Genomic DNA, 52542 nt, shown 5'->3' on the forward strand with positions numbered 1-52542 from the left:
AGTCCCACATCCGCGAGCTGCTGGTGATCCTCGGCGCGCAATCCCGCACCGAACTCGCGGTGCGGGCCATCGCGTACGGACTCGTCACACCCGACGAGGCGCTCGCCGCGGCTGACGCAACGCGTACTCGGAGCCCTGCGGCGTGACCAGCCGGACTGTCTGCCGCGGCTGCCGGCGCCCGCTGCGTGCCGCCGCGTCGGTCGCGCTCGGCTACGGCCGCAAGTGCGCCACCGAGCTCGGCATCCTCCAGCCGCGCCAGCCCCGCGCGCCGCACCGCGCCGACGACCGCCAGGCCGAGCAGCACCACCCCGGACAGACCGCCATCCCGATCCAGATGGAGATCCCGACATGACCACCCCTCCCGATCTCGCCGCCTCACTGCCGCAGATCGCCGTGGACTGCCCCACCTGCGGATCCGCCGCCGGCCAGTTGTGCACCAGCCACAGCGGCACGCGCACCCGCCGCCACGACACCCACCAGGCCCGCCGCAAGGCCTGGAACGCGACCGCGAAGGACACCGCCTGATGGCCGGCCTTCCCTGCCCCTCCTGCGGCAGCCAGAAGCAGCCGCAGCAGTACCTCTGCCGCGACTGCTGGGGACTGCTCCCGCTGCCCACCCGCAAGGCCCTCAACCGGCGCGACACCGCAGCGTTCGCCCGGCTCCTGGACCTCCGCGCCCAGATCACGGCTGGAACCCCCCTCGCCGACATCACCACCCTGAAGGAGACCCGCTAGTGGCCAACGAAACGACCATCACCGTGGTCGGGAACCTCACCGCCGATCCCGAGCTCCGCTTCACCCCGTCCGGCGCGGCCGTCGCAAACTTCACCGTGGCGTCCACGCCGCGGACCTTCGACCGGCAGGCGAACGAATGGCGAGACGGCGACGCGCTGTTCCTCCGCTGCTCGGTCTGGCGCCAGGCCGCCGGGCACGTTGCCGAGTCCCTCGCCAAGGGCATGCGCGTGATCGTGCAGGGCCGGCTGCGGCAGCGGTCGTACGAGAAGGACGGCGCGACGCGCACGACGTACGAACTCGAGGTGGACGAGATCGGCCCGTCGCTGACGTTCGCGACGGCGCGCGTTGAGCGGGCGTCTCGCGGCGCGAACTCCGGTGCGGGTGGCCAGCCCCCGCGGGAGCCCCAGCGAGGCCGTCAGGCGCCCGCCGAGGACCCGTGGGCGGGCAGCCAGGGCCGCGGTGGATGGGGGCAGCAGGGCGGATCTGAACCGCCTTTCTGATCTTGCTCGCCAGCCGGGCGCCGGCCAACCCGGCGCCCGGCCACACCCAGGAGGACCCATGCCCCGCCCCAAACTCACCGAACTGGAGCGCGCCGTCCGCGACCTGATCACGCACGGCGTCATCGACGGCATCCCCGTCAGCGAACTCGCCGTGACCGTCGTAGCCCGATGCCAGGGCCCGAGCCCGATCACGACCAAACCGAACGCGCTGCCCGAGGACGCCCGGCGTATCGCCCGACGTTTTGATCGCGGCGCGCCGCCGCCGCCCGGCGCCTGACACCACAGGAGATCCGATGACCGACACCGACACCCTCCGCGCTGCCGCCGCCCGACTCCGCAACCTCGCCCGCGACGCCACAACGGACGGCGCAGCCCCGTGGCGCTACCGCGACCGCACGCCCACGACCGGCACCCTCCTCTACGCCGACCGCGGCCACCCGATCATCCGCGGCGGCTCAACCGGCCGCGGCGACGGGCCGCGCGTCCACCGCGCCACCGGCATCTGGATCGCCACCCTCGACCCCACCCTCGGCCTGCTGATCGCCGCCTGGCTGGACCACGACGCCGACACCGGCCACCCCAGCGAGGCCGCGCTCCACGTCGCACGTGCGGTCCTCGACGACAGCCACATCAACCCGGAGACAACGCGATGACCGATCCCCGCCACACCGCGCACCTCGCCGTCGAAGTCCGTTTCGAGGGCGACTACTACGGCCCCGATGAGCTTGTCGCCCTGTGCGACGGCTGGATCGGTGCCGCGTTCGAGGACCGCGACAACCTCCGCGGCTACACGCTGACCGGCAGCGTCAACCCCGGGCACGACACGGCACCGAACCTCGACGCCGATCCGGCCGCCCTCGCCTGGGCCCGCGGCAAGATCCAGCACCACATCGACAAGCTCAACCGCTTCCGCGAGAACGCCGCCGAACGCGGCGACTCTGCCGCAGCCGAGCAGTGGCGACGCATCGCCGGATACATGAGCCGCTACCTCATCGCCGGGGGCAGCTGCACCATCGGCAGCTTCGACGAACGCCTCCCCGACTGGGCCGTCCTGGCCGACAACACCGAGGACACCCCGCGATGACCGAGCCGTACACCTACGCCGACACCCCCGACGGGTGCGAACTCAGCTTCCAGGCCTACCCGCCTGAGGGCGTGTCCCCGGCGGTCCTCGTCCACGCCTGCGAGGACGGCGTCCGCGTCCCCCTCGACGAGCTGCACGACGTGATCGCGGGCCTGCTCGCCATAGCCGCCGCCGCACAGGGCCGCACCTGGACGAGCGCGCTTGCCCAGGCCCGCGACGACACGGCCACCCTCGCCAACATCACCGCGGGCGAGACCCCGCAGCGGCTGGCCGCACTTGCCCGCACGCACTACGAGCACCTGCCGCTGCTGCTGGCCCTCGCCGAGGCGTACACCGGCCAGGACGCGCCGCTGTGGCACCAGTACCGACAAGTCCAGGCCGAACGCGACACCGCGCGGTTCAACAACGGGGCCCTCCAGGCAGCCACCCGGCTCGCCCAGGAGGAGGCCGACAAGCTTCGCGCCGAGGCTGCAGAGCTGCGCACGCGCATGCACAAGCTGGAGGACGTCCGGACCGAGGCCCTCGCCGACGCCGAGCAACTGCGCGCCCGGCTCGTCGCCGTCGAAACGATCGCCCGAGCGGGCGGTGGGACCGTGCGGTCCGACATCCTCGCCGTCCTCGACGACGACACCGACGCAACGGAGTTCGCGACCGGCGGCATCGTCACCAACCCGGCCGCCATCGGCCCGGGCGACAACGGCGGATGCATCATCCCCGCCCGCAAGGCGACCCCGCGCGGCCCCGGCATGACCGCCGACCAGTGGAACACGCATCACCCCGTCGGTACCCCGGTGCACGCCTGGCTCGGCCGCCGCGACGAAGCGCCCCTCGTAACCCGCACCCGCAGCGACGCCTGGAACCTCGGCCACGGCGAACCGGTCGTGTCCGTCGACGGCTACGCGGGCGGCATCGCGCTGACCCACATCGAGCCCCGCCCCGACGACACCCCGGAGCAGCCGTGAACAACCGCCAAGCAGCCGAGGCGAACATCCGCGACGGATTCGCGCGCCTGGCCCGCATCCCGCTCGGCGACGTCCGAACCGAAGTCGTCGTTGCCGGATCCAGCCTGGCCACCGCCTACTTCACCGCCGCCATTGCGCAGGGCCTGGCCGACGTGGCCGACGCCATCCGCGAGAGCAGCGACGCCCGCCCGCGCCTCGTCTCGATCGCCCAGCTCGCCGACGCGCTCGGCGACCAACTCCCCGGCGACGGCTGGCACCTCGCGCACGCCATCAAACGCCTCGCCGACGGCACCGTCACACCCGACGAGATCGCCGCCGAGACCGACGGCTGAACGCAGAGCGGCCCGCCCCTTGCACCAGGGGCGGGCCGACCAGGTGGACCACGACGCCGGAACGCACGGTCCCCCGCAGCGTACGACCAGGGAGCGACACACCCCATGCACCCGCACCCCGCCGACACCATCGCCGAGTTCTGGCCCGACCTGCTCGCCGCCACCGAACCCGGCACCCGCCGCCGCACCAACAGCCTGGCCCGCCCGATCGCCGAGGCCATCGTCGAGCGCGACCGGATCGAGCGCGCCGAACGCTCCACGCTTGCCCGCGGCGTCGCGCCGGCACCCGCCACAGTCCACGTCATCGACGTCATCCGCGACGTCACCGCCGCCGTCCGCTACGTGGAGGCAGAGACCCGCGAAGCGCTCCGTCTGCCCTACCTGGTGCCCGCCCCGTCAGCCGACACCGACACCCCGTCAGCCTGCCGCCGCATCCTCGGCTACCGACGCATGCTCACCGTCGACCAGGCCGCGTGGATCGAGACCCAACTCCGGCCCGCAGCACGCGCCGTCCTGACGGCCGTCGGACTCGACGAGCGGCCCGTCACGCTCCTTCAGCCCTGCCCGTGGTGCGGAGGGCCGCTCACCGTCCACGCCGTCACCCCCGTCGGCCCGCACGTCCTCTGCTCCGGTGACGCCCCCTGCGACGCCGTCTCGTCGACCTGGCTCTACGGCCGGCCGCTGTGGCACCTCGACGACCTCGGCCGACTCGGCGCCCTGCTGCACGTCCCCACCAGGTCGGCCCGGCAGCCGCTCAAGGTCAACCTGCACAAGGCCGCCTGACACCCCGTCATTTGCCTTCACCGTGTAGGCTGCTCCACGGCTTGCCGCTCCAGCAGCGTCTGAACGGCCGCCCCCACAAACGAAAACGGCCCCGGCCGGTGCGTCAACACCGAGCCGGGGCCTGACCACAACAGACCCTCTGGAGGTCTCACCGTGGCTACCGCGCATCCTAAAGCGCCCGCGATCGGCGCGCGCATGCCGTGGCTCGTCCGCGCCGCCTGGTACCTCGTCCTCGCGATGATGCTGACCGCCGCCGCATGGTCCATCGCCCACCGGCTCATGGCCTGGGGCATGAGGCCGGAACTTGCCTGGGGCATCTCGCTGATGTTCGACGGCTCCGCGCTCGTCTGCGCCGAATACGCCCGCCGCGCCATCACCCGCGGCACCCCCGCCGGCCTCCCCCGCGCCGCCATCCTCGCGTTCGTCACCGCATCCGGCGTCATCACCTACACGCACGGCCATGCCGTCGGCGGCGTCCCGGCCGGTATCGCGTTCGCGTCCACGAGCCTGCTTGCCGAGCTGCTTTTCGAGCTGAACCGGCGCGACCTCCGCGACACCGAACGGCACGCCCGCGGCCTCGTCCCCGAGATGCTCCCCCGCATCCCGCTCGTCGCCTGGGTGATGTTCCCCGCGGAGTCCTGGCGCACCCTGCGGCGCGCGGTCGGCGCCCGCCTCGCGACCCTGGACCCGGTGTCCGCCGAGACCCCGGACGCCCCCGCGGACACCCCCGGACATGCGAACGGGACTGTCCGCGCGGCCGTCCGGGCTGCGGCCGCAACCATGCCCGAGGCCACCGCCGAGGACATCGCCGAGAAGCTCGCCGAAGTGCGCATCGACGTGGACGCGGACACGGTCCGGACAGTCCTCGGACAGCAGGACAGCAGGTCAGTCGAAGTGACCGACCTCAGCGAGGGGACGATCAGCGCCACCGTCCGGGACTGTGTCCGGCTCGGTGTCCGCGACGTCGAGGACATTGTCCGAGCCGTCCACAAGGTGCACGGCTCCGAGGTCCCGCGCGACACCGTCACCCGCACCCTGCGCCGCATCTCCTGACCAACCGTCACCCCGCCCGGTGACGGGCCCGGCGCCACGCGCTGCCCACACCCGGGCCACCACGCCTGGAGACCCCCATGCCCGACACCACCCCCATCCCCGCGCCCACCCCGATCACCGGAACCGGCGTACAGCAGGCCCCCATCCCGCCCGCGCAGGCACCCGCGTACACCGGCGCCACCGTCGTCACCGCCGGCAGCATCTCGGCCGTCCTGCTCGGCGTCGCCGTCTGGTACGTCCTGAAGCACAAGAAGGCTGTCGGACTGCACATGCTGCTCGGCGTGTGCCTCGGCCTCGCGCTCGCCAACTCCGTCATCGGCCGCGCGCTCAATCAGGTCGTCGCGTCCCTCGTCGGCGCACTCATCGGCGTCACCGGCTCCCTGTGACCCGACGCCCCGTCGCCGCGCTGCACCGCCTCGCAGACGGCAACGCCGCCCAGGCCCGCCACGTTCGGGCCTGGGCGGTCGTCCGCGACGACCCGCGCGCCACTGCCCGCCGCATCGGCGGCCTGGCGCTCGGCGCCTACGTCACGCTCAAGGCCGGCCCCGCAGGCGTCGCGCCGGTCGGCTGCTGGTGGCTCTGGCAGGCATGGCGCCGCGCACCCACCCCCGCCGAGCACACCCTCGACACGTTCACCGGCTACCTGCACGCGCTCATCGGCGACCGCACCGGCATCCACCTCGACGAGCTACACGCCGTACTCGTCGAGGGCGGCCTCGACTGGACCCGCGCCGACCTCCGCGCCAACCTCGCGACGATGGGCATCCCCGTCCGCGCGTCCGTCCGCGTCGGCGGCCTCGTCCGCAGCGGTATCCACAGGGACGACCTCCCCTCCCCCGGCCGACCCGCACCCCTACCGGACCGCGGAAAGGCTGGTCACGGCGATGTAGCGGCACCCGCCGAGCCGATGTAGCGGCCGTGTGGCGCGCACATGATCGGCTTGACGCGGGAGTTATCCACAGGCACACTGGCCGCAGCTCGTGGCTTTACCGTGCCCGCAAAACCTCAGGCCCCGTGAGTCCAACTCCGGGGCCTTTGCCGTGCCCGGACACAGGAGCGGCCCAGGCCGCCGTCACAGACGTTACGGTCACCAAGCGGTCACGAACTCCACGACCAGCCAGAGCGATTCGATGCCAACTGCTAAGCAGGTCGTCCGCACAGACGACGCTTGGAGGGCAGATGGCGAACCCGATCACCAACCCACCGCGATCACACCGGGACATCCCAACCTGGCAACGCGCGCTTTGGGCTCTCCTGCCGTTGGCCACTTTCGGACTTGGGGCGTGGGGCCCATTCGTCTACTGGGCGAATCGGCGAACGTACGGATCTGGGGACCAGCGCTGGTGGATGGGCTTCGCTGCGGCGACTGTGGTTGAGGTGATCCTCCTGGCTGCCATCCCGCGTGGCAGCAGTGCGGGTGCCGCCGGAGGCGCATACGTCGTTGCGCTCGCTCTTGCTGGCGCGATCACAGCATGGATCAAGCTGGCACCAAAGCAGATCTGATTGACGTTCTGGACCCAGGCCCCGAGAGCCCTAACCAGGTTCCGGGGCCTCCGTCATGTCCGGGAGGTGATCCGTGCGCTACGACTTCGACGGCATCGCCCGCGGCGAAAGCTGGAGCCGCGAATTCCGCTTCCGCGACGCCCAGGACCAACCCGTCGACCTCACCGGCCGCACCGTCCGGTTCCTCCTCCGCGACACCGACGGCATGCTCGCCGACATCACCAGCGGCACCCCCGACCCCGACGGCAGCATCGCCGTCACCCCCGCAGACGGCCTCGTCATCGTCACCGTCAAGCCCGCCGTCACCGCAGCAGCCAGCACCCCCGCCGAGTACACGCTCTGGCTGGACGTCGGACTCGACACCGCCGACGCCACGGTGTGGGGCAGCTGGCGAACCGTCAGGGTGGTGACCCCCGTTGCCTGACGCCGACATCATCGTCATCACCGAGCCCGAGACCATCGTCGTGGCCGGCACCGGCACGCCCGGCCCCCGGGGCGAGCAGGGCGACCCCGGGCCGCCCGGAGCCACAGGTGCGACCGGCCCGCAGGGCCCCCAGGGCGACCCCGGACCACAAGGCGCGCAGGGCATCCAGGGCGTACAGGGCCCGCAGGGTGTCCAGGGTCCGCCCGGGGACGACGGGGCACCAGGCGCTGACGGCGCAGACGGAGCCCCCGGCGCGACCGGGGCAACCGGCCCACAAGGACCGGCCGGAGCCAGCGCAGCCGCCCTGTTCCGCGGAGCCTGGGACGCCGGCACCGCCTACGTCACCGGCGAGCAGGTCCGGTACGGGCCGGCACTCTGCATCGCCAAGCGCAACAACACCGGCGTCCGACCGCCCGACACCATCGCCACGTCCTACGGATACCGCGCGCCGATCGAACCCGGCGTCAGCGTCAACTCCGAGAGCACCGCCAACCTGCGCCTCGGCGTCGTCGGCCAAGCGAACCGCCCCGGCAAAGTCCGCGGCGGCAAGTTCTGGAAGGGCTCGACGGACAACATCGGCCCGCACACCGTGCGGCTGTGGCGCCTGGACACCGTCACGCTCCTGGGCACCGCAGTATCCAGCGGAGAACCCAGCGGCCCCCAATGGGTCGATGTGCCGTTCTCGTCGCCCATCAGCGTCCCGGCCAACGTGGACCTCCTGCTCGAAGTCGAGTTCCCCGGCAGCCGCTACGGCAACACCAACAGCCTGTTCACCTTCGGGGCGCTCGTCCGCGGCGCACTGACCGCCCGCTACTGCGTGTTCGGCACCGGCGGCCGCCCCACCGGCGTCCCGTCCGGCTCGTTCGCCGGTCTGCACTACGCAGTGGACATGGACTTCGAGCCCGACCCGGCCGGCACAGACGATTGGGACGTCATGGGCGGGCTCAGCATCTGACAGGAGGCGCCGTGTGCCTCCCCGCATCGACGACGACAAACGCGCCGCCATCCTCGCCGACATCAAGGCCGGCGAACTCTCCGCGCGCCGCATCGCCGCGAAGCACGGCGTAGCCCAGAGCACCGTCTCGAAGCTCGCCAAGGACACCGGTGAAGCCACCGCGTTCGATCGATCGAAGACCGTTCGCGCTACGCGTGCGCGCACGCTGGACGCCGCCGCGGTCCGTGCCGAGCTGACCGAGCGGCGCCTCGCGATGGCCGTCACGCTTCACGACGTCGCCGCTCGCGAGGTGCGCAAGATGGCCGAGCCCACGACCTATTGGGACTGGGGCGGCAAGGACCACGACTACGACGAGACCACCCGGCCCGAGCCGCACGCGCAGGACCGCCGGGCCATGATGGCCACCGTCGCGCAGGCGCTCGACAAGAGCCTGAAGCTCGTGCCGCAGACCGAGCAGGCCGGGGAGCAGTCCCGCAGCCTCGTCGGCGACCTGATGGCCGGCCTCGCCCGCGACTACGCCGAGCGCCACGGTGGGCCGCCGCCCGAGGTGACCGACGATGGCGAGTAAGGACGTCCTGTCGTTCAAGCAGCGCGACAGCATCATGGAGGCCCGGGCGTTTCAGAACGTCTGGGAGGGAAGCGTCCGGTCCGGCAAGACGATCGCCTCGCTGCTGCGGTGGCTCGCGTTCGTCGCCGACCCGCCCGAAACCGGCGAGCTGGTCATGGTCGGCAGGACGAGGGACAGCCTCTACCGGAACATCTTCGCGCCGCTCATGGACCCTGCGATCTTCGGGGATTTCGCGCGGGACATCAGCTACACCAACGGCGCCCCCATGGCCACGGTCCTCGGACGTCCGGTCCACGCCCTCGGCGCCAACGATGCCCAGGCCGAACCGAAGGTAAGGGGCTTGACGGTCCGCGGCGCGTACTGCGACGAGATCACCACCCTGCCGCAGCCGTTTTACGATCAGCTCGACGCCCGATGCTCCGTCCCCGGCAGCGCGATCTTCGCGACGACCAACCCCGACAACCCGAACCACTGGGTCCGCAAGAAGTACCTGCTCCGGCCCCGCGAATCCAGGCTCCGCAGCTGGCACTTCACCATGGACGACAACCCCGGATTGAGCGAGGAATACAAAGCGCGCCAACGAGCCAGCCAGAAGGGCCTGTTCTACCAGCGCAACATCCTTGGCCTGTGGAAGATGTCCGAGGGCTCGATCTACGAGGCGTACGACGAAGACGCCCACGTCGTCGATGAACTGCCGGCCATGGCCCGGTACTGGCTCGGCATGGACTACGGCACCGTCAACCCGACGTCCGTGCTCCTGCTCGGCGAGGGCGTTGACGGCCTGCTGTACGTGTGCGCCGAGTGGCGGCACGACTCGCGCGCCGCACAGCGGCAGATGACCGACGCGCAGTACTCCACGGCCATCCGCGGCTGGCTCGGCGACCTAGGCATCGTCCCCGAGTGGTCGTTCATCGACCCGTCGGCAGCATCGTTCATCGCCCAGGCGTACGACGATGGACTACCGAACATTGCGCACGCCAAGAACGAAGTGGTCGACGGCATCCGCTCGGTGTCCACCGCGTTCGGTGCCGGCCTGCTGCGCATCCACCGGTCCTGTGCGGGCCTCCTGGAAGAGCTGCCCGGCTACGTCTGGGACGAGAAAGCCGCGGCCGAGCAGGGCAAGGACAAGCCGGTCAAGCTCAACGACCACTCCTGCGATGCGCTCCGGTACGTCGTCCACTCAACCGCCAACGAATGGCGGCACCTACTCAACCGACTGACCCTGGCCGCCTAGGAGGTCTCCATGCCGCTGCCGCCTGACGGCGCCTCCTGGCCGCCCGCCCAGTGGACTCCCAGCTACGCCACGATGCGTCTCAACGACGCCTGGTACAGCGGCGACAAGAGCAGGTTGGCGGCGGCCGCTGGGATCCATCAGCCGCAGCAGACCCGCCGCCGCTGGAGCCTGTGGCGCCGCAAGGACCACGCCGCGCCGGCCCCGGTCGGGCTGCACATTCCGCTGCCGGCCGACATCGCCCGCACCTCGGCCACGATGCTGTTCGCGGACATGCCGACGATCACCGTCGACAACGGGCCGACCAACGACCGCCTCGCCGAGCTGATCGTCGAGGCGCGGATCAAGCAGACCCTGTTGGCCGCAGGCGAGCAGTGCGCCGCGATGAACGGCATCTACCTGCGCGTCACCTGGGACAAGGAAGTCCTGCCGGACCGCCCGATCCTGTCCGTCATGCAACCCGACCGGGCCGATCCCGAGTTCCGGCACGGCATCCTCACCGCGGTGACGTTCTGGCGCGACCTCACCGTCGACGGCGCTTCCACCGTGTGGCGGCACCTGGAACGGTACGAGCCCGGACGCATCGTGCACTCCCTGTACAAGGGCACCGGCACGAACCTCGGCAAGCGGCAGCCTTCGCTCGGCTCGCACCCGCAGACCGCAGATCTGGCCAAGAGCCTGGGCCCGGACGGCGAGAGCATCGCCACCGGCTACCCCGGCCTGGCCGCCGCCTACATCCCCAACATGCTGCCGAACCGACTGGACAGGGCTTCGCCGGTCGGTCGCAGCGACTTCGACCAGTGCTACGACTTCTTCAACCCGCTCGACGCCACGTGGACATCGTGGATGCGGGACCTGAAGTTGGCACGCTCGCGCATCATCGTCCCCAAGGGCTACCTGCGCGACCGCGGCCCCGGCCTGGGCGCCGAGTTCGACGACGACGCCGAGGTGTACGAGGCGCTGAACATCCCGCCGACCGAGGCCGGCGCCGGGATCACGCTGAACCAGTTCGAGATCCGCGTCGCTCAGCACATGTCGACGGCAGAGTTCAACGTCCGCCAGGCCGTCCAGACAGCCGGGTACGACGCGCAGGCGTTCGGCATGGACGGCGGCGGGCAGCCGATCACCGCGACCGAGGTCAACGCCCGCACCAGCCGCAGCATGGGCACCCGCGACGCCAAGATCGGCTACTGGACACCGGAACTCGCCTCGATACTGGAGGCGTTCCTCGCCATCGACCGCGCGCAGTTCAACCGGCCCAACGTCGTCGAGCGCCCCACCGTCGAGTTCCCCGAGGGCGTCTCCGAGACCGCGCTCCAGATCGCCACGACGATCGAGATGCTGAGCCGGGCCGGAGCGATCAGCACCGAGACCAAGGTGCGCCTTGCTCACCCGGACTGGGACGAGCAGGACGTCAAGGCTGAGGTCGCGAAGATCCTGGCCGAGCTGGGCATGGCCGTGGCCGACCCGACCCGCGTCGGCGCCGACAACGTTCCGCCGCCGGCCGGCGACGAGCCCGAGCCCGAGGACGACGAGGCCGAGCAGGTGCCGGAGTTCGCCGGGGGGTAGCGCATGCCCGTCTCCCCGGCGATCGCCGAGCAGCTCGCGCAGGTGATTGGTGTCCTGTACGCCGAGGCCGAGTTGGCGCTGATCGAGCGGATCCAACGCTGGCTGGCCGCGGACATCGAGGCGCCGTACTGGCTGTCCGCGAAGCTGGCCAGCGTCCGCGACGTCCAGGCCGCCGTGCAGGCCATCCTGGACGCCCTCGCGACCGACGCGGACGGGAAGATCCGGCAGGCCCTCGCCGAGGCGTACGGCCGCGGGCAGCAGGCCGCCGTGGCCGAGCTCGGAGCACTCGCGACCGGCCAGGCTGCCGCGGCCGCTGTCGCCATCCCGGGCGCGCCCGTTGTGGACCGCCTCGCCCGCGAGGTCATCGACGGCATGGGCCCGGTGTATTCACGGATCCTGCGCACGCCGACGGACGTCTACCGGGCAGTCGTCGCCACCGCAACGCCGCGCACCTTGCTCGGTGTCGAGACTCGCCGTGAGACGTCTCAACGCGTCCTCGACGGCCTCGCCTCGCGCGGAGTCACAGGATTCGTGGACACCTCGGGCCGGGCCTGGGACATGGCCTCGTACGCCGAAATGGCTGTGCGGTCCGCGACCGGCCGGGCCGCGATCGAGGCACACACCGACCGCCTCGGCGCCGCAGGCGTGGATCTCATCATCGTCAGCGAGCAGCCATTGCACTGCAAGAAGTGCGACCCGTGGGCAGGCAAGATCCTCACGCGCACGTCGGGCCAGGGCGGGGCGCGCACAGTCGAGGTGGAGCATGCCACCCGAGACGGCGAGACGGTCACCGTGGAGGTGGCCGGCAGCCTGCCCCAGGCACGCGCAGCCGGGCTGCTGCACCCCAACTGCCGCTGCTCGATCAGCGCCTATCTGCCCGGTGTCACCCGGCCCATGTCCACCCCGCCGCATCCCCAGGGCGCCACGTACGAGGACACGCAGCGGCAGCGCGAGATGGAACGCCACGTCCGCCGCTGGAAACGCCGCGCCGCGGCCGCGATGACCGACGACGAGCGTCGCCGCGCCAACGCCCGCGTACGCGAATGGCAGGCAGCCATCCGAGCCCTGACCGACGAGAAGGGCCTGCGGCGCAAACCACAGCGCGAGCAGATCAAGAGCGCGCGCTGACCACAGACCACGGACCGAACTGCCCGGCGCAGACAGGCCCGTCAGCACCACCCCATCGTGCGCCAGGCGCGCACCCCAACACGGCCCAGGAGGCCTCACCCATGACCACCCCGACCCCCGCGGCACCCACCAGTGATCCGGCGTCCACGCAGGCCCCGGCGGCCCCGCAGACGCCCGCGCCGGCCACGCCTGCCGCGCCCGCGATCCCCGCGGCACCGGCAACTCCCGCGGCCCCGGCGGCCGCACCGGCAGCCGAACCGCAGGACGTAGCGTCGCTGCCCGTCTGGGCACAGCAGGAGATCCGCGAGGCCCGCGCCGACGCGGCCCGCTACCGCCAGCAGGCCCGCGACGCACAGCAGGCGGCCCCGCCCGCCCCCGTGGCGCCGGTCGACGTGCCCGACGGCGACATCAGCCGACTGCCCCGATGGGCACAGACCCAGGTCACCACCGGGCAGGACGCGGCCCGTCAGCTCGCCGTACAGACCGCCGTGATCTCCGCGGCGCCCGGCGCCGGAATCGACATCACCCGGGTCCTGGACTCGCAGGCCACCATGGCCGCCCTCGCCCAGGTCGACCCGACCGACGCGGCGGCCGTCTCCGCAGCGCTCGCCACCGCGCTGACGACGCATCCGCACCTCGCCGCCACGCTGGCCGGCCCGCCGCGCGGCGGCTCCGACTTCAGCACGCAGCCCGCCACCGTCACCCCCGCGGATTTCCAGCGCATGGGCTACGGCGAGCGCGCCGAACTGAAGGCCGCCAACCCCGACCTGTACCGGCAGCTCGCCGGCACCTGATCTGTCCGGCTCCGGCCGGGCACCAACGCCCGGCGCCCGCGCCGGAGAAGGAGCCCTGACTCATGGCTCAGACCACCGCCGCCATGGTGATCGACCCCGAGGTCTACGCCGACATGGCGCAGGCCCGGTTCCTCGGCGCCGTCCGCGTCGCCGGATCCCCGGCTGTCCTGGAGGACGCCTCCCTGGAGGGCGTGCCGGGCTCGACGATCACGTTCCCGAAGTGGAACACCATTGGCGAGATGGACAACCTCACCGAGACCGTGGCCATGGTCCCGGTCGCGATGGGCACCGACGAGGCGACCGCCACCATCAAGGAGGTCGGTAAGTCGGTCGAGATCACCGACAAGTCCCGCTTGGTCTCGCTCGGCGACCCGGTCGACGAGGCGGCCCGGCAGTTCGGTGTCATGGCCGCCCGCAAGGTCGACGCGGACCTGATCACCCAGGCGCAGGCCGACGAGACCGCGCAGGGCGGCAGCACCCCGCTGGCCGTGACCGCATCCGCCGGTCAGACCACGTTCACCTACGCACGGTTCCTCGACGGCGTGAAGTTGTTCGGGGACGAGTGGGAACCGTCGGACTTCGCCGGGCTGTTCATCAACTCCGCCCAGGTCGTCGAAGCTTTCAACGAGGACAAGTTCATCTCGGCGGACAAGCTCGGCTCGGCCGGCCTGCCGGTCGCCCGCGGCCAGATCGGCGCGATCATGGGCGTGCCGCTGTATGTCACCGACCGAGTCGCCGCGAAGAAGCTGCTGTTCCTCAAGAACAACAGCCTCGGCCTGCTGTACAAGCGCCGGCCCCTGGTCGAGACCGACCGCGACATCCTCGCCCGCGCCACGGTCGTCGCCTCGACGATCCACTACGCCGTGAAGCGCCTGGATGACCGGGCCGTCGGCGTGGTCACCCTGGCGGCGTCCTGATGGGGATGCTGCTGCGCCGCCACCGCGCGGCCGACGAGACACCGCCCGAGACGGACACCCCGGACGCCCCGAAGGCCGCCAAGCCCTCGGGGCGTTCGCGTTCCAAGGGGACGCCGGCCCCCGCCGACGAGGCGGACAGCGACAGGGGGTGAGGGCATGCCCCGACCCACCTACGCTACGTACGACGACTACATCGCCCGGCCCGGTGCCGGCACCCCGCCCGACGACATCGAGCAGCGGCTCACAGACGCGTCGCGCCGACTGGACCGGTTCCTGATCAGTGCGGTGTACGACGTCGGCACTGACGGCGCCCCGATCGACGCCGATGTCGCCGAGGCGTTCGCGGTCGCCACGTGCGAGATCGCCCGGTCCGAACTGCGCGCGGACGACGGCGACGACGGCCGCACGGTGTCCGTCACGGCCGGGCCGGTCAGCATGACGCGCTCCGGCCCGGATCTCGTACTCGCAGGCGAGCAGCTGCCCAACCGGGCGCTGGACGTCCTCGGCTCGCTGCCGTGCGACGTGTTCCGGCTCGGCGTCATCACCGGGGCGTGCTCATGGTGACCCGGGTCCCGGCCGCGCTGCTCGTCGACACGGTGAGCGTCACGCCGTACACCGGCGAGGGCTCGCACGGGCCGCAGTACGGCACGTCGGCGGCCGTCGCGTGCCTGCTGACGGAGCGCACGCAGCTCGTCAGGGCGCCCGACGGGCGTGAGGTCACGTCGGGTGCCTCGTACATCACCACGCCCGACCACGCCCCGCCGCCCGGCTCTCTCGTGACGCTGCCCGGCGGCCGTCAGACAACCGTCATCACCGTGCAACGCGTCGGCCAGGGGCTGCCCGTCCCGGCCAACTCGGAGGTGATGCTCCAGTGACCCGAGCCCGCCTCACTCTCAACATCCAGCAGGCCGTAAGGGGCATGCGCGAGGGCGCCGCGCGCGGGCTGCTGCTCGGTGCCGAGCACGTCCTCGACGAGTCGTCCCGGCAGGTCCCCCTCGACGAGGCCACGCTCCAGCGCAGCGGGACCGTCAGCGTCGACGAGGGGACGCTCACCGCGGCCATCTCCTACGACCAGCCGTACGCGGTCCGGCAGCACGAGGATCTGAGCCTCAACCACCCGATGCCTGGCCGCAACGCCAAGTACTTGGAGCGGCCGCTCATCGCCGAGGCCGGCACGGTCGGCGAGATCATCGCGGCCGAGACGCGCAGGTCGCTGCAATGAGCTGGACGTCGCAGCTCCTGGACGGCCTCGCGCAGCACCTGCACGACCGTGGGCTCGGCGTGTATCGGCCGAACGGCGTCTACCTGCCGGGCGACATCGCGATCGTCGTCGGCACCCTGCCGCCCACCCCCGACCGCGTCATCTGCCTCACCTCGTACAACGTGTCGCGCCCCGGGGGCCTGGCCACGGCCGCGGTCATGGTGCAGATCCGCGTGCGCGGGCCCGCCGGCGACTCCCGCAGCGCGGACGCGATCGGCGATCCGGTGTGCGAGGAACTCGACGACGCCCGCGACCTCGTGCTCGGCGGCATCCCCGTGACGCAGATCCTCCACGCCTCCGGCCCGGCGCCGATCGGCACCGATGCCCTCGGCCGGCCGGAGCGCACCGACAACCACCAGGTCTGGGCCGAGCGCCCGACCGCGGCCTATCCCGACTGACGAGGAGTCAGCACCCATGGCACTCACCATCACCGGGGCCGTCCCGAACACCGGCTCCGAGGACGGCGGCACGCTCGTCCAGATCACCGGCACCGACCTGAATACGGTCACCGGTGTGACGATCGGCGGCGAGGCCGCACAGTTCGAGATCATCGCCCCGACCCTGATTCACGCCATCGCTCCGGCCCATGCCGTCGGTGCCGTCAACATCGTCGTCACCAACGGCAGCACCCCGCAGACGCTCACGGCAGGGTTCACCTACACGGCGTCCACCATCGACGACGAGGAACTCGTCGCGACCCTGGCCCGCGAATGGGCGATCGACTTCAACATGGCTGCGGCCGGGGTGACCCCGAAGGACTACCTGAGCGTGCGGGCGGTCCGCAACATGGTCCCGAAGGTCACGCCGACCATGCAGGACGACAGCGACTACGAAAACGAGGGCTGGACCAGCCAGGCGAAGACCATGCTGGGATGGGAGATCACGCTCACGATCTCCCGGAAGGTCGGCCGCGTGTCCGGGCAGTACCCGCGTTCGGTCGAGCGCCTGCGCGCGTGCGCCACGCAGTTTGGCGGCGACGGGCTCGCCGACGTTCGCTGGTACAAGCGGAGGCCGGGCGACGAGGCGTACCAGGGTGTGGCGCACGTCAACTGGGACCCGCAGGGCGGCGAGGCCGCCAACCTGGACGAGGTGCAGTGCATCCTGACCGGCAACGGGAAGCGCACCGAGATCATGAACCCGACGGTCTGACATGGCACTCACCGACCTGTCGGGCATCGGGCTCGACGACGAGACCCTGGAACTCCCCATCCACGGGGAGACGTACGCGTTCAAGGCGGTCGGTGCCCGGTTCGGGCGCGCGTTCCGCAAGGCCGCGACGAGCGGCGTGATGGACCGCGAACTCCTGCCGGACGACCCGAACTCCGACGAGTACCGGCATCTGTTCGGCGACCAGTACGCCACCATGCTGGACCTGCTCTCCGATCCCGAGTGGCAGCACGTCACCAACACCCTGGCCGCCTGGATCCTCGGCGGCCGCACCTACGCCGAGCAGGTGTGGGAGAGGGCCGTCCCGGAACGCACGGCCCCGGCGGCGGGCTCGTCGGCCGGGGCACGGTCGACGAAGACGGCTTCTACGAGTGGTACGAGTACCGCCAAGGCCACGAGCCGCCGCCCGGCCAAGAAGGCGGCGGCCCGCGCGTCGGGTGGACGGACCTCTTCCAGCACGAAGACCTGATCGAGGCGGATTTCGCCGAGGTCTACGGCATCGACTACGGGCAGGCCCTCGACACCCACTCATGGCGCTGGCTGAGAGTGCGCATCGAGGGTCTGCTCCGCCGTGACTGCACCCTGACCGCCGCTCTACGCGCCGCGAGCCCTACCGCGGCGGCCTGACGCCACGGAGGTGATCCGCCGTGGCGCTGACCGTCGGCACCCTGACCGCGTACATCGAGCTGGACGACCGCGCGCTTACGCAGACGGCGGCGCGAGCTGAGCGCACCATCGGGCAGCTCGCGCAGCAGGTCACCGCGACGACCGAGCGCGCGGGCGAGCAGGCCGGGCAGAACCTCGCCGCTGGGGTCCAGGCTGGCGCGCAGCAGGCAGCCACCCGTGCAGGCGCCACGCTCGCCGAGGTTGCCCAGGCCGCAGCTCGCGCAGGCCAGACCGGCGGGGAGGCACTCGGCCAAGGTCTCGCGGACGGCACGCAGGCCGGGGCACAGCAAGCCGGGCGCGCTGCCGACGCTGGTCTCGCTGCGGTGGCTCAGGCCGCCGCGGCCGCGGGTGCTGCTGCCGGTCAGCGCCTGGACACCGAACTTACGGCAGGCGCGCGTGAGGCCGGTGAGGATGCCGGGCAGGCGCTGGACCGGACGCTCGGCGACGCGGCCGAGGACGCTGGCCAGGATGCCGGGGAGCAGGCCGGGGAAGGTCTTCAGGACGGCCTGTCGGCGGCGGACGCCGGCCTCGCCGCGGTCGCCCTGGCCCTGGGCGCGACGTTCATCGCCGGGTTTGCCAGCGCGTTGGAAAACGATGCGGCCTCGGGGCTGCTACAGGCACAGCTCGGGACGACAGACGAGGTGGCCGCCCAGCACGGCAAGATCGCGGGCGACCTGTACGGCACGGCGCTCGTCGAGTCGGTGGCCGATGCCGCGGACGTGATCCGCGGCATCGCACAGCAAGGCCTGTTGCCGCCGAACGCGACGAACGCGCAGATCCACGACATGGGCAAGCGCGTGGCCACGGCCGCCGCGGTCATGGGCGAGGACGTCTCCAAAGTTTCCCGGGCCGTCGGCACGATGCTGAAGTCCGGCATCGCACAGTCCGCCGACGAGGCAATCGACATCCTCGTGGCCGGCACGCAGCGCGGCGCCAACGCGGCCGAAGACCTGTTGGACACGTTCGCGGAGTACCCGACCCAGTTCCGCGACCTGGGCCTGTCCGCCGAAGAGGCAATGGGGCTGCTCCAGCAGGGCCTTCAGGGCGGCGCGCGCGACGCTGACACCGTCGCCGACGGGCTCAAAGAGTTCGCGATCCGCGCCAAGGACATGTCGACGACGTCGGTCGAAGGCTTCGAGGCGATCGGCTTGTCGGCCCGCGAGATGGCCGCGATCTTCGCCAAGGGCGGGCCGGCCGCCCGCGATGCACTCCAGACGGTCATCGCTGGACTGAACGCGATGGAAGACCCAGTCGCGCGCAACACGGCCGGCGTCAACCTGTTCGGCACCAAGTTCGAGGACATGCAGCAGGCGTTCTACAGCCTGGACCCGGACAGCGCGGTAGCCGCGCTCGGCCAGGTCGAGGGCGCCACGGACCTCGCCACTCGGGCGCTGTCCGAGACGGCGTCCGCGCGCATCGAGCGGTTCAAGCGGTCCGTCGAGCACGGCGTCACCGAGGTCATCGGCAACTCGGTCATCCCGGCCTTGATGGACATGGCCACGTTCGCCAAGAACCTCTGGGAGGGCATGCCTGAGGAGGGGCAGGCGGCTATCAAGGTGCTGACGGTGGCCGGGCTGGTCATCGGCGCCGTGACGCTGACGTTCTCGCTGGCCTCGCGGGCCGCCGCAGGGTTCCGTACGTGGCTGGCGGCGGTGCAGACGCAGGCGACCGCCACGAGTATGGCCATGCGCGGGCTCCAGCTGTCGATGGGCATCATCGGCGTCGCACTCGTTGCGGCTACCACCGTGATGTCGCTGTTCGGGTCCGCGTCCCGCGACGCGAAGATGGAGAGCTCCGGTTTCGCGCGGAGCTTGGAGCAGGACGCCGGCCGGATCGGCAAGGCCACCCGCGAGCAGGCCCGCGCCGCTTTGGAGGCCCAGGGCCTCGGCGAGGCCGCACAAAAGGCCGGCATCGGCATGGACCGCATGGTCGATGCTGTGCTCGGCGTAGGCGGCGCATCCGAGGAAGTCAACGCGAAATTCAAGGCCTACACGGACACCATTGAGGGCAATGCGGGCGCGATGTCCCGCGGCGAGCTACAGCAAAAGTACTTCGAGAAAGCGCTCTCCGATGCGCAGGGAACCATGGAGTCCGGCCGCGAGGAATACGAGCGCACGCAGCAGGTGCAGGAGGCCTACACCGAGACGACCGACGACGCCACGTCGGCGGTCGAAGACCAGGAGAAGGCCCTCGACGAGCTTGGCAAGGCCTTCGATGCGCTGCGCGGCCAGTTCCTCGACGCCCGCGCTGCCCAGGCTGAAGTCGAGGCTGCGGTCGACGAGTTCACGGATTCGGTTCGTGAAAACGGCAGGACGTTGGACCTCAACACGGAGAAAGGCCGAACGAACGATGCGGCCCTGCGCGACTTGGTCGACTCCGCGTACTCGCTCAGCGAGGCGACGCTCCGGCAGACCGGATCGACGGAGCAGGCGAATTCGGTCTTGCTTCAGCAGCGTGAGCGGTTCGCGCAGGTGCTGACGCAGATGGGCTACACCCGGGCCGAGGTCGACCGGCTGACTCAGCAGTACTTCTTGATCCCCGAGAACGTCGGGACGATGGTCTCGGTCGACGCCGGCAAGGCGTTTGGGGTCCTCGGCGGCCTGGCCGCGTCCCTGTCGGCGCTGCCGTCCACGAAGAAGATCACGCTTGATGTGTCGGTCAGCCAGGCCATGAACAAGGCGTTCAGCCGGTTCGACTTCGCGGACGGCGGCATCATCAAGTCCTACGCGGACGGCGCGCACGAGGCGCAGATCGCCCGCCCAGGCACGATCCGCGTCTGGAACGAGTACGAGGCGGGAGGCGAGGCGTACGTCCCCCTGGCCACGTCGAAGCGCGGCCGCTCAACGGCGATCCTCCGGCAGGTAGCGCAGCAGTTCGGCTACCAGCTGCTCCCCGCGCGGGCGCAGTCGGGCGCGCGCCCGGTGGACTCCGGCGGCGGTGGCGGTTCGTCGTCGGCGGGCTCGACGTGGACCGCGGCGGGCGCCCGCGGGGGCGGGCTGAACATCACCAACTACTACGAGTCCGATAGCGGCGGCGCGCGCGAGACAGCGGCCGAGCTGGACTGGCTCGCCCGCAACGGCTGACAGGGGGTGGGCCGTGGCCGGTGAGCTGGTGACCCGGGCCGGATTGATCGAGTGGGCGGGCCTGCTGTTCGGCGGCCGGCCCCTGCCCTGGCGGTTCCGTGCGATCGAAGGATGGGAGGAACTTCCGGCGCTCGACGATGCGTCGGCGTTGCGGTCGGGTGCGCACGGCGCCGACGTCGGGCAGCTGCTCGCGCAGCCCCGCATCGTGACCCTGGACGGGGTCATCACCTCCGACCAGGTCGGCGTCGACGTCGCGGCGCTCAACCGCGCCACGACCGTTCGGGACGGCGAGCAGCCGCTCGTGGTGTGGCTCGACGACCGCGGGCCGCTGCTCGCGCACGGCCGCGTGGTGCGCCGCCGCGTCCCGACCGAGCGCGAGTACGCCCTCGGGATCTCGTTCGGTTGGGCGGTGCAGTGGGTGTGCTCGGACCCGCGGCGCTACGACCTGGCCGAGCAGCAGGCCGCCACGGGCCTGCCCGTCCCGGAGCCGGGCCTCGACTGGGGCACGTCTCCGGCCGGCCTGGACTGGACGACGGGCGCGGGCGGCCTGGACTGGGGCGCGCCCGGGGCGACCGGCGACATCCTCGCGGTCAACTCCGGCAACGCCCCCGCGCATCCAACGATCACCATCACGGGCCCGGTGCAGACTCCGACGCTCCTCGATGTCGTCTCCGGCGCCCGGCTGGAGTACGACCTCACGCTCGCCGTCGGCGACGTGCTGACCGTGGACACCGCGGCGGGGTCGGTGCTGCTCGGCGGTGCCGACCGGCTGTCCAGCGTCACGGCCCGCAGCGTCCCGGAGCAGACCTTCCTATTCGAGCCGGGCGAGACCGCGCTCGCGTACCGCTCTGCCGACCTCACCCCGACCGCATCCACGTGCACCGTGACGTGGCGCTCCGCCTACTGGTGACCCCGGAGGTACCGACATGACCGTGATCGCCGGATGGCTCACCAACCGCGGCGACCCTGCCGGAGGGCAGACGCGCGCCGGCACCCGGCTCCTGGCGCTCGGCGCCGGTTACCCGACCGCGGCCACCGCTGTGCGGTCCGGGCTGCTGCCGGGCGGCTCGCCGTGCCAGGTGACCGGGTCCGGGATGACCGTGACCGTGGCGATCGGCCGCGGCATGATGCAGGGCTCGGCGGCCGCCGGAGCGTACCCGGTCGCGGTCACCGCGCCCGATGCGGTGGTCGTGACCAACGGCGACCCCAGCAACCCCAGGCGCGACATCGTCGGCATCCGCGTCTACGACAGCCTCGTTGACGGCTCGGGCTTCTACAAAGCGCAGGTAGAGATCCTGCAAGGCGCGGCGGCGCCGTCGCCGGTCGACCCGACCCCGCCGGTCGGCGCCGTGTGGCTGCCGCTCGCGCGCCTGCGCATCCCTGCCGGCGCCTCCGCCGGTTCGCCCCCGACCTGGGGCAGCATCATCGACGACCTGAGGACGTACACCGTCGGTCCTGGCGGCGTCCTCCCGGACCCCGCGAATACCGCGGTCGGCGCGTACACGGACCAGGTCCGGATGCGCAGCAACCGCCTGGAGCGGTGGTCGGGTTCGGCCTGGGTGGAGTGCGACCTCCCGTCCGCGATCACCGCGGACGCGTATGCCGACTGGATCCCGACGTGGTCATCGTCCCTCGGGTCGGTCGCCATCGCGGACGGCTACATGTACGGCAAGAGCCACCGCGTGGCCCGGATGGCCAACGGCTACCTCAAGTTCAAGATCGGCCCGTCCACGAACGTCGGGTCCGCAGGCGGGCAGTGGCGCTGGACCATCCCCTACGCGGCACGGGTGTTCATCGACACCGACGACGTCACCGTGGGCAGCGCACGGGCGTTCCGGCCCGGCATCAGCAACTACATCGGCGTCGTGATGCTGAACCGCCCCGGCGGGTACTTCTACATCGCCGGCAACGCGGCCAACGCGTGGGGCAACGGGACCGGGCCGTGGCCGAGCACGCCGACCAACGGCGACATCGTGACGTTCCAGTACAGCTACGAGACCGCGGCGTGATCGGCACCCGCGTCCTGTTCGCCGACCTGCGCACCGACGCTCTCATCGATGTCCTGCCGGTCGACGGCCTCGGCTACGACGCCTACGTCGGCAAAACAGGCTCGCTGCGCGGCACGATTCCGGTCCCGTCGGCGGCAGTTGCTCGCAGGTGCATGCGGCTACTGCCGGCGCGCACCGCGGTGTGGCTGGAGCAGGACGGCCGGATCGCCTGGGGCGGGATCCTGTGGACACGGACGCCGACGACCGACGACCGCGGCCGCGCGTCCATGCCCATCCAGGCCGCCACGTTCGAGTCCTACTTCGACCATCGGATCCTGTACGACTCGCTGTCCGCGACCGGCACCGACCAACTCGCCATCGCGCGCCAGCTGGTGGACTACGCGCAGGCCGTGACCGGCGGGGACATCGGCATCGAGGTGGATCCCGCGCAGATGTCCGGGGTGCTGCGCGACCGCACGTACTCGAGGTACGACCACGGGCGCGTGCGCGCGGTCCTGGACCAACTCGCCAGCGTGGAGGACGGGTTCGAATGGCTGGTCCAGCCGTGGCGTGACGACGCCGGGATCCGGCACAAGTCCCTGCGCCTGGGCTACCCGCGGCTGACCGCGGGGTCTGCGGACGTCGTCCTCGACTACCCGGGCCGGATCCGGGCGTTCGCGTGGCCTGAGGACGCGTCCGGGCAGGCCACCGCGTGGCAGTCCCGCGGCGCCAGCACCAATCAGAACCAGGCCGCGGCGTCCACGCCGTTGCTGTCGCCGCTGCTCACCTACCCCGACCTGCTCGACGCCGGATGGCCGCGCCTCGACGGCACCTCCGACTACACCACGGTCACCACGCAGGCCGTACTCGACGAGCACGCCGCCGCGGACATCGCCGCCGCCCGCACGTCCCGCCTCATCCCCGAGGTCACCATCGGCCTGGCCGGCGGGTATCCGGTGCCGCCGCTGGGTGCGCACGTGCGCCTGCGGATCCGCGACCAGGTGTGGCACCCGGACGGCTTGTCGGCCCGATACCGGGTCGTCGGCGCCTCCGTGCAGCCTCCCGCCCGCGGCCAGCATCCGACGGCGCGGCTCTACCTTGAGGAGGCCGCGTAGTGGCACAGGTGCCTCAGGATCTGCTCGATCGGATCCGCGAGTTGGAAGAGGCGGTCCGGCGCCTGGAGGGCCGGTCGCAGATCCGCCCGGCCCAGGACCAGATCCTCGGCGGCTCCGTCACGGTGGGCAACGGAGGGATCTTCCGCGTGCTCGACACGGACGGCTCTTCGCTGCTCTACACGGGCGGGATTGGCCCGGCGCACCCGGACGGCAGTCCGCAGCGCGGGACGCTGATGTACCGCGAGACCGGCGAGATGGCCCTCGCGCTCTACACCACGACGTCCGGTCCGCAAGACCTCGTGATCATGGACATGGACGCGAACCACGTCCTGAAGACCGGCCCGCTCGGCCTCAAGAAACCCTGGATCCCGGTCGGGCTCTACCCCGGCTATCCCTCGTGGGCGACGACATGGCCGAGCACCTCGTCCGCGACGATGGAACAGGTCCTCATCGGCGAGGTCGTCAAAGCAGCTGAGCGGATCCGCGTCGTGGCGATGGTCAGTTCATCCGCCGGCGGCGTGACAGGCGAGGCCCAGGTGTTCCTGAACAACGTAGCGATCGGCAGCCCGCAGGCCGTGGGGTTCGCGTTCGACTGGCTTGTCGTGACCACCGACCTGCCCGGCAGCGTCGGCGACACGATCCAGATCGAGGTACGGGCGCGCGTGACCGGCGGCGCCGGATCGATCCGCGCCCGCGCCCACTCGGCCTGGTGCGGAGGTGACATGTGACCACGCCCGAGCCACCGGCCGACGAGATGCCCGGCCTACCACCGCCCGCGCCCGCAGTGCCCCGGGTCGACGACGGCCCGCCCCCCGAACCGCTACCCCTGCCGCCCGATCCTGAGCCCCCGGTGCCGGGCGAGGTCGTCGTCACCGACCCCGCCCCGGACCCGATCGAACTGCCGCCGCCCGAGCCCACCGCGGCGATCTGACCCCCGAACCCCGGCCGCGTGCCGGGGTTTTCCCATGTCCCCAGGAGAGTCCCATGTCCGAACCGACCGAGACCGGTGACGTCTACGCCGAGTCCGCCGGCGACCCCGGCAAGGCCGCCGACCTTCCGGCAACCACCGGATGGGATCCGGAGTCCGGCACGCCCGACACCGAGCACGCCGAGCAGGACGGAGAGAGCGCATGATCACCGCCGCTGATGTGATCGCGGTCGCCCGCCCGGAGGTCGGCGTTCGCGAGGGCCGAAGCGAGAGCGGCCACCCGAACAACATCGTCAAGTACGCGCCGCAAGTCCCGGGCCTGGGTTGGGCGCAGGGCATGGCGTGGTGCGCCGTGTTCGTGTCGTGGTGCGCGATGGTGGCCGGCGCCGCGGACCTGTTCCCGCGCACTGCCTCGTGCGCCACGGGGCTGCGGTGGTTCCGGGAACGCGGCCGCGTCTCCGAGTACCCGGCGGTCGGCGCTCAGGTGTTCTTCGGTGCGCCTGGATCCCCGTACGGGCCGGGCGGCACGCATACCGGACTGGTGTACGCGTACGACGCGACGTACATCTACACGATCGAGGGGAACACGAACGCCACCGGCAGCCCCGAGGGCGACGGCGTCTACCTGAAGAAGCGCCTGCGCCGCGACCCGTACGTCCACGCGTATGGCTACCCGGCGTACGCGGGCGGGATCGTGTCGGCTGATCCGGCGTGGGCCCGCCAGGCGCCGCCCAAGCCTGCCCCGGTCCCGGTCCCGACACCGGCCCCGGCGCCGCCTGCGTTCCCGGGGGCGGGCGCGTTCCGGCTCAACGCCGCGCACTCGGCGGTGACGCTGCTTGACCAGCGGCTGATTGCGAAGGGCTACGTACGGCACCACAACGGCGACGGCTATCAGGCCGGCCCCGTGTTCACCATCTTCACGCTGCGGAACGTGCGGGACTTCCAGCGCGCGCAGGGCTGGAGCGGCACGGACGCCGACGGCTACCCGGGCCCGGAGACGTGGAGGCGGCTGTGGCTGTGACCGACCGGCGGGACGCCGCCCGGCGCACCATCCGCACCGTGGTGCAGACGGCCATCGCGATCGCCGCTGCGCTGCCGCTGCTCGTCGCCGCGTCGGGCCTGCCCGAGTCCCTGCCCGGCGTGGGCGTGGCCCTGGCGGTCGCCGCCGGGTTCACCCGCGTCATGGCGCTGCCCGCGGTGGACGCCCTGTTGCCGCGGTGGCTGCGGCTAGCCGATCCGGACGCGGACCTCCGCCAGGCCCTGGAGCGTCGCGAGTGACGGCGTCCACGCCGATCCCCGACGGCAGCGTGATCATCACCCCGACTGAGGTCTACCGGGAGCTGAGAGCCACGCACGACGCAGTACGCGACGTCGCCGCCAAACTCGACGGCATCGCGCAGGACATCGGCGACCACACCGAGACCATCGAGGACCACGAGACCCGGATCCGGGCGCTGGAGCGGACCGCGCTCAAGGAGGACGACGTCACGTCGTTGCGTGCCGACGTCGAGTCCCTGAAGCACGCTCGCTGGCCGCTCCCGTCGATTGCTGCTGTCACCGGTCTTGCCGCGCTGGGCATCACCGTGTGGACCGCATCCGGACGCTGAACCGCCCCCGCTCACCTTCGGGTGGGCGGGGGCGGTTTCGTCGTTCCCGGCGGTCAGTACGTCGGGCAGAGGTGCTGGTGTACGACGTCGAGAATGCGGCTCGCCTTCGAGAGCCCGAACCCTTCGGGATGGTCCGGACTGCTGAACCGCTGGTTCGTCAGATCGACGAGCTTCGTCCGGTCGCCCTTGTGGTCCTTGATGCTGCGGCACTGATTGCGGCCCCGGTCGACGGCTTTCTCTTCCTTGCCGTGGACGATGTCAGGGTCTATCGCCTTCAGGTCACGGATGTAGGCGGCCCAGGTCGTAGCGTCGGGCTCTGGCGGGTATCCGGCCTCGGCGAGGATGCTGGCGCGCTGCTCGGCAGTCAGCCCGTCGCCGGCCTGTGTGGCAGTAACGCGTGCGGTCGGCGGGCTGCTCTCGTCGTCGTCGTCTCCGCCGACGATGCTGACGGCGACGACCAGGGCGACGATGATGACGACCGCTGCGACGATCCACACCGCCATCGGTGTCCGCTGCGGTGGCGGTGGCGGCGGTCCCCAGCTTGGGCCGGCCCCGTACGCCCCGGTCTGAGGCTGGTACGGGTACTGCTCGGGTTGCTGCGGCCCCCACGGCTGCTGACTGCTCATGCCCACCCCCACGGTTTGTGGGGGCGACGGTACAGCGATCTGCGTGCACCTGGGCGTGATTCTCAGGACCGCCCTACGGTGGAAGCGTGAGCGAGGATGCCCCGACCCGATGCGAGACCTGCGGCCAGCCCTGCGCGGCGACGCCGTTCGGTCCGCTGTGCTCGTGGGACTGCTTCGATGTCGTGCCCGACGACCCGGCGGCCGCGGCCGAGCGGATGGCCGGAGCACCGGCAGCGTTCGCATACTTCCTGCGGCTCGGCCCCGGCGTCCGAGTCGACGACGAGGGCTAGAGCCGCGGGTTCCAGCGCTCCCCGCGGAGCGCCTGCTCGACGAGCCGCACCTCACGGTCCAGGGCCGCGGCCCGTCCGCCGACGTCCTGGTAGGCGGCCAGGAGCGCGCCGAGTTGCTCGTCGCCGACGTCCGGGAGATCTGCGCGGGCCTCGCCGTAGCCCCATCGCGCCGCGTGCAGCACCGCGCCTACGTGCTGGACGGCCATGCGCGCGAGGAGCTCGGGGTGCCGGCGCAGGATCTCGTGCCTGCGGTACTCGGGCGGGAGTACCTCACGGAGCCAGTTGACCGCGGACTCCTGCCAGTCCTCGGTGCCGGGCGGCCGGACAGCAGACGGCCACCCGGGAGGCGCGACGCCATCCCGGCCACGTGGCCGAATATCGCTCATACGTTCGATTCTGGCACATCTGGCTCTACCCGCATCCGTGCAAGTTCGTGCACACTCATGGCTATCAGCCGTCACGCCGCGCACACTCGTACGCACAGAACGTCCGCCACGGCACAGGAGGCCCACCATGGCACTGCACCGGCTCGGCAAGGACCCGGAGAGCCCCAACGGGGGCAGCCCCACCGTCTGGTACGACGATGAGACCGACCAGTACCTGTTGCAGGGCAACACCGTCACGGACCCCGCCCGCCTGGCAGAAGTGAACGCCCCCGCCCACGAGACCGTCATCGAGTTCCCGCGCCGCATGATGCAGTTCTTCCCGGAGGTGAACGGTGGCCAGCCCGGCCGTGATCAATGACCTGATGCGCGCCTGCCGGCGGTCCGCAGTGCACCTGGAGATGCGGGACGCCTACATGCTCGACGAGGCGTACGACGACTGGCAGGCCGGGCGCCTGTTCGATCCGGCCGAACGCTGGCCGGAGTGGACCGCGCTCATGGCGTCCACCACGGGCAGGGGCGTCGCGATCCGGCGGGCCCGGATCGTGTCGGAGCCCGTCAGCGACTACATCCGGTACGAGCACAGCGTCACGACCACGCACAACGTGGGCGGCGGAGAGCAGGTGCGCTGGCTGCCACGCCGCCGCGCGACGGACATCCCGCTGCCGGGCAACGACTTCTGGTTGTTCGATGGCGAGACCCTCGCGGTCAACCACTTCAGCGGTGACGGCGACTGGCTGGACGTCGAAGTGACCGAGGACCCGGCCGTCGTGAAGCTCTGCGCCGAGGCGTTCGAGTCCGTGTGGGAGCGCGCCGTGCCGCACGCGGAGTACCGGCTGCACTGACCATGTCCGAGCAGTCCAGCAGCGTCGCCGAGGCCCGCCGCGCCCTCGCTCAGCGCCTGCGCGAGATCCGGCTCGATGCCGGTCTCACCGCGCGGGCGCTCGCGGGCGCGGCGGGCTGGCACGAGTCGAAGTGCTCGCGTCTGGAGCACGGCCGCACCCCGCCGTCGGATGCGGACCTGCGTGCCTGGACGCGCTATTGCGGCGTCCCCGGCCTGGCGCCGGACCTGATCGCCGCCGCCCGCGGCATCGACGGCATGTACGTGGAGTGGCGCCGCATGGAGCGCGCCGGCCTGCGCCACGCGCAGGAGTCTGTGGTGCCCCTGTGGGAGCGCACGCGACAGTTCCGGATCTACTCGTCGTGGCTCATCCCCGGGCCGGTCCAGACCCCGGCGTACATCCGGGCGCTGCTCACCGCGCTGCGCGACCGCCGCCAGCTCGCCGACGACATCGACGCCGCGGTTGAGGTACGCGTCGCCAAGCAAGCCCTGTTGCATGGGCCGCGGCAGTTCGCCGTGCTCCTGGAGGAGAGCGCGCTCCGGGTGCGCATCGGCGGTGCGGAGACGATGGCCGGCCAGCTCGGGCACTTGCTCGCGGTGGCGTCGCTGCCGTCTGTCTCGCTCGGCATCATCCCGGCGGCCGCCGACCGGTCCGCGTTGTGGCCGACCGAGACGTTCTTCATGTTCGACTCGGAGCAGGTGGCCGTGGAGCTGGTGTCCGCGCACCTGACGGTCACTCAGCCGCGCGAGATCCGGATGTACGAGGACGTGTTCGCCGCGTTGGCCGAGCTGGCCGTCTACGGCGCCGACGCACGGGCCCTGATCACGGCGGCGATTACTGCGCTCGGGTGAACGTGTGCAAGTTCGTACACACTCCTGGACCCCAGCGTGCGCGGATTTCTACGGTCGATGCATGGACGCCCCCACCATGCAGAGGGGCCGCATTGCGTGTGGCATCTGCCAGCGCTGCGGCGTCCCCATGAACCCCCTCGTACAAGTGCACCGCGGCCACCGATCGGTCGACCATCCGGTCTGCCAGGCCTGCGCGCCGATCCGACGGCCAAGCTGATGCCGGCCGGGCGGATTGCCGCAATCTCACGCGCGAGCGTGCTGCCGGTTCTGCCGTGGTCGTCCGCGGAGTGCTCCATCTGCGGACGACGCGCCCCGACGGTCCCCGTGGCGGATGCGGTGACGTCCTGCGCCACGTGCCTGCGGCGCCTGGCTCAGCGGGAGTTGAACCTCCAGCAGATAGCGGCCGGGGCGCCTCAGATTCCCGCGCCTGCGATGGCGCCGTGGGGGGCGCCTGCGCTCCCGCATGCGTTCGTGCACTGCGAGCGCTGCATGCCCCAGGCGCTGGACCCTACGGCGTTCGTTGCGGTCGTCGGCGGATTCCTGTGTCCCCCGTGCCTCGGCGACGTCGCGGCAGAGCAGGACGGGGCCGCGGATGCCGACGGCGTGTGAGGTGTGCGCGTCGCGCCTGGCGGACACCGAGGTGCGCGACCTGGCCCAAGACGGCCGCCCGGTCGCCATGTGCGCGCCGTGCGGAATCACCAGGCTGGTCGCGATGAACCGCGCTCGCCTGCGCGCGGCGTCAAGTGATGCGCAGGCGGCCTGACCGGTGCGAACTTGCGGGACGCGTCCCGCAGATGGGCCCACATGGGTGAATTCGTAGGTTTGTCATTCCATGCTGAACTGATCGGCGCTACGGTTCGGGACTCATTGCCGTGCGGAAGTGACGATTCCGCATCCCGCGGTGATCACTGGGTCAGGTCTGCGAGGGGGATCCGAAGCTCATGCGCTATACGCAGCAGGACCGAGTAGGTCGGATCCATCGTGGCGTACTCGATGCGGTGGATCGTGCGCCAGCTGACACCGCAGCGCTCCGCCAGTTCTTCTTGCGTGAGGTCTGCATAGAGACGCGCTGCCCGGACCTTGGCCCCTAGGGCCCGCTGTTGGGCGAGGACCCAGTCCGGCTGATCGTGGTGCACCCCGCATAGGGTTGCGTGATCATGATGCCGTGTCCCTGACTGGCCAGTCAGATTTTTTGATCTTGAACAGCGAGCGGCGGCGCACCCACAGAGCGCCCGGGGGAAGTGCACCCCCGGGCAAGGCGGGCGGGCGGGCACGGGCATCTTCGGGAGAGGCGTCCGCGGGTGACATCATGAGGCACCCGGCGCCTGCCCGCTCGCCGCTGGTCAGGATCCAGCCAAAGTTCGGCCCATGGATAGACCAAGTGCTATTCGGCTTCTTTGTTCTCTGCCACCTGCATCGATGCAGGTGAGTACGTCTGTACGATGCAGATTCCTTCTAAGCACTTGGTCGCAGGTTCGATTCCTGCCGGGGGCACACTCAGGAATGGCCGGTCTCTCCCTGCGCCACCCTGCCGCATGATGCGTCAGTTCCGCGTAAGTGCCGCCGCGTTCACTCGCCCAGGTGAACATTTGCCGAGGGCCGAACTCCGCACCCCGACGCGGCAACACTGCAGCGCGGAACGACAGCACTACCGTATGTGCACGACCCAGGAGCCCGTCATTCGCGCGTGGATCACCGCCCACAGGAAATCGCTCATTATTTGGGCCGTCGTGGTCGGCGCCGTAATCGCCGTGGTCAACACGATGAACTCTATGGACCCCGGTGCACATCGCGACAAGGACGGCCGAGTCACCACGGCCGGCTATGAAGAACTTGTCAGTCTGCGTTCCGGCGACTGTTTCGACAGCGGAGGCCACCTGCCCTCGGCGGGCACGCGCATCATGCCCCTGACGACGGTGAAGGTGGTGCCCTGCGACCGTCCTCACGACGCCGAGGCCTTCGCGTCGATCGAGCTGCCCGCGATCGCGCCTGCTCCCAACACGCCGCCATTCGCGGAGTACGCGCACGGCCAGTGCACCTCGCAGGCGGAGGCCTACATATTGGACCCGTGGTCGGCGCCCGAGGGCCTGAGGGCGTTCTACACGGCGGAGGCGATCAAGAACTGGGGCTCCGGTGACCGGCGGATGGTCTGCTACTTCGGGCTCGCCGGCAGCACGTTGACCTCCTCGCTGCGCACCGACGACGCGGCGCTGACCACCGAGCAGAAGGCCTATCTCAAGGCCGCGGGGCCGCGCGGCTCGGCCGTCGCGGCGCTGCCTCGCGGCCCGGAAGACCTGCAGGCGAAGCTCCCCGCCTTCAACGCCTGTGCGGCGCGCGCGGCCGCGGCCACCCGCGAGGAGATCCGGGTCCTGGAATCGACGCCGTGGTCCCCCGCGGTCGGCACCGAGATCACCGCTCTCGTCGCGGAGCTGCGCAAGGAAGCGACCGTGCTCGACGGACTGGCCCGCACAGGGCAGGCCGGGGCGTTCGGCGAATATGCCGACGGGACGGCGTACAACGCGCCGCTGCAGGACGCGGTCGTACAGGTACGCAGAGCGCTGGGGCTGACCACGGAGTCCTGACGGCGGCACCGGTGCCGAGTGGCGGGGTGGGTAGGGGTCTGTTGGGATCGAAAGTGTCCGGTAGCTCAGGGATCCCTTGCCGAAAGGAACAGGCCTGCCATGGACAAGATGCCGCTGAAGGCCCGTGATGTGATGCACGCCGGGGCGCAGTGCGTGCCGGAGAATTCGTCGCTCATGGACGCCGCGAAGATGATGAGGGACTTGGACGTCGGGTGCGTGCCAATATGCGGCACCGACGACAAGCTCAAAGGTGTCGTGACCGACCGCGACATCGTCATGCACTGTTGTGCCGAAGGCCGCGACCCTGCGCAGGTGAAGGCCGGCGAGCTCGCCGGAACCCTTTACTGGTGCGATGCGGACGCCGACCTCAACGACGTGCTCGACTTGATGGAGATCCACCAGATCCGGCGTATCCCCGTCATCGACATGACCGAGGGCCACCGGCTTGTCGGGATGATCAGCGAGGCCGACCTGGCCCGCAATGTGACCGACCGGCAGATGGCCGAGTTCGTCGAGAAGGTGTACGCCGCGAGCTGACGCCGAACGCATCGGCAGACGCAGAACACGCCGCATGCGGAACGTGCAGAACATGCAGAGACGGCACCCGCAGGGCCGAGCCGGCACCCCGGCTCGGCCCTGCGGTTGTGACCTGCTCTGTCCGGTCCTGCGGATCCGCCAGGGCAGGTCAGGCAGGTCAGGCAGGTCAGGCAGGTCAGGCCGGGGGCTCCCCCGCCGTCAGCAGCCGGAACCCGTAGTCGACGCTCTCCCGGTCGAGAAGGTCGGCATAGCGCCGCTGCCAGGCCCCCGTCGCCAGGTCGTCGGCCAGCCGGGCCACCGCCGGGCGCACTGTCTCCCACGGGGTCTGCGCGAACGGCGAGCTGGCCAGGCGGACCCGCGAGTCGAGGTAGGCGTGCGGGCGGCGCCAGTACGCGTACTGCGAGCCGTCGGTGAAATCGTGCGGGATCGGGAAGGCCGTACGCGTGTGCGCGCCGAGGGCTTCCGCGGCATCGTCGAGGGCCGGGCAGCGGGCCAGGTCCAGGGCGCGCAGCTCGGGCAGGTAGTCGCGCACGATCCACAGCTGCTCGTCGTGTCCCGGGTCCCACAGGAACAGCACCTGGCGGCGCGAGACCCGCCGCATTTCCGCGAGCCCGCGCCGGAAGTCGGTCCAGTGGTGGATCGTCATCACCGCCATCGCGGCATCGAATTGGCCGTCTTCGAAAGGGAGTTCCTCGGCGAACGCGCGGACTTTGCGGGCTCCGGGATGTGCCGCGAGCATGACGTCCGACGGGTCGACCGCGGTGACCTCCGCCCACTCCGGTTCGTACGCCCCGGTGCCCGCACCGATGTTCACCACCGTCCGCGCCCCCGCCAGTGCGGCGCCGATCACGGCGCCGAGCCGCGGGTCGGGGTGCCGGACCGTGTTGTAGCCGGCGCCGATGCGGTCGTAGACGGGCATGCCGGAGACACCGACTGGCAAGCCGGGGTCATCGACGGGCCTTTCGGAGTCACCGGAGGGGACGTCGCGGCCATCGACGGTCAGGTCTTCGCGGTGCGGGGTGGCGGTCATGCCCACCACCCCACCCCGCGTTCCGGCCCGGTGCGCGGTTCTGCACCGGGCCTTCACAAGATCATTCGCTCTTCGGACGGGCCAGTCCCGCGGCCAGGCTCAGCGCCAGTGCCCCCAGCACCAGGCACAGCGGCGAGTACACGCGCCAGTCGAGCCGGACGTACTCCGGCGTCGACCCGCTGTTGGTCAGCGGCCCCAGCACACCCCGTCCGACCAGGACGCCGGCCAGCCCCACCGCACCCAGCCGGTACGCCCACTTCGGTCCCACGCGCGGCACCAGCCCTCCCGCTGCCAGGACGAGGTACGCCCCCGCCGTCAGTCCGGCGCCCACGCCCAGGCTCGCCCAGGCAGGCGGCGCGGTCTCGCCGAAGCCCAGCAGGTGCCGGGCGAATTCCTCTTCGGTGTCGTACGGCCAGGTCGTCCCGGCGCCCCACGCCAGATGCAGCGCGCCGATCGAGCCGAGGCCCGCGGCCAGTGCGGAGGACAGCACGGGTCTGCGGCGCGCCGGAAGGTCCGCATCCACCCAATCCCGCGCTCGGCGTACCGCGGAGCCCTTCACCCGCTCGCCGCCCGTCACAGGAACACCGGCTCGTTCTCGGCGCGTTCGCGGATCGCCTTGAGCCACACCCGGCGGATCATGCCGCTGGGTCCGCGGATGACCATCCAGTACGCCCGGAACCGGCGCCGGGTCCGCTCGTCCGTCGCCCACACGCGCGTCTCGGTCGAGACCGTCGAGCCGTGCCGCCGGAAGTTGACGGCCGCCTTGAGGTATCCGGGCTCGCCGAACTTCAGGAACGCCTCGGCCGGCAGGTCGGCGGGCAACTCCCGGTGCTTGCCGAAGCCGATCTTCATGACCGTGCCGAGCACGATCTCGTTGTCCCGGCGGTCCAGGACCGCGAAACCTTCCTGGGTCATCGACGCGAAGATGCGCGGGTCGCGGGCCGGGTCGCCGAACATGCGCAGCGCCATCAGGGCCCGGAACACCGGGACCTCGCGCCAGGTCACCTCCTCCACGGCCCGGAAGACGGTGTCGGCGTAGGCGTCGACTTCGATGGAGTGGTGTTCGCGGAAGTGCCAATCGGGGATGACGTCGTCCAGGCTCATTGCGGGCCGGCCCCTCTCACGGCGGCGAGGCGGGGTCCGGCGGCTGCGGACCCCGTACGCCGATACTCCCGCCGCAGGCGGCCCGCGCTCATCGCCCGGGCGGACGGTTCAGCTCCTGCGCCTGCCGCTGTAGGGGCGCCCGGAGTACCCCCACAGGGCTACGCCGCACGCACTACACGAGCCGCGGGCGGACGCCGGCCCGCCGCGGCAGACCTGCCCTAACTGCGGCCGGGACGGACCAGTCCCGACTCGTATGCGGCGACGACAAGTTGCGCGCGGTCGCGTACGCCCAGTTTGGCCAGGATACGGCTGATGTGCGTCTTCACCGTGTGCGGGCTCATGCCGAGACCCAGGGCGATCTCGTCGTTGCCCAGGCCGGCCGCGATCTGGCACAGCACTTCGCGTTCGCGCTCGGTCAGCGCGTCCATGAGGGCGTCGACCCGGCCGGTGTCCGCCTGCGGCCGCAGGTCGGAGCGCGCGAACATGCCGATCACCTGGCGCGTGATGCCGGGCGACAGCAGCGCGTCGCCGCGGGCCACCACCCGGATGGCCTGCACGAGTTCCTCGGCCTCGGCGTCCTTGACCAGGAAGCCGCTGGCCCCGGCCCGCAGCGCGCCGTAGACGTTGGCGTCCTCGGCATAGGTCGTCAGGATCACCACGCGCACCCCGGCGAGTTCCGGGTCGCCGACGATGCGCCGGGTCGCGGTCAGGCCGTCCACGTCGGGCATGCGGATGTCCATGAGCAGGACGTCCGGACGCAGTTCGCGGGCCAGCTCGACGGCCGCGCCGCCGTCCGCAGCCTCGCCGACCACCTCGAAGTCCGGTTCGGTGCCCAGCAGGGCCCGGAAACCGGTACGCACCAGCGCCTGGTCGTCGGCCAGACCGATCCGGATCATCGCGTCCCCATCCCGTGCCCCGAAGCTTCTCTGTGCCCCGAAGCTCCGCTGTTCCCCGAAGCTTCTCTGTGTACCGAGCCTCTGTGTACCGAGTCCGCCGCTCAGCGGGCCGCCAGCGGCAGCCGGGCCGCGACCCGGAACCCCCGCCGGCTGCCGTCCTCGGCCGCCCCGACCGCACCCGCCACCACCGAACCGCCCACCGACTCGGCCCGTTCGCGCATGCCCGACAACCCGTGGCCGACACCGTGCCCGTCCACCAGGCCGCACCCGTCGTCGACGATTTCCAGCACCAGCTCCGCGTCACCGTACGCGACGCGCACCCGCGCCTTGGCGCCGTGCCCCGCATGCCGCAGCACGTTGGTCAGCGACTCCTGCACGATCCGGTACGCGGCATGCCCGGTCTCCGCGGGCAGCGGCACCGGCTCCCCGTCGCGCTGCAGGTCGACCGGGACACCGGCCTTGCGTACCGCCTCCAGCAGCGTGTCGAGGCGTTCCAGCCCGTCGTTGTCGGGCGCACCCGTCTCGCGCAACATGCCTACTGTGGAACGGAGTTCACCGAGCGCCTGGCGGCTCGCGGTGCGGATCGCGAGCAGCGCGTCGCGTACCTCGGGGTCCGGATCGCGGAGCAGGCGCAGCGTCGCCGCGGACTGCACGGCGATGCCGGCCATGCTGTGCGCCACCACGTCGTGCAGCTCGCGCGCGATGCGCAGCCGCTCCTCCACCACGCGGCGCTCGGCATCGCGTTCGGCCTGCGCGACGCGCGCCTCGGCGGCTTCCCGGCGTACCCGGACCACCTCGCCGAACAGCACCGGACCGCCGAACGTCGCGAACACGACCGCGTAGAACAGCGCCAGGGTGCCGAAGAACGCCGACGTCCCGTCGAGCATGCGGGCCATCCTGGGCACCCACAACGTGCACGCCACGATCAGGAACGCCAACGCCCCCAGTGCGGTACGGCGCCGCCGCCCGGCGGACGACGCCGTGTACAGGCACAACATGGCCGGCAGCACGATCGGCCCGACCGGGTAGCCGCGCGCGAAGTACGCGGCGAGCAGGGCGCTCTCCGCGACCAGCGCGAGGCGCGGACGCCGGGTCCGCCACGCCAGCATGACCGTGGCGGCGACCAGCAGCACCACCGCCAGCCAGTCCGGGTCGGTGCCCTCCAGGCGGGTCGGCGGGCCGCCGCCGGTGTCCAGCGCGTACACCGGCACCGAGATGACGAAGATGCCGATCAGCTGCACCGGCAGCATGAACAGCACCAGCGCGACATCGACTCCGGGCAACCCGAACACCCGCGCCGGCAGCCGCTCCGGCAACCCCGCCAATTCCCGTATCGCCCGCACGGGCCAACCCTACGGAGCCGCGTGGCGTGCTTCCCACTCCGCCAGCAGACGCTCCTCCTTCTCCGCGTCGATGCCCTGCGTCCCCGCATGCCCGCGGTAGGACGGCAGCGTCTGCGGCAGCCCCGCCGCCTTGAGCCACGCCCAGGTGTCGGCGACGGTCTCGCGGACCGGCCGGCACCTGAATCCGTCCTCGGCCGCCTTCGACGAGTCCGACAGCCACACCCCCGCCATGTCGTCGGTGGGCGGCGCCCACAGCGGCAGCTCGGTCCACGGCGACACTTCGCGTTCGAGCAGGAAGTCGTCGTCCACCCAAACCAGTTCGGCATCCGAACCGGTCGCCGCGCGGCAGTCGGCCAGCCACTGGCCCATCGTCGTGTTGGCCGCCTCGCCGCCCACCAGGTAGCGCCCCTCGGCGCCCGCCTCGATGCGGTCCAGCGTGAACACCGCGATGTCGCGCGCGTCGACGAGCTGCATCGGGCGGTCCGGGTCGCCCGGCGCCAGCACCTTGCCGCCCGCCGCGATACGCCGCAGCCACCACGGCAGGCGCCCGACGTTCTCGTACGGGCCGAGGATCAGGCCGGGCTGCAGCACCAGCACGCGGCCCTCGAACTCGCTCTCCACCGCGCGCTCGCAGCCGGCCTTCAGTATCCCGTAGCCGCCGTCCGTCTCGTCGGCGTCGGGAGCGCACGCGAAGCGCGGCGAGTGCTCGTCGACGCGGGCCGCCGGCCAGTCCTCGTACGCCGAGATGCTGGAGATGAACGTGTACGACGACGCGCGCCCGTTCAGCGCCCGCACCGAATCGCCGACCACGCGCGGCGTGAAGCCGCACACGTCGATCACCGCGTCCCACGGGCCCGCCGCGGCAAGGCGTTCGAGATCCGCCTTGTCCTCGCGGTCGCCGTGCACCACGGCGGCGCCCGGGACGTCCGTCCCGGTGCGCCCCCGGTTGAACGTGGTCACCGCATGGCCGCGCGCCATCGCCTCTTCGACGATGGTGCGGCCGAGGAACACCGAACCGCCGATCACCAGAATGTCCATGGTGTGAGACTCCCCTGACCGCCGTCCGGAATGCTCCGGATTCGCCTTTCGGCGAACGGATTACGCGTTCGGATGAACGGACTTGCACATCACCCGCACATCATCAGTGGTCGTCCCAGTGCCCGTCGTGCTGCGCGTGCCGGTGCCCGTCGTGGATGTAGTCGACGTGGTCGCCGTGCGGCACCGCGACGTGGCCGCAGCCCTCGCCGTGCTCGTGGTGGTGCCCCTCGTGCTCCTGATGCGCGGCCGTCGAGCACTCGTCGACATGGCCGTCGTGCACACGGTGGATGTGGCCGTCGTGCACGTAGTCGATGTGGTCGCCGTGCGGCACCGACACGTGCCCGCAGCCCTCACCGTGGACGTGGTTGTGGTGGACGTGCTCCTGGTGCTCGACCGCGGTGCCCAAGTGGACCATCCCCTGTTTGGTAGGCGTTTCCGACGCAGTGGTGCTCGGTAGTACTCGGGGAACGATTCATCCAGGTATGGGACACGGGATCAACGCGCCACACCGGCCGCCCGCACGGCACAGCACCGCGCGACACCACACCGCGCGGCAGCGCACGGCACCGCGCCCGGTGTACGCCACACTTGCCGCCATGGACATCACGCTCGACCCGCACTCCCCCGCACCGCCGTTCGAGCAGGTCCGGCAGGCCATCGCCGAGCAGGCCCGCACCGGGGTGCTGGCGGTGGGCACCAAACTGCCGACGGTACGCGCGCTGGCCGCCGAGCTCGGGCTCGCGGTCAACACGGTCGCGCGGGCGTACCGCGAACTCGAGGCGGACGCGGTCCTGGAGACCCGCGGCCGGCACGGCACCTTCGTCGCGGCCGTCGGCGACACCGCGCACCGTGAGGGCGCCGCCGCAGCCGGCGACTACGCCAAGCGGGCCCGGCGCCTCGGCCTGACCAAGGACGAAGCACTCGCCGCAGTGGCCACCGCCCTCGACGCCGCGTATACCGATCACTGACACAGCGTCAAAAGCGCAGGCCGGGCCCGCAAACCTGCCCTGCGCCACGGGTTTTCCGTCCCCCGGAAGAGTTCCCGGTTACGCAAAACCGCTGTACGCCCGCCCCGGGGGCACCGATCATCGAAGCATGTCCATGCCCCGTCAGATACCGGCCCGGATCCACGGGGTGGAGGAGGCCGAGAGCGGCGGAGGTGCGCCGCAGGGCGCCACCGAGCCCCTCGACCCGTCCCGAACCCTGCCCTACTCCCTCGGACTCGACGATTCGGACACCCCGTACGACGTGATCGACGCGCTGACGCTGGCCGAGTTCGTCTCGGGCCGCCAGCCGTGGGCGAGCACCACCAGACTCGACCGCATCCGCCCCGGCGCGAAGCTGGTGCCGCGCGGCGCCAAGGTGCTGCGCGAGGTCGAGGAGGACGACCGGCAGTCCACCCTCGCGGCCGGGGAAGGCTGGACCCTGCGCGCCGTGGTGTGGCGCAGCGGCGGCGGCGAGGTCACCGTCACCGCGGACAACCCGAAGACCGGCCGCGCGGTGATGAAGAAGGCGGTCAAGAACGCCAAGGCCGAACCGCAGCCGCAGGACGAGTCCGTGGCGATGGGCTTCTGGTACCACTCCGCACGGCGCGGCCCGTACCGCACCACCCGCTCCATCACGGCCGCACCGTGGGAGCAGATCCGCCGCAACTACGCGGGCGGCACCGCGGCCGCGTTCGACAAGCTGATGGCCGTGGGACGCGACGACGTCGCCGGCCGCCTGATCCTCCTGCACGGCCCGCCCGGCACCGGCAAGACCACCGTGCTGCGCTCGCTCGCCCGCGAGTGGCGGGACTGGTGCCGGATGGACTGCGTCCTCGACCCCGAGGCGCTGTTCGGCGACACCGGCTACCTGATGGACGTCGCGATCGGCCGCACCGGCGAGGAGGACGACTCCGAGCACAACCGCTGGCGGCTGCTGGTCCTCGAGGACTGCGACGAACTGATCCGCGGCGAGGCCAAACGCTCCACCGGCCAGGCCCTCTCCCGCCTGCTCAACCTCACCGACGGCCTCCTCGGCCAGGGCCGCAACGTCCTGGTCGCCATCACCACCAACGAATCCCTCGGCCAACTCCACCCGGCGGTCGTCCGCCCGGGCCGCTGCCTCGCCCAGATCGAAGTCGGCCCGCTCGACTACCAGGAAGCCACCGCCTGGCTCGGCAGCTCCAACGGCGTCGGCTCCGCCTCCACCCTCGCCGAGCTGTACGCCCTGAAGAACGGCGCCGCCCCGGTCGAAGCCCACCGGCCGCCGATCGGCGACGGGATGTACCTCTAGCCACGCGCGGACAAGATGCTCGGAGGGGCGGGGCTCCGGCCCTGCTCCTCCGCACGTCGTGACCGGTGCGCGGGCAGCCGTCCGACGCCGGATGCACCTGCCCCATGAAGTCGCCGTCGATGATCGCGTGCGCTACGAACGCGGCCCGCAGCAGCGCTGAAACCTCCCCCACCGTCGTCTTGCCGACGCCAGCGCGTCCGCCGATGAGCAGTACGTGTGCGTGATCGGCGTCGTCGACCTGGTCACCAGGGTCCATGACGGCCGCGTGGCGGCGAGCGCCGCCGCTTGCGATCGGATATTCCGGCACTGCGGCTACCTTGGCGCCATGCACGCGATCACGTTCGAGAAGGGCCGCGACGAGTCGGGTCTGCGCGTCTACCGGCACCTTCCGGGCGAAAACGTCGCCGTGACCCGCAACTGGGCCGGGCTGTACGAGGCATGGCCCGACGCGGACACCACGCCGAGTCCGTGGCCGATCAACAACGCCGTGCCCGAGGAGCTCGCCGTCTACGCGGGCCTCGCCTGGCGCCTGACGGACGGCTTCGCGCGATACGCGATTCCCGGCTACTACCGCGACGAGGCCCAGCGGCTCCTGCAACGCGAGCCGGTGTTCGTCGACTGGGAGTACGAGGTCGACGCAACGGGCCTCACCGCCGAGACGCGCGACAAGGGCTTCGTGCCCGCACGCGCGATGGTGCGGATCCGTCCGAAGCCGACGCCTTGGGAGCGTGAACATGCCAAGCACGCCGGGCTGTTCGTCCTGGACTCCCCGCGCGACCTGCTGAGCGCCCTGCGGGCGGTGCACGGCGACGCGTCCGGAGCGGTCACCATCTTCGCCGTCGCCCCAGGGGCGGAGCGGTTCACGCGGCTGGTCGAGGCGCTGCGCGGGCCCGAATGCCCCCGGCTGGCCGATGTCCTTGGCGAGGACGGGTTGCTCGTCGACGTGACCTTCGGCGAGGACCTGGGCAACTACCACTCGCTCACCGTGGCCTCCGCTACGGACCTGGGCGGCACTCTGGACACGCTCGCGGCGGAGTACACGCGCAGGGTCGAAGCGTACGAAGCGCGTGTCGACGAGATCGCGGACATGGCCGGCTTCCGGCGCGCGATGGCCCAGTTGTCCGGCATCGATCCGGACGCGGCCTGAGTCCCGCAGAAGCGCGTTCATGTCGGTGCAATAGCGCGGCGGTTGAATTCTCCAGAGACGGCACAACGGCGCGACCTGCCGGGGAACAAGTGGCAGGCGTATCGGGTTGGGGTCCGGAACCGGCACCACGGCAAGGAGTGAGACCCATGGCGCAGGCCATTCGACTGCACGAGACAGGCGGACCGGACATCCTGCGCTGGGAGGAAACCGAGGTCGGCGAACCCGGCCCCGGCGAAGCGCGGGTGCGGCACCACGCGATCGGGCTCAACTTTGCGGACGTGTACTTCCGTACGGGCCTGTACCCGGTGCCGCTGCCCACGGGCCTGGGTGTCGAGGCGGCCGGGGTCGTCGAGGCGGTCGGCGAAGGCGTCGCGCACGTCGCCGTCGGCGACCGGGTCACCTACACGAGCGGCCCGCTCGGCGCGTACAGCACCGAACGCGTGCTGCCCGCCGACTCGCTGATCAAGCTGCCGGACGCCATCTCCTTCGAGACCGCCGCGGCGTCCACGCTGCGCGGGCTGACCGCGGCGTACTTGCTGCGCCGCATCCACCCGCTGCAGGCCGGCGACACGGTGCTCCTGCACGCGGCCGCGGGCGGCGTCGGGCTGATCTTCGCGCAGTGGGCGAAGCTACTCGGGATCCACGTGATCGGCACGGTCTCGACCGAGGAGAAGGCCGAGATCGCCCGTGCACACGGCGTCCGCGACGTGATCTTCTACCGCCGCGAGAACGTGCCGGAGCGGGTCCGCGAACTCACCGGCGGCGAAGGCGTGCCGGTGGTGTTCGACAGCGTCGGCAAGGACACCTTCGAAGGCTCGCTGGCATCGCTGAAGCGGCGCGGGCTGCTGGTGGTGTTCGGCACGGCGTCCGGCGTGCCTTCCCTCGACGTCAACCAACTCAACGCCGCGGGTTCGGTGTTCCTCACCCGGCCCGGCCTCGCCGACTACATCGGGGACCCTGCCGAACGCGACGCACTCAAGGACGAGTTCTTCGGCCACGTCACCTCCGGCCGGATCGACGTGACCATCGGCCAGCGCTACGCCCTCAAGGACGCCGCCGAGGCCCACCGCGAGCTGGAGGCAGGCCGGACGACCGGCTCGACGATCCTGCTGCCGTAGGCCGGTACGCCTGCCCAGGCACGGCGGGTCTGAGCGCTGGGCACGCGTGTTTCTCCCACTGCGGGAACGGCGTTCAGTACATCGCGGCGAGCAGTTCGCCGTTCTCGCAGTCGTCGCGCGGCAGGCTCACGCCGAACTCGGCAAGGCTACGGACACACCCAGCAGTAGAGACGCTGTCCCTGGGTGACTGCCCGGGTCGCAAGCTCGGCGAGGCTGCACAAAAAGTCGCCCATGTCTTCGATGTCTTCCGCATCGGGAGTCTCAAAAAAGTCGCCCGATGCAGCCCACCCCCGGGCAACGTCCTCGAGCAATTCCCGATCGAAGTCGGCCAGCCGGTCACGGAACACGTCAGTGAGGGAGACGGTGACCACCTCGCCATCCCCGACCATGGCGATCAGGCATCCGTGCCGGGCGTCGGTCGTGACCTCCGCCGCGCTCCTGCCGGTGATGAGCACCTCGGCAGGCATCAGGGCCACTACCGGATCGATGCCTTTGACCACCAACTCGTCGTATCCGGTTCCGGTCGGCTCATCGTCCTCACGCACAATGGCCCGACTGGCGTCGTGGTCGTCAGCAGCGGCGTAGTAGCCGAACAGAACCCCCATGCCGCGGATCATGCCATCGGCTACCGACAGTCGGACACACATCGGCGTGCCGAAGGTTGCTCTTGGCCGCCCCGCCCATCGAGGCGGCCCAGAGAACCTCCGCGTCCTGGCCGGCGACCGCGGTCGCGACATCGCAGACTGCGACGGCAGGACATGTCATTTGCCCGGGGTCGGCGTCACAGCTCCAAGTCGACGACCACGGGGGCGTGGTCCGAGGCGCCCTTGCCGCGGCGGGCCTCGCGGTCGACATACGAGTCCTTCACCGCGGCATTGAAAGCCGGGTTGCCGAGGACCAGGTCGATGCGCATGCCCTTGTTCTTCGGGAAGCCGAGGTCGCGGTAGTCCCAGAACGTGAAGGGCACGTCGTACTTGAGCGCCCGCGGCATGACCTCGGCAAGCCCGCCCGCCTCGAGCTCGTCGATTGCGGCCCGCTCCAGCGCGCTGACGTGCGTGGCGCCCTCGAAGAGCTTGATGTCCCACACGTCGGTGTCGGCGCGGGCGACGTTGTAGTCGCCGAGCACCGCGAACGGGCGGTCGCCGGCCGCATCGTCGGCGACCGCGGCCTTGAGGGCCTTCAGCCACTCCAGCTTGTACGCGTAGTGCGCGTGCGCGACCTCGCGGCCATTGGGCACGTACACCGACCACACCCGCACCGGCCCGCAGGTCGCGCTGACCGCGCGGGGCTCCTGGACGCCCTCGTAGTCCGGGCCGCCGTCGAGGCCGCGGACGACGTCGTCCAGGCCGACCCTGGACAGGATCGCGACGCCGTTCCAGCGGCCGTCACCGTGCGCGGCGACCTCGTAGCCGAGCGCCTGGACGGCCTCGTAGGGAAAGGCGTCCGCGGTGGACTTGAGCTCTTGCAGGCACAGCACGTCGGGAGCGGCGCTCTCCAGCCACTCCAGCAGCCGCGGCAGCCTGGCCCCGACCGAGTTGATGTTCCAGGTGGCGACCCTCATGCGACCGTGACCGACCTTCCGTACGCGTGTTTCGGACCCGGCCATTCTCCCCCGGGGCACCGACACCTGCGGGTGGCGGCACACTGGACGGCATGACTTCTCCGGAGCAGGACTCCCTTGACGAGCTGTCCGCCGCGATCCGCACCTTCGCCGCCGAACGCAATTGGGAGCCGTTCCACACGCCCAAGAACCTGGTGATGGCCTTGAGCGTGGAGGCGTCGGAGCTGGTCGAGATCTTCCAGTGGCTGACCCCGGAGCAGGCCGCGAACGTGATGGACAACCCGGAGGTCGGCGAACACGTCCGCGAGGAGGTCGCCGACGTCTTCGCCTACCTGCTGGGCGTGTGTGGTGTCCTGGGCATCGACCTGGCCCAGGCGCTGAGGGACAAGCTCGTCAAGAACGCCCTCAAGTACCCGACCCCGAAGCCGCTGGCCTGACGGGTCAGAGGGCGGAGCCGGCCACCCCGGCGAGGAACACGCTCCACGCGCCCGCATCGAACGCGAGCCGAGGCCCGCCCGGCCGCTTGCTGTCCCGAACCTCGGTACGGCCAGAGGCCGCGGCGACCTCGGTGCACTCGCCGTTCTGGTTGCTGTGGCTGCTCTTGGTCCACCTGACTTCGGTGCACTCACCGTTCTGGGCGCTGTAGCTGCTCTTGATCCAGCGGGAGGGTACGCCAGCCATCGATGCCTTCCTAGCTGCTCGTGAGTCGATCCGTGTAGTCGTTCATCAGTGCCTGCGACTCCAGAGGACTGAGGGCAACGGCCCGCAGCTCCTCGAAGACTCTGGCGAAGTGGTCTGTCTCGTCAGGGTTTTCCAAGTACAAGTGGCCGGTCAGGTACTCCAACGTCACTACCTCCAGACCGGACGGTGGAGGGAACCCGTAGATCAGGAACGGCAACGGACCACCCGGATAAGCCCCTGCCGAAAATGGTAGTACTTGGATGGTTACCGTGGGCATCTGCGCGACCTCGACCAGATGAAGCAGCTGCGTGCGCATGACGTCGGCCCCACCGACCATCTGGCGCAGCGCCCCCTCCCCGAGAACGGCGCGTACTTCCAGAGGCACTTCCCGAGTCAAGACTCTCTGGCGCTCCAGCCGCACCCGCACCTTGGTCCGTCGCTCATCGTCAAGCGGACCCACGCGACCGCCCTGGATCACCGACGTCGCGTAGTCCTCGGTCTGGAACAGCCCGACAACCATGCTCGGATGGAAGATGCGCAACGTGCTCACGTCCGCTTCCAGCCCGATCAAGTCGAGGAAGTCCGTCGGGAGCTTGTCCTCCAGGTCGCGCGACCACCGTCGCTTCCGATCGGTCTTCGCCAGCGCCAGGAACCCGGGCCACTCGTCCTCCGTCACGCCGTACGTACGCAGCAGCTCCTTGAGTTCCGCGGAGCGTACGCCGCTGTGCCCGAGCTCGATGCGGCTGATCTTGGCGATGTGGCAGTCGAGGACTGCCGCAGCGTCCTCCAGCAACAGCCCTTTGCTTTCACGCAAGTTCTTCAGGTTTCGGCCAAGGACCCTCTGCCGTACGGTCGGTCGCCGATCCGCCATCTCGCCCCCAACATCACGTTGCGTGCGGGCATCGTATCCACGCAGCCACTACCGCGACTGCAATATCTTGCTTCGCTTGCAACTTCATGACTTCGCACTTCATGCTACCTAGAGCAACCGCATCGACACTCCGAGTCGATCTCAATGCCTCTTGTCTTGGGGGTGTGGCATGTCCACAACACAGACGGAAGCCCAGTTCGAACCCCTCCCCGCCAGCGTCGGCGAAGCCCGCCATTGGGCCGCCAAGTGGCTGGCCGGCCAGGGGATTCCGGACCACGTGATCGACGACGTGACGCTCTGCCTGTCCGAAGTGACCACTAACGCGGTGCGGCACCACGGCTCCACCACGCCGCTCCACGTACGTCTCGCCATCCACGCGACAGTCGTCCGCCTCAGCGTCCAGGACGACAACTGCGCTCCCCCGAGCCCACGTTCGCCCGCCGAGGACGACGAGAACGGTCGCGGTTACGTCATCCTCGACGCGCTCGCCGCCACCTGGGGCTTCAGCTCTTCCGCCCGCGGCAAGACCGTCTGGTGCGATATCACGTACCGCCTAGAGGAGCAGCGAGCACATGGGTGACCGGACCGCGTCCACCGTCATCGACGTACACATAATCCTGCGCAATCAGGATCGGATCCTGCTGTCGCAGCGCGGCGGCCCCTATTGCCACGGCCAGTGGCACGTCCCCAGCGGCAAGCTCGACACCGGCGAAACGGTACTCGACGCAGCGGTACGCGAAGCTTGGGAGGAAGCCGGGGTCGCCATCGACCCCGGCGACCTTCGGCTCGTCCACACGGTCCACCACCAAGGCCCGGACGTCCCAGACCGTATCGGCCTGTTCTTCGAGGCGACGCGCTGGCACGGCGAGCCGGACAATCGCGAACCCAACAAGTGCCTGGCCCTTGAATGGTTCGCGATCCACAACCTCCCGTCCGAGCTCATTCCGTATCCAGCCGCCGGAATCCGCGGATACCTCGACGACACGGGCGGGATCAGCGTCCACGGCTGGTGATGCCCGCACGGCGACTAAGCGCTCGACGTGGCACAGGCGGGACGCCAGGGTGTGCCGTATGGAGTTCTTCGTGTACCACCGCGATCGGCCCGGTTCCACTCCCCTCCGGACCGGGATGGTCGAGGAGCACTGGGCCTATATGGACCGGTACGCCAAGGAACTCATCGCCCGTGGACCGACGTTCGAGGACGACAATGAGACGCTCACCGGGAGCGTGCACATCGTCGATCTGACGGACGCTGCCGCGGTCCGAGCCTTCGCCTTCGACGAGCCCTGCTACCAGGCAGGCGCGTACCGGGATGTCCTGATCCGGCGCTGGCGCAACGTCCTCGGGCGCACGATGTGGGAGTACCCGGGCGGACGCACGGGAGGCCGCCGGTTCCTGGTCATCGGCCTCGGCGCCGGCGAAGCTTGCGATACGGAGCCATCAGCCGAGCACGCCGACCGCCTCATCGCGTACGGGCCACTGCTGTCCGACGACGGCTCGGCATGGCTCGGGACCGCCGCTCTGGTCGAGGCAGCGGATTCGGCTGCCGCGCGCACCGTGCTTTCCGCCGACCGGTACGACGCCGTCGAGGTCCACAACTGGCAGTTCGGCGGGCGGCACGAGTAAGCGGGGTGGCTCAGGCCTCATCGACGTCCAAGCGCTCTCTGCTTGGCGCCCCCATCGCACCTGGCCGGGTACGGATGTGGGCGCGTTCTCCCTGGCGGCCGAAGAGGCTGAGGATCTCGACGCTGCCCTGGCCTGTCGAGCCGAACCAGTGCGGGTGGCGGGTGTCGAACTCCGCTACCTCGCCCGGGCCCAGGATCACGTCGTGTTCGCCGAGGACCAGGCGGAGGCGGCCGTTGAGGACGTACAGCCACTCGTATCCAGCATGGGTACGCGGCTGCGGCTCCGACTCGCTCGGCGGGATCGTGAGCTTGTACGCCTTGGGCTCCCCCTGCGTACGCGACAGCGGGACGATGACCCGGCCCCCAGTACGCCGCGGTTCCTGCGGCAGTCGCGGGTCGACGATGCGCGGGGCGGCGACGATCTCGTCCAAGGCCACGCCTAGTTCGGCTGCGATCGGCAGCAACAGTTCCAGGCTTGCCTTGCGCTGCCCGGACTCCAGCCGGGACAACGTGCTCTTCGAGATTCCCGTGGCCCGGCTCAGGTCCCCGAGCGAGACGTCCTTGCGCTCCCGGACGCTCCGCAGGCGCGGCCCGATCCGGTCCAGTGCAGCATCGATCGCGGGGTGGGAGGAAGAACGGGTCGGTGACGACACGGGTACCTGACCTCGCTTCCCAATGCGTTCCGGTTTCGGCAACGACCGTCGCCGTTTCGGCACGTGATGAATCACGGTCGCCTCACTGGAGGTGACACTGATGGACAACCGTCCTGAGAATTCGATCATTCCGGCGGCCGTACGGTCGTCCGGGTCCGACGGCCTGGCAGCGCTGGACCGAGCAGCGACTACAGAGGAAAAGCCCGACACCCCAAGCACCCGCGGTCTCCCCTTCGGCGTGTACCTGCTCGCGTTCAGCCTCTTCACCATGGGCAGCGCGGAGTTCCTGCTCGCCGGCGTCCTCCCGGACGTGGCAGACGACATCCACGTCAGCCTCGCCTCCGCAGGCGGCCTCATCACCGCGTTCGCCGTCGGCGTCGTGGTCGGCGGCCCGCCGTTCGCCATCGCGAGTCTGCGCTGGCCGCGGCGTACGGCCCTGGTCCTGACCCAGGTGGTCTTCGCGGCCAGCATTGCCGCGGGCCTGGTGATCGGGACGTACCCCGCGCTCCTCGCCACCCGCTTTGTGGCAGGCCTGGCCTACGCCGGCTTCTTTGCCGTGGCCGCCGCCACCGCTGTCGGACTGGTCGCCCCCGACCGAGCCGCCCGCGCGTCCGGCGTCGTGGTCAGCGGCCTCGGCCTGGCCATGACCATCGGCGGTCCGGCCGGCACGATCGTCAGCCAGCACGCGGGCTGGGAGGGCGGGTTCTGGCTTGTCGTGGCCTTCACCTTGGCAGGGGCCGTGGCCGTTGCCGTCGCCATGCCTCGGACATCGACCGGCCCGGCCCCCAGCGTGCGGCGCGAGCTGCGCACCATGAAGCGCCCCGGCCTGTGGCTGGTCTACGCAGCGACGCTGCTCAGCACCGCGGCGTACATGATCACGGTCAACTACCTCGCCGAACTCCTCGACGACGTCACCGGCGTCCCGGAGGTGTGGGTCGCCGTCGTCCTCATGCTCTTCGGCGTCGGTGCCTACATCGGCCTCGCCATCGGCGGACGCATCGCCGACCGTCGCCCGCACCACGCGCTGCTCGCGGGCACGGCCGGGATCGCGGTCTGCTCGGTGCTCATCGCGCTGCTGGCCGAACACCCCCTCGCCGTAGTCCCGTTGGTCCTCCTACTCGGCGTCGCCGGGTTCGTACTCAACCCCGCGGTCTACGGCCGTGTGTTCGCCCTCGCCGCCGATGCGCCGACGCTCGCCGGAGCAGCCACGGTCTCCGCGTTCCAGCTCGGCATCAGCGTCGTCCCGCTGCTGGCGGGCGTGGCTCTGGACGCGGGCGCGCCGGTGACCGCGGTCGCGTGGATCGGGGCGGGGCTGGCCGTGCTCACCGTCCCCGTCGTCCTGCTCGAACGCGCCTCCGTCAAGGCCGACGGGCCAGCAAGTGCGCGTCGAGAAAGCCCCGTTCGGACGCCGGATCGTGGAGCAGCCGGGCAAACGTGACGAAGCCGGCCTCGGCGAGCAGCGCGGCGAACCGGTCCACCGGCCAGCAGTAGGCGGGCGCCACCTTGTGGTCGAAGCGGACCGGCTCGGCTCCGGCCTCCGGTCCGTCCATCGCGAAGAACGAGACCAGGAGCAAGCCTCCTGGCGCCAGGACGCGCATCTGCTCGGCCAGCACCGCGGAAAGCCCGCTCGGCGGCGTGTGGATCATCGAATAGTGGGCCAGGACACCACCCAGCGTGCCGTCCTCGACCGGCAGGGCCTCCATCCCCGCTTCCTCGAAACGCAGCGCTGGATGGGCCCGCCGGGCGTGGTCGACCATGCCCGGGGAGAGGTCGAGACCGAAGGCGTCCAGGCCCAGACCGTGCAGCATGGCGGTCAGATGCCCGGGCCCGCACCCGACGTCGGCCGCCCGCAGGTTCCCCGTGCCGCGGACCAGTTCCGCGAACGTGCCGATCATGTTCCGCGAGAACGGGTGCGTCTCCAGCCCGTCCGCGAACATCGACGCATACAGCTCGACGACGCCGTCGTAGGCCGCCCTGGTCGCTTCCCGGTAGTCCCCGCGTTCCCGGTGCTCCCCGTTCTCCGCGTGCGCTGTGTGCTCTGTGTGCTCTGTGTGCTCCGCCATGGAACGCGAAGCTAACAGCCGCGCCCCGCAGAGGCCCGGCCCGGCCAGAATCGGTGCATGGGGACCGACATCCACGGCTACATCGAGTGCCGCACCTGGAAGCCCGGGCTCGATCCCGGCGAGACCGCGTGGCAGCCGGCCGTCGACCTGGCCTTGCTGGGCCTGTACCGCGACTATGCCGGGTTCGCCGTCCTGTTCGGGGTCCGCGACATCCACGACGAGTGGCGGCCGGTCGCGGCCGGACGCGGGCTGCCCGCGGACGTGTCGGGGGTGGTCCTGGCCGCATACGACATGTGCGAACCCGCGGTCGACGCCACATGGATCGGCTGGGGTGAGGTGTGCGCCATCGACTGGGACGAGCCGGCCGCCGCGCGCGCCACCCGCATCGCACGCTACCGCGTCCTCCCGGACGGCCGAAGGGAGTTGGTGCACCGAGAGGACTGGAGCCGCGGCTTCACCCGGGCCAGCGGCATCGACGTGCTGTCCGCCGGCACCGGCAGCCTCGGCGGCCACTGCGCCGAGGGCGACGAATGGCAGACCGGCACCACCGTCTTCCGCGCCGAACGCGACCGCCGCCGCGACCTCGTCCCGGCGGACGGCCCGTGGGAGCCGATCTGGTCGGTCATGCGCACGCTCGCCGGCGTGCACGGCGGACAGAACGTACGCCTGGTCGTCTGGTTCGACTAGGTCGTGTCCACTACGTCCCCTGATGCGCATGGCCGTGCGGTCACCGGCCCAACCTCCTTTCCTGCTCGAAGCGTTCGGTTCGTGCTGACCGCCCGTCCAGGAAGGAGTTCCGGCGTGGCACGCAGCAACGGCAATCGCAGGCAGCGGCGTCGACCGCCGTGGCGGGGCCGCCCCTGCCACGCCACGGCGTCGGCCGACTTGGATCCGCCACACCAAGTACCGGACGGACGAGGAAGCTTGGCGCCCGTGACCGCCGCTACGCGCTGCCCGCAGGATGCACCCGTCGATCATGCGGCGTGCCCGTCTCCTCATAGAGGCGGCGGACGGCCTCGGGCGAGAAGATCTCGTCGTGGCCGACACCGCCCGCAAAGAGGCCGAACAGCCGGGTGGTCCACTCCGGGCTTTTGCGGATCGCCCCGAAGATGCCGCGCAGGCGCGGGGACAGCTCGCCGAATGCGCTCAGCGTGGTGGTGAACTCGTAGTTTTCCGAGCTCATTTCGTCACGGAGCTTGTGGTACTCGGCCAAGGCGTCGTCGAACGGCCGCTCGCCGGACAGCGCCTGGTCGAGGCGTTCCGCGAGGATCTCGCCGTGGATGAAGGCGTCGGTGATGCCGAAGCCCGGGTACGGGTCCTTGTGGTACGCGGCGTCGCCGACCAGCGCCCAGCCGGGGCCCCACGGCTGCCGGTAGTAGTTGTCCGCGTGCGGCATGGCGACGAAGTCACTTTCGCGGCGGCCCTGGTCGCGCATTTGCGCACCGAGTTCCGGGTGGATCTCGTCCCAGACCGCCTGGTAGTTCCCCGGCACGTCGCGGCGGAACTCCTTGAACCGGCTTCGGCCGCAGATGACGGCCGCGACGGTGAGGCCGTCATGGGTGGGCCACGCGCCGCACCAGGTCTCGTGCAGGCCGACGCGGTGGTGGAGGTCCCCGTCGAGGCCGCTGTAGTAGGCGTAGTAGTTCACCCCGGTCGCCGGGACGACCTTGTACGCTTCGGCGCCTGCCTGGGCCGCCACCATCGACCGGCAGCCGTCCGCGCCGACGACGATCGGGGCCCGGAACTCCCGCATGGGACGGTCTCTTTCCTGACCGCGGATGCCGACGACACGCCCCTCGGAGAAGACGAGTCCGGCGACCGTGAAGCCCTCGATCACCTCGGCGCCGGCTCGGCGCGCGGCATCGACCAGCAGCGCGTCGAGGACGGTGCGGCGTGGTGCGTACGCGGTGTCGATGCCGTCGACCGGTTCCGCCCAACCGCTGAGCTGCAGTCCGCGGTACCCGAAGTGCGCCTGCCGGATCGCGGCCGGTTCGGTGCCGAGCAGTTCGTCCAGGAGCCCCCAGGCGCGGAGGCGGGCGAGGCCGTTCTGGTGGATGTAGTGGGTGGAGACGGTGTCGCTGGGGAAGGTGGCGCGGTCCACGGCCAGGACCCGGTATCCGCGCCGGGCTAGGTGCATGGCGAGGGGCGACCCCGCGACGCGGGCGCCGACCACGATGGCGTCGTACATGGGCATCCTTCGGAGTTCGGTGGAGTCCATAACAACGGAAGGTGTCCGGGCGCAGCCCCATCCCACCCCACCCGCCAACGGATTCGTACCTCCGGAGATGTGCCTTGGCTGTGCCTCGGGCGGGCACCCGCCCCGCGCCGATGGTCGCCAAAGGCCCGACCGCCGCCGTCCCCGAGGACGGCCCCTGGTAGCCGGTCTGGTCCGTCATGCGCACCCTGGCCGGCGTGCACGGCGACGAGAACGTACGCCTGGTCATGTGGTTCGACGACCAGCAGTGCCCTTGTAGGTCGGTCTGGGTTTGCCGTGTGCGGTGGGTCGTTCGCAGGTGGGGCATGTGCCATCCAGACGACGGCCCCGACCTGCCCCGCGACTACGACAGTTCCCCCGGCGTCATACCGACGGCAAACCGTCGGAAACGACCAAATGCCGGCCGCCTGGCAAGAGCACTACCAGCGCTGCGCCGGTCACGGAGTGGCGGAGAAGT

The 52542-nt window shown here is 70.9% G+C and carries 74 protein-coding genes and 1 pseudogene (2 of these 75 running past the window's edge); 56 read left to right on the plus strand and 19 right to left on the minus strand.

The features are described 5' to 3' along the window. The 39 genes from LZ495_RS45055 to LZ495_RS31730 all read left to right on the plus strand — a co-directional run. Positions 1-146, plus strand: the end of a protein-coding gene (locus LZ495_RS45055) for a response regulator transcription factor (protein WP_235056373.1). 286 nt of this gene lie to the left of the window's left edge; 146 of the gene's 432 nt are visible here — the last part of the coding sequence; its start codon lies off the left edge, out of view; the stop codon is at positions 144-146. Then, positions 143-352 (plus strand): DUF6011 domain-containing protein, encoded by a 210-nt coding sequence (locus tag LZ495_RS31545; RefSeq protein WP_235056374.1) that lies wholly within the window; start codon positions 143-145, stop codon positions 350-352. Before LZ495_RS45055 ends, LZ495_RS31545 begins: the two co-directional genes overlap by 4 nt. Then, positions 349-525, plus strand: a complete 177-nt coding sequence (locus tag LZ495_RS31550; RefSeq protein ID WP_235056375.1) for a zinc finger domain-containing protein — start codon at positions 349-351, stop codon at positions 523-525. Before LZ495_RS31545 ends, LZ495_RS31550 begins: the two co-directional genes overlap by 4 nt. Next, positions 525-734 carry a hypothetical protein gene (locus tag LZ495_RS31555; RefSeq protein WP_235056376.1) on the plus strand — a complete coding sequence of 70 codons (210 nt, stop codon included), beginning with the start codon at positions 525-527 and terminating at the stop codon, positions 732-734. The genes LZ495_RS31550 and LZ495_RS31555 overlap by 1 nt, the downstream gene beginning before the upstream one ends. Then, on the plus strand, positions 734-1234 hold the full coding sequence (locus LZ495_RS31560) for a single-stranded DNA-binding protein (RefSeq protein ID WP_235056377.1): 501 nt from the start codon (positions 734-736) through the stop codon (positions 1232-1234). The genes LZ495_RS31555 and LZ495_RS31560 overlap by 1 nt, the downstream gene beginning before the upstream one ends. A 58-nt stretch (positions 1235-1292) precedes the next feature. Then, the gene (locus LZ495_RS31565) at positions 1293-1511 is read left to right on the plus strand and encodes a hypothetical protein (protein ID WP_235056378.1); all 219 of its coding nucleotides are present in this window, start codon (positions 1293-1295) and stop codon (positions 1509-1511) included. 16 nt (positions 1512-1527) lie between these two features. After that, positions 1528-1887 carry a hypothetical protein gene (locus tag LZ495_RS31570; protein ID WP_235056379.1) on the plus strand — a complete coding sequence of 120 codons (360 nt, stop codon included), beginning with the start codon at positions 1528-1530 and terminating at the stop codon, positions 1885-1887. Then, complete coding sequence (locus tag LZ495_RS31575; protein ID WP_235056380.1) at positions 1884-2318, plus strand: hypothetical protein; 435 nt, start codon at positions 1884-1886, stop codon at positions 2316-2318. The genes LZ495_RS31570 and LZ495_RS31575 overlap by 4 nt, the downstream gene beginning before the upstream one ends. Next, positions 2315-3280 (plus strand): hypothetical protein, encoded by a 966-nt coding sequence (locus tag LZ495_RS31580; protein WP_235056381.1) that lies wholly within the window; start codon positions 2315-2317, stop codon positions 3278-3280. Before LZ495_RS31575 ends, LZ495_RS31580 begins: the two co-directional genes overlap by 4 nt. Beyond that, a complete protein-coding gene (locus LZ495_RS31585) occupies positions 3277-3612 on the plus strand; it encodes a hypothetical protein (RefSeq protein ID WP_235056382.1) in 336 nt (111 codons plus the stop codon). The genes LZ495_RS31580 and LZ495_RS31585 overlap by 4 nt, the downstream gene beginning before the upstream one ends. 105 nt (positions 3613-3717) lie before the next feature. Next, entirely contained in the window at positions 3718-4395 is a 678-nt protein-coding gene (locus tag LZ495_RS31590) for a hypothetical protein (RefSeq protein ID WP_235056383.1), read from the plus strand. A 195-nt stretch (positions 4396-4590) separates the two neighbouring features. Continuing rightward, entirely contained in the window at positions 4591-5448 is an 858-nt protein-coding gene (locus LZ495_RS31595; protein WP_235056384.1) for a DUF2637 domain-containing protein, read from the plus strand. Between the two features lie 77 nt (positions 5449-5525). After that, positions 5526-5834, plus strand: coding sequence for a hypothetical protein (locus LZ495_RS31600; RefSeq protein WP_235056385.1), 309 nt, complete (start codon positions 5526-5528; stop codon positions 5832-5834). Further along, entirely contained in the window at positions 5831-6361 is a 531-nt protein-coding gene (locus tag LZ495_RS31605; protein WP_235056386.1) for a hypothetical protein, read from the plus strand. The genes LZ495_RS31600 and LZ495_RS31605 overlap by 4 nt, the downstream gene beginning before the upstream one ends. A 663-nt stretch (positions 6362-7024) precedes the next feature. Beyond that, positions 7025-7375 carry a hypothetical protein gene (locus tag LZ495_RS31610; protein ID WP_235056387.1) on the plus strand — a complete coding sequence of 117 codons (351 nt, stop codon included), beginning with the start codon at positions 7025-7027 and terminating at the stop codon, positions 7373-7375. Beyond that, positions 7368-8330 carry a DUF4082 domain-containing protein gene (locus tag LZ495_RS44315; RefSeq protein ID WP_268823585.1) on the plus strand — a complete coding sequence of 321 codons (963 nt, stop codon included), beginning with the start codon at positions 7368-7370 and terminating at the stop codon, positions 8328-8330. Before LZ495_RS31610 ends, LZ495_RS44315 begins: the two co-directional genes overlap by 8 nt. 13 nt (positions 8331-8343) lie before the next feature. Further along, positions 8344-8898: a helix-turn-helix domain-containing protein gene (locus LZ495_RS31620; RefSeq protein WP_235056388.1), complete on the plus strand. Its 555-nt coding sequence runs from the start codon at positions 8344-8346 to the stop codon at positions 8896-8898. Next, positions 8888-10132: a PBSX family phage terminase large subunit gene (locus tag LZ495_RS31625; protein ID WP_235056389.1), complete on the plus strand. Its 1245-nt coding sequence runs from the start codon at positions 8888-8890 to the stop codon at positions 10130-10132. The genes LZ495_RS31620 and LZ495_RS31625 overlap by 11 nt, the downstream gene beginning before the upstream one ends. A gap of 9 nt (positions 10133-10141) precedes the next feature. Then, positions 10142-11698 carry a phage portal protein gene (locus LZ495_RS31630; RefSeq protein WP_235056390.1) on the plus strand — a complete coding sequence of 519 codons (1557 nt, stop codon included), beginning with the start codon at positions 10142-10144 and terminating at the stop codon, positions 11696-11698. Between the two features lie 3 nt (positions 11699-11701). Further along, positions 11702-12826, plus strand: a complete 1125-nt coding sequence (locus LZ495_RS31635) for a phage minor capsid protein (protein WP_235056391.1) — start codon at positions 11702-11704, stop codon at positions 12824-12826. Positions 12827-12927: 101 nt separating this feature from the next. Beyond that, complete coding sequence (locus LZ495_RS31640) at positions 12928-13620, plus strand: DUF7239 family protein (protein ID WP_235056392.1); 693 nt, start codon at positions 12928-12930, stop codon at positions 13618-13620. A gap of 62 nt (positions 13621-13682) precedes the next feature. Then, complete coding sequence (locus LZ495_RS31645) at positions 13683-14537, plus strand: phage major capsid protein (RefSeq protein ID WP_235056393.1); 855 nt, start codon at positions 13683-13685, stop codon at positions 14535-14537. Further along, on the plus strand, positions 14537-14689 hold the full coding sequence (locus LZ495_RS31650; RefSeq protein WP_235056394.1) for a hypothetical protein: 153 nt from the start codon (positions 14537-14539) through the stop codon (positions 14687-14689). Before LZ495_RS31645 ends, LZ495_RS31650 begins: the two co-directional genes overlap by 1 nt. Before the next feature lie 4 nt (positions 14690-14693). Continuing rightward, positions 14694-15101 (plus strand): hypothetical protein, encoded by a 408-nt coding sequence (locus LZ495_RS31655; RefSeq protein WP_235056395.1) that lies wholly within the window; start codon positions 14694-14696, stop codon positions 15099-15101. Then, positions 15089-15412: a hypothetical protein gene (locus LZ495_RS31660; RefSeq protein WP_235056396.1), complete on the plus strand. Its 324-nt coding sequence runs from the start codon at positions 15089-15091 to the stop codon at positions 15410-15412. Before LZ495_RS31655 ends, LZ495_RS31660 begins: the two co-directional genes overlap by 13 nt. Further along, entirely contained in the window at positions 15409-15759 is a 351-nt protein-coding gene (locus LZ495_RS31665; protein WP_372498671.1) for a hypothetical protein, read from the plus strand. The genes LZ495_RS31660 and LZ495_RS31665 overlap by 4 nt, the downstream gene beginning before the upstream one ends. Next, on the plus strand, positions 15756-16196 hold the full coding sequence (locus tag LZ495_RS31670) for a minor capsid protein (protein ID WP_235056397.1): 441 nt from the start codon (positions 15756-15758) through the stop codon (positions 16194-16196). The genes LZ495_RS31665 and LZ495_RS31670 overlap by 4 nt, the downstream gene beginning before the upstream one ends. A gap of 16 nt (positions 16197-16212) precedes the next feature. Next, entirely contained in the window at positions 16213-16947 is a 735-nt protein-coding gene (locus LZ495_RS31675; protein ID WP_235056398.1) for a phage tail tube protein, read from the plus strand. Between the two features lies 1 nt (position 16948). Next, positions 16949-17434: a DUF7426 family protein gene (locus tag LZ495_RS31680; protein ID WP_235056399.1), complete on the plus strand. Its 486-nt coding sequence runs from the start codon at positions 16949-16951 to the stop codon at positions 17432-17434. Between the two features lie 178 nt (positions 17435-17612). After that, positions 17613-20714, plus strand: a complete 3102-nt coding sequence (locus LZ495_RS31685; RefSeq protein ID WP_235056400.1) for a phage tail tape measure protein — start codon at positions 17613-17615, stop codon at positions 20712-20714. A 13-nt stretch (positions 20715-20727) separates the two neighbouring features. After that, the gene (locus LZ495_RS31690; RefSeq protein ID WP_235056401.1) at positions 20728-21624 is read left to right on the plus strand and encodes a phage distal tail protein; all 897 of its coding nucleotides are present in this window, start codon (positions 20728-20730) and stop codon (positions 21622-21624) included. A 16-nt stretch (positions 21625-21640) separates the two neighbouring features. Then, positions 21641-22723, plus strand: a complete 1083-nt coding sequence (locus LZ495_RS31695; RefSeq protein ID WP_235056402.1) for a hypothetical protein — start codon at positions 21641-21643, stop codon at positions 22721-22723. After that, on the plus strand, positions 22720-23817 hold the full coding sequence (locus tag LZ495_RS31700) for a hypothetical protein (RefSeq protein WP_235056403.1): 1098 nt from the start codon (positions 22720-22722) through the stop codon (positions 23815-23817). The genes LZ495_RS31695 and LZ495_RS31700 overlap by 4 nt, the downstream gene beginning before the upstream one ends. Then, positions 23817-24545, plus strand: coding sequence for a hypothetical protein (locus LZ495_RS31705; RefSeq protein WP_235056404.1), 729 nt, complete (start codon positions 23817-23819; stop codon positions 24543-24545). The genes LZ495_RS31700 and LZ495_RS31705 overlap by 1 nt, the downstream gene beginning before the upstream one ends. Then, positions 24542-24748, plus strand: coding sequence for a hypothetical protein (locus LZ495_RS31710; RefSeq protein WP_235056405.1), 207 nt, complete (start codon positions 24542-24544; stop codon positions 24746-24748). The genes LZ495_RS31705 and LZ495_RS31710 overlap by 4 nt, the downstream gene beginning before the upstream one ends. Positions 24749-24801: 53 nt before the next feature. Further along, a complete protein-coding gene (locus LZ495_RS31715; RefSeq protein WP_235056406.1) occupies positions 24802-24951 on the plus strand; it encodes a hypothetical protein in 150 nt (49 codons plus the stop codon). Further along, the gene (locus LZ495_RS31720; RefSeq protein WP_235056407.1) at positions 24948-25766 is read left to right on the plus strand and encodes a peptidoglycan-binding protein; all 819 of its coding nucleotides are present in this window, start codon (positions 24948-24950) and stop codon (positions 25764-25766) included. The genes LZ495_RS31715 and LZ495_RS31720 overlap by 4 nt, the downstream gene beginning before the upstream one ends. Continuing rightward, positions 25757-26023 carry a hypothetical protein gene (locus LZ495_RS31725; protein ID WP_235056408.1) on the plus strand — a complete coding sequence of 89 codons (267 nt, stop codon included), beginning with the start codon at positions 25757-25759 and terminating at the stop codon, positions 26021-26023. The genes LZ495_RS31720 and LZ495_RS31725 overlap by 10 nt, the downstream gene beginning before the upstream one ends. Beyond that, positions 26020-26352 (plus strand): hypothetical protein, encoded by a 333-nt coding sequence (locus tag LZ495_RS31730; RefSeq protein ID WP_235056409.1) that lies wholly within the window; start codon positions 26020-26022, stop codon positions 26350-26352. The genes LZ495_RS31725 and LZ495_RS31730 overlap by 4 nt, the downstream gene beginning before the upstream one ends. A 53-nt stretch (positions 26353-26405) precedes the next feature. On the opposite strand, the gene LZ495_RS31735 is transcribed toward LZ495_RS31730, so the two are convergent. Next, positions 26406-26978 carry a hypothetical protein gene (locus LZ495_RS31735; RefSeq protein ID WP_235056410.1) on the minus strand — a complete coding sequence of 191 codons (573 nt, stop codon included), beginning with the start codon at positions 26976-26978 and terminating at the stop codon, positions 26406-26408. A gap of 86 nt (positions 26979-27064) precedes the next feature. Between LZ495_RS31735 and LZ495_RS31740 the strand changes: the two genes are divergently transcribed. Continuing rightward, complete coding sequence (locus tag LZ495_RS31740) at positions 27065-27268, plus strand: hypothetical protein (RefSeq protein ID WP_235056411.1); 204 nt, start codon at positions 27065-27067, stop codon at positions 27266-27268. Here the strand turns inward: LZ495_RS31740 and LZ495_RS31745 are convergent. Further along, a complete protein-coding gene (locus tag LZ495_RS31745; protein ID WP_235056412.1) occupies positions 27265-27654 on the minus strand; it encodes a hypothetical protein in 390 nt (129 codons plus the stop codon). The genes LZ495_RS31740 and LZ495_RS31745 overlap by 4 nt on opposite strands. A 127-nt stretch (positions 27655-27781) precedes the next feature. Between LZ495_RS31745 and LZ495_RS31750 the strand changes: the two genes are divergently transcribed. The 4 genes from LZ495_RS31750 (at position 27782) to LZ495_RS31765 (ending at position 30107) form a co-directional block, all read left to right on the plus strand. Beyond that, positions 27782-28012, plus strand: coding sequence for a hypothetical protein (locus LZ495_RS31750; RefSeq protein ID WP_235056413.1), 231 nt, complete (start codon positions 27782-27784; stop codon positions 28010-28012). Positions 28013-28016: 4 nt separating this feature from the next. After that, positions 28017-28496, plus strand: a complete 480-nt coding sequence (locus LZ495_RS31755; RefSeq protein ID WP_235056460.1) for a DUF6879 family protein — start codon at positions 28017-28019, stop codon at positions 28494-28496. A 2-nt stretch (positions 28497-28498) separates the two neighbouring features. Continuing rightward, positions 28499-29344, plus strand: coding sequence for a helix-turn-helix domain-containing protein (locus tag LZ495_RS31760; RefSeq protein WP_235056414.1), 846 nt, complete (start codon positions 28499-28501; stop codon positions 29342-29344). A gap of 592 nt (positions 29345-29936) precedes the next feature. Next, positions 29937-30107: a hypothetical protein gene (locus tag LZ495_RS31765; RefSeq protein WP_235056415.1), complete on the plus strand. Its 171-nt coding sequence runs from the start codon at positions 29937-29939 to the stop codon at positions 30105-30107. Positions 30108-30249: 142 nt separating this feature from the next. Here the strand turns inward: LZ495_RS31765 and LZ495_RS45060 are convergent, their stop codons facing one another. Continuing rightward, positions 30250-30480 carry a helix-turn-helix domain-containing protein gene (locus tag LZ495_RS45060; protein ID WP_235056416.1) on the minus strand — a complete coding sequence of 77 codons (231 nt, stop codon included), beginning with the start codon at positions 30478-30480 and terminating at the stop codon, positions 30250-30252. A gap of 519 nt (positions 30481-30999) precedes the next feature. On the opposite strand from LZ495_RS45060, the gene LZ495_RS31775 reads away from it, so the two are divergent. Continuing rightward, entirely contained in the window at positions 31000-31926 is a 927-nt protein-coding gene (locus LZ495_RS31775) for a septum formation family protein (RefSeq protein WP_235056417.1), read from the plus strand. A 99-nt stretch (positions 31927-32025) separates the two neighbouring features. Beyond that, the gene (locus tag LZ495_RS31780; protein WP_235056418.1) at positions 32026-32463 is read left to right on the plus strand and encodes a CBS domain-containing protein; all 438 of its coding nucleotides are present in this window, start codon (positions 32026-32028) and stop codon (positions 32461-32463) included. A gap of 175 nt (positions 32464-32638) precedes the next feature. Here LZ495_RS31780 and LZ495_RS31785 read toward each other — a convergent pair whose 3' ends face one another. From LZ495_RS31785 to LZ495_RS31815, 7 genes are all read right to left on the minus strand, one after another. Beyond that, positions 32639-33382 (minus strand): class I SAM-dependent methyltransferase, encoded by a 744-nt coding sequence (locus LZ495_RS31785; protein WP_235056419.1) that lies wholly within the window; start codon positions 33380-33382, stop codon positions 32639-32641. 172 nt (positions 33383-33554) lie between these two features. Beyond that, on the minus strand, positions 33555-34070 hold the full coding sequence (locus tag LZ495_RS31790; RefSeq protein WP_235056420.1) for a DUF3995 domain-containing protein: 516 nt from the start codon (positions 34068-34070) through the stop codon (positions 33555-33557). Further along, positions 34067-34597 (minus strand): hypothetical protein, encoded by a 531-nt coding sequence (locus tag LZ495_RS31795; protein ID WP_235056421.1) that lies wholly within the window; start codon positions 34595-34597, stop codon positions 34067-34069. The genes LZ495_RS31790 and LZ495_RS31795 overlap by 4 nt, the downstream gene beginning before the upstream one ends. Positions 34598-34815: 218 nt before the next feature. After that, on the minus strand, positions 34816-35493 hold the full coding sequence (locus tag LZ495_RS31800) for a response regulator (protein WP_235056422.1): 678 nt from the start codon (positions 35491-35493) through the stop codon (positions 34816-34818). A gap of 101 nt (positions 35494-35594) precedes the next feature. Then, complete coding sequence (locus LZ495_RS45065) at positions 35595-36836, minus strand: sensor histidine kinase (RefSeq protein WP_235056423.1); 1242 nt, start codon at positions 36834-36836, stop codon at positions 35595-35597. A 9-nt stretch (positions 36837-36845) separates the two neighbouring features. Beyond that, positions 36846-37874 (minus strand): NAD-dependent epimerase/dehydratase family protein, encoded by a 1029-nt coding sequence (locus tag LZ495_RS31810; protein ID WP_235056424.1) that lies wholly within the window; start codon positions 37872-37874, stop codon positions 36846-36848. Between the two features lie 103 nt (positions 37875-37977). Then, positions 37978-38289, minus strand: a complete 312-nt coding sequence (locus LZ495_RS31815; protein ID WP_235056425.1) for a hypothetical protein — start codon at positions 38287-38289, stop codon at positions 37978-37980. Between the two features lie 181 nt (positions 38290-38470). Here LZ495_RS31815 and LZ495_RS31820 point away from each other — a divergent pair, with 181 nt between their 5' ends. Both LZ495_RS31820 and LZ495_RS31825 read left to right on the plus strand, forming a co-directional pair. Further along, a complete protein-coding gene (locus tag LZ495_RS31820) occupies positions 38471-38842 on the plus strand; it encodes a GntR family transcriptional regulator (RefSeq protein WP_235056426.1) in 372 nt (123 codons plus the stop codon). A gap of 127 nt (positions 38843-38969) precedes the next feature. Continuing rightward, entirely contained in the window at positions 38970-40151 is a 1182-nt protein-coding gene (locus LZ495_RS31825) for a DUF5925 domain-containing protein (RefSeq protein WP_235056427.1), read from the plus strand. A gap of 70 nt (positions 40152-40221) precedes the next feature. On the opposite strand, the pseudogene LZ495_RS31830 reads toward LZ495_RS31825, so the two are convergent. Next, a pseudogene (locus tag LZ495_RS31830) lies at positions 40222-40407 on the minus strand (hypothetical protein); the annotation flags it as partial. Between the two features lie 69 nt (positions 40408-40476). On the opposite strand from LZ495_RS31830, the gene LZ495_RS31835 reads away from it, so the two are divergent. Beyond that, a complete protein-coding gene (locus LZ495_RS31835; protein WP_235056428.1) occupies positions 40477-41298 on the plus strand; it encodes a hypothetical protein in 822 nt (273 codons plus the stop codon). Between the two features lie 146 nt (positions 41299-41444). After that, entirely contained in the window at positions 41445-42416 is a 972-nt protein-coding gene (locus tag LZ495_RS31840) for a quinone oxidoreductase family protein (RefSeq protein ID WP_235056429.1), read from the plus strand. A 146-nt stretch (positions 42417-42562) separates the two neighbouring features. On the opposite strand, the gene LZ495_RS31845 is transcribed toward LZ495_RS31840, so the two are convergent. Together LZ495_RS31845 and LZ495_RS31850 are read right to left on the minus strand one after the other, a co-directional pair. Beyond that, a complete protein-coding gene (locus tag LZ495_RS31845) occupies positions 42563-43021 on the minus strand; it encodes a hypothetical protein (RefSeq protein WP_235056430.1) in 459 nt (152 codons plus the stop codon). A 176-nt stretch (positions 43022-43197) separates the two neighbouring features. Next, entirely contained in the window at positions 43198-43977 is a 780-nt protein-coding gene (locus LZ495_RS31850; RefSeq protein WP_235056431.1) for an exodeoxyribonuclease III, read from the minus strand. A gap of 92 nt (positions 43978-44069) precedes the next feature. On the opposite strand from LZ495_RS31850, the gene LZ495_RS31855 reads away from it, so the two are divergent. Further along, positions 44070-44414, plus strand: a complete 345-nt coding sequence (locus tag LZ495_RS31855; protein WP_235056432.1) for a nucleotide pyrophosphohydrolase — start codon at positions 44070-44072, stop codon at positions 44412-44414. Positions 44415-44418: 4 nt separating this feature from the next. Here the strand turns inward: LZ495_RS31855 and LZ495_RS31860 are convergent, their stop codons facing one another. Beyond that, positions 44419-44658: a DUF397 domain-containing protein gene (locus tag LZ495_RS31860; RefSeq protein ID WP_235056433.1), complete on the minus strand. Its 240-nt coding sequence runs from the start codon at positions 44656-44658 to the stop codon at positions 44419-44421. A gap of 10 nt (positions 44659-44668) precedes the next feature. Further along, the gene (locus LZ495_RS31865; RefSeq protein WP_268823589.1) at positions 44669-45529 is read right to left on the minus strand and encodes a helix-turn-helix domain-containing protein; all 861 of its coding nucleotides are present in this window, start codon (positions 45527-45529) and stop codon (positions 44669-44671) included. Between the two features lie 169 nt (positions 45530-45698). Between LZ495_RS31865 and LZ495_RS31870 the strand changes: the two genes are divergently transcribed. From LZ495_RS31870 to LZ495_RS31880, 3 genes are read left to right on the plus strand one after another with little or no spacing between them, the layout of a single operon-like run. Then, positions 45699-46109 carry an ATP-binding protein gene (locus LZ495_RS31870; protein WP_235056435.1) on the plus strand — a complete coding sequence of 137 codons (411 nt, stop codon included), beginning with the start codon at positions 45699-45701 and terminating at the stop codon, positions 46107-46109. Further along, a complete protein-coding gene (locus LZ495_RS31875) occupies positions 46102-46542 on the plus strand; it encodes an NUDIX hydrolase (protein ID WP_235056436.1) in 441 nt (146 codons plus the stop codon). Before LZ495_RS31870 ends, LZ495_RS31875 begins: the two co-directional genes overlap by 8 nt. A gap of 58 nt (positions 46543-46600) precedes the next feature. Continuing rightward, positions 46601-47155, plus strand: coding sequence for a YciI family protein (locus LZ495_RS31880; RefSeq protein WP_235056437.1), 555 nt, complete (start codon positions 46601-46603; stop codon positions 47153-47155). Positions 47156-47165: 10 nt separating this feature from the next. Here the strand turns inward: LZ495_RS31880 and LZ495_RS31885 are convergent, their stop codons facing one another. Beyond that, the gene (locus LZ495_RS31885; RefSeq protein WP_235056438.1) at positions 47166-47807 is read right to left on the minus strand and encodes a helix-turn-helix domain-containing protein; all 642 of its coding nucleotides are present in this window, start codon (positions 47805-47807) and stop codon (positions 47166-47168) included. A gap of 100 nt (positions 47808-47907) precedes the next feature. Here LZ495_RS31885 and LZ495_RS31890 point away from each other — a divergent pair, with 100 nt between their 5' ends. Continuing rightward, entirely contained in the window at positions 47908-49245 is a 1338-nt protein-coding gene (locus tag LZ495_RS31890; RefSeq protein ID WP_235056439.1) for an MFS transporter, read from the plus strand. Here LZ495_RS31890 and LZ495_RS31895 read toward each other — a convergent pair. Further along, positions 49166-49870, minus strand: coding sequence for a class I SAM-dependent methyltransferase (locus LZ495_RS31895; protein ID WP_235056440.1), 705 nt, complete (start codon positions 49868-49870; stop codon positions 49166-49168). The genes LZ495_RS31890 and LZ495_RS31895 overlap by 80 nt on opposite strands. 57 nt (positions 49871-49927) lie before the next feature. Here LZ495_RS31895 and LZ495_RS31900 point away from each other — a divergent pair, with 57 nt between their 5' ends. After that, a complete protein-coding gene (locus LZ495_RS31900; protein WP_235056441.1) occupies positions 49928-50557 on the plus strand; it encodes a hypothetical protein in 630 nt (209 codons plus the stop codon). A gap of 256 nt (positions 50558-50813) precedes the next feature. Here LZ495_RS31900 and LZ495_RS31905 read toward each other — a convergent pair whose 3' ends face one another. Together LZ495_RS31905 and LZ495_RS31910 are read right to left on the minus strand one after the other, a co-directional pair. Then, entirely contained in the window at positions 50814-52058 is a 1245-nt protein-coding gene (locus tag LZ495_RS31905) for an NAD(P)/FAD-dependent oxidoreductase (protein ID WP_235056442.1), read from the minus strand. 464 nt (positions 52059-52522) lie between these two features. Continuing rightward, a protein-coding gene (locus LZ495_RS31910; RefSeq protein WP_235056443.1) for an endonuclease/exonuclease/phosphatase family protein crosses the window boundary here: on the minus strand, positions 52523-52542 show its final stretch. Its footprint extends 760 nt past the window's final position; the window shows 20 of its 780 coding nt (coding positions 761-780); its start codon lies beyond the right edge, outside the window — the gene reads right to left on this strand; it ends in the stop codon at positions 52523-52525.

The sequence above is a fragment of the Yinghuangia soli genome, assembly GCF_021502675.1.
Classification (GTDB): domain Bacteria; phylum Actinomycetota; class Actinomycetes; order Streptomycetales; family Streptomycetaceae; genus Yinghuangia; species Yinghuangia soli.

Bases quoted from the DNA above. Each gene is read 5' to 3' on its own strand.
- LZ495_RS31785 (WP_235056419.1), bottom strand. From the start codon at position 33,382: ATGCCCGTCTACGACCGCATCGGCGCCGGCTACAACACGGTCCGGCAC.
- LZ495_RS31570 (WP_235056379.1), top strand. From the start codon at position 1,528: ATGACCGACACCGACACCCTCCGCGCTGCCGCCGCCCGACTCCGCAAC.
- LZ495_RS31600 (WP_235056385.1), top strand. From the start codon at position 5,526: ATGCCCGACACCACCCCCATCCCCGCGCCCACCCCGATCACCGGAACC.
- LZ495_RS31715 (WP_235056406.1), top strand. From the start codon at position 24,802: ATGTCCGAACCGACCGAGACCGGTGACGTCTACGCCGAGTCCGCCGGC.
- LZ495_RS31860 (WP_235056433.1), bottom strand. From the start codon at position 44,658: ATGGCTGGCGTACCCTCCCGCTGGATCAAGAGCAGCTACAGCGCCCAG.
- LZ495_RS31670 (WP_235056397.1), top strand. From the start codon at position 15,756: ATGAGCTGGACGTCGCAGCTCCTGGACGGCCTCGCGCAGCACCTGCAC.
- LZ495_RS31900 (WP_235056441.1), top strand. From the start codon at position 49,928: ATGGGGACCGACATCCACGGCTACATCGAGTGCCGCACCTGGAAGCCC.
- LZ495_RS31745 (WP_235056412.1), bottom strand. From the start codon at position 27,654: ATGAGCGATATTCGGCCACGTGGCCGGGATGGCGTCGCGCCTCCCGGG.
- LZ495_RS31635 (WP_235056391.1), top strand. From the start codon at position 11,702: ATGCCCGTCTCCCCGGCGATCGCCGAGCAGCTCGCGCAGGTGATTGGT.
- LZ495_RS31590 (WP_235056383.1), top strand. From the start codon at position 3,718: ATGCACCCGCACCCCGCCGACACCATCGCCGAGTTCTGGCCCGACCTG.
- LZ495_RS31640 (WP_235056392.1), top strand. From the start codon at position 12,928: ATGACCACCCCGACCCCCGCGGCACCCACCAGTGATCCGGCGTCCACG.
- LZ495_RS31810 (WP_235056424.1), bottom strand. From the start codon at position 37,874: ATGGACATTCTGGTGATCGGCGGTTCGGTGTTCCTCGGCCGCACCATC.
- LZ495_RS31835 (WP_235056428.1), top strand. From the start codon at position 40,477: ATGCACGCGATCACGTTCGAGAAGGGCCGCGACGAGTCGGGTCTGCGC.
- LZ495_RS31630 (WP_235056390.1), top strand. From the start codon at position 10,142: ATGCCGCTGCCGCCTGACGGCGCCTCCTGGCCGCCCGCCCAGTGGACT.
- LZ495_RS31550 (WP_235056375.1), top strand. From the start codon at position 349: ATGACCACCCCTCCCGATCTCGCCGCCTCACTGCCGCAGATCGCCGTG.
- LZ495_RS31675 (WP_235056398.1), top strand. From the start codon at position 16,213: ATGGCACTCACCATCACCGGGGCCGTCCCGAACACCGGCTCCGAGGAC.
- LZ495_RS31855 (WP_235056432.1), top strand. From the start codon at position 44,070: ATGACTTCTCCGGAGCAGGACTCCCTTGACGAGCTGTCCGCCGCGATC.
- LZ495_RS31625 (WP_235056389.1), top strand. From the start codon at position 8,888: ATGGCGAGTAAGGACGTCCTGTCGTTCAAGCAGCGCGACAGCATCATG.
- LZ495_RS31875 (WP_235056436.1), top strand. From the start codon at position 46,102: ATGGGTGACCGGACCGCGTCCACCGTCATCGACGTACACATAATCCTG.
- LZ495_RS31720 (WP_235056407.1), top strand. From the start codon at position 24,948: ATGATCACCGCCGCTGATGTGATCGCGGTCGCCCGCCCGGAGGTCGGC.
- LZ495_RS31735 (WP_235056410.1), bottom strand. From the start codon at position 26,978: ATGAGCAGTCAGCAGCCGTGGGGGCCGCAGCAACCCGAGCAGTACCCG.
- LZ495_RS31775 (WP_235056417.1), top strand. From the start codon at position 31,000: ATGTGCACGACCCAGGAGCCCGTCATTCGCGCGTGGATCACCGCCCAC.
- LZ495_RS31680 (WP_235056399.1), top strand. From the start codon at position 16,949: ATGGCACTCACCGACCTGTCGGGCATCGGGCTCGACGACGAGACCCTG.
- LZ495_RS31865 (WP_268823589.1), bottom strand. From the start codon at position 45,529: ATGGCGGATCGGCGACCGACCGTACGGCAGAGGGTCCTTGGCCGAAAC.
- LZ495_RS31750 (WP_235056413.1), top strand. From the start codon at position 27,782: ATGGCACTGCACCGGCTCGGCAAGGACCCGGAGAGCCCCAACGGGGGC.
- LZ495_RS31760 (WP_235056414.1), top strand. From the start codon at position 28,499: ATGTCCGAGCAGTCCAGCAGCGTCGCCGAGGCCCGCCGCGCCCTCGCT.
- LZ495_RS31650 (WP_235056394.1), top strand. From the start codon at position 14,537: ATGGGGATGCTGCTGCGCCGCCACCGCGCGGCCGACGAGACACCGCCC.
- LZ495_RS31800 (WP_235056422.1), bottom strand. From the start codon at position 35,493: ATGATCCGGATCGGTCTGGCCGACGACCAGGCGCTGGTGCGTACCGGT.
- LZ495_RS31695 (WP_235056402.1), top strand. From the start codon at position 21,641: ATGACCGTGATCGCCGGATGGCTCACCAACCGCGGCGACCCTGCCGGA.
- LZ495_RS31655 (WP_235056395.1), top strand. From the start codon at position 14,694: ATGCCCCGACCCACCTACGCTACGTACGACGACTACATCGCCCGGCCC.
- LZ495_RS31880 (WP_235056437.1), top strand. From the start codon at position 46,601: ATGGAGTTCTTCGTGTACCACCGCGATCGGCCCGGTTCCACTCCCCTC.
- LZ495_RS31895 (WP_235056440.1), bottom strand. From the start codon at position 49,870: ATGGCGGAGCACACAGAGCACACAGAGCACACAGCGCACGCGGAGAAC.
- LZ495_RS31555 (WP_235056376.1), top strand. From the start codon at position 525: ATGGCCGGCCTTCCCTGCCCCTCCTGCGGCAGCCAGAAGCAGCCGCAG.
- LZ495_RS31795 (WP_235056421.1), bottom strand. From the start codon at position 34,597: ATGAGCCTGGACGACGTCATCCCCGATTGGCACTTCCGCGAACACCAC.
- LZ495_RS31595 (WP_235056384.1), top strand. From the start codon at position 4,591: ATGCCGTGGCTCGTCCGCGCCGCCTGGTACCTCGTCCTCGCGATGATG.
- LZ495_RS31870 (WP_235056435.1), top strand. From the start codon at position 45,699: ATGTCCACAACACAGACGGAAGCCCAGTTCGAACCCCTCCCCGCCAGC.
- LZ495_RS31840 (WP_235056429.1), top strand. From the start codon at position 41,445: ATGGCGCAGGCCATTCGACTGCACGAGACAGGCGGACCGGACATCCTG.
- LZ495_RS31565 (WP_235056378.1), top strand. From the start codon at position 1,293: ATGCCCCGCCCCAAACTCACCGAACTGGAGCGCGCCGTCCGCGACCTG.
- LZ495_RS31850 (WP_235056431.1), bottom strand. From the start codon at position 43,977: ATGAGGGTCGCCACCTGGAACATCAACTCGGTCGGGGCCAGGCTGCCG.
- LZ495_RS31820 (WP_235056426.1), top strand. From the start codon at position 38,471: ATGGACATCACGCTCGACCCGCACTCCCCCGCACCGCCGTTCGAGCAG.
- LZ495_RS31765 (WP_235056415.1), top strand. From the start codon at position 29,937: ATGCCGACGGCGTGTGAGGTGTGCGCGTCGCGCCTGGCGGACACCGAG.
- LZ495_RS31575 (WP_235056380.1), top strand. From the start codon at position 1,884: ATGACCGATCCCCGCCACACCGCGCACCTCGCCGTCGAAGTCCGTTTC.
- LZ495_RS31905 (WP_235056442.1), bottom strand. From the start codon at position 52,058: ATGTACGACGCCATCGTGGTCGGCGCCCGCGTCGCGGGGTCGCCCCTC.
- LZ495_RS31645 (WP_235056393.1), top strand. From the start codon at position 13,683: ATGGCTCAGACCACCGCCGCCATGGTGATCGACCCCGAGGTCTACGCC.
- LZ495_RS31890 (WP_235056439.1), top strand. From the start codon at position 47,908: ATGGACAACCGTCCTGAGAATTCGATCATTCCGGCGGCCGTACGGTCG.
- LZ495_RS31825 (WP_235056427.1), top strand. From the start codon at position 38,970: ATGTCCATGCCCCGTCAGATACCGGCCCGGATCCACGGGGTGGAGGAG.
- LZ495_RS31845 (WP_235056430.1), bottom strand. From the start codon at position 43,021: ATGGGGGTTCTGTTCGGCTACTACGCCGCTGCTGACGACCACGACGCC.
- LZ495_RS31815 (WP_235056425.1), bottom strand. From the start codon at position 38,289: ATGGTCCACTTGGGCACCGCGGTCGAGCACCAGGAGCACGTCCACCAC.
- LZ495_RS31580 (WP_235056381.1), top strand. From the start codon at position 2,315: ATGACCGAGCCGTACACCTACGCCGACACCCCCGACGGGTGCGAACTC.
- LZ495_RS31755 (WP_235056460.1), top strand. From the start codon at position 28,017: ATGCGCGCCTGCCGGCGGTCCGCAGTGCACCTGGAGATGCGGGACGCC.
- LZ495_RS31780 (WP_235056418.1), top strand. From the start codon at position 32,026: ATGGACAAGATGCCGCTGAAGGCCCGTGATGTGATGCACGCCGGGGCG.